Genomic DNA, 49,042 nt, shown 5'->3' on the forward strand with positions numbered 1-49,042 from the left:
CCAGATGATGACATGGATGGGGACGGATTTGGCAATGCTGACGATTGTGACGACGGCAACCCGGCAGTGAACCCTGGCGCAACAGAGATACCGTACAATGGCATCGATGATGACTGTGACCCAAGTACATTAGACAGTAATTCCCAAGAAGAAGAAGAAGAAGATTCTAAATCTGAGATTGACAACACCTTCATTATATATCCCAATCCGGCTAATCAAGTTGTTAATATCAACTTACCAAAAGGTATTGAAGAATTTGAAATCAACTTGTTTGATCAAAAAGGAAGATTAGTTTTATATATTAAAAATCAAGATGTATTTGATGTATCTAATTTTTCTCAAGGAGCTTATACACTATTTTTTCAGAATCTTGAAACTAGGGAGGTCATACGAAAAAAAGTATTGATAATAAGATAATTATATCTTCAAAATTAAGACCTCCATACAATTATTCAAAGTCTATTTTCTTCTTTTATTTCAAAACCTCTCCAATCGGCCTGCCAGTAGTTCCATTTGGAAAAGCTATCCCCAATAAGCTGGCAATTGTAGGTGCAATATCAGGAATCTCAGTTCTATTGACTGTATTCCCATGCTTAATTCCATTCCCAAATAATAACAAAGGCACATGGGTATCATAAATCATGGGGGAACCATGTGTGGAACCTGTGTGTTTGTAAGTAATGAATCCTGGTCTAGGGACCATCAAAATATCTCCAGAACGCTTTTGATTATACCCATTTTGCAGAATATAGGGGATTCCTTCAACATATTCGTTTTGCCACATTTGAACTCCAGTATATACTTTGTTTATTTGATCATATTTTAAAATTTCCATGGCAATTTCTTCTTGGGCATCATCCAAATCTATATCCAAGTTGTTCAAAATCTTATGATCTAAAAATATCTGGTAGTTAGACATATTCTTTACCACGTCAGTAGTACCATATTTATACTTTAAAAATTCGGTGAATTTTTCCTGCATTGCACCCATATCCAAATATCCCGCTGGAATTTTTTGATCTTTTAGATACGCAGGCACATTAATGGCCCCATGGTCAGCGGTAAGGAAAACGGTATATTGTCCTTTCCCTACTTTCTCATCCAAAGTTGAAAAAATTCGAGCTAAATCTTGGTCTAATCGTAAATAGGTATCCTCAACTTCTTTAGAATTGACTCCAAAAAAATGCCCTACATAATCCGTACTGGAAAAGCTAATCGCCAAAAAATCGGTGATAGCATCTGTCCCCAAATTTTCTCCTTCCAAAGCGGCCAATGCAAAATCTGCAGTAATGCTATTGCCATAAGGTGTTTTTTTTATCAAATCATAATCGCCATTAGCTTCCCATAATGCAGGAAGGTCATGTGGGAATGTCGCAGTAGTTTCACCTGTTATCTTACCTTCATAATTGTTGGTATCGGGCCCACTTTCCACATAGGTGTCAATCGGTTTTAATGTGGTCCACGGCTTTTTGTATGCTTCAACGGCTTCCGAAGTGTTAAAATCAATGACCCATTGGGGCAAAGCATCCATATAATAAGAACTGGTAATCCAATTTCCATCTACTCCCCCTTCAAACCAATAAGCCGCATTTGCCATGTGTCCTCCGGGCAATACGGCTCCCCGATCCTTCAATGCTACTGCTATTACTTTTCCTCTTTTTTGAGTATGCAATCGCAATTGGTCGGTTATTGTAGTGGTCAACATTCTATGCGGCGACATTTTTCCGTCATCAGAGGAAGTCCCTACTGAGGAATAACTATTATCAGAAGCGCAGTATACTTCTTGATCCAATGCTTTATCATACCAATTATTTCCAATAATTCCATGAGTGGCCGGAGTGGTCCCAGTATACACAGATGCGTGTCCTGGACCTGTACTTGTTGGCGCATAATTAAAGTGATGGTTCCTGCAATTGAAACCTTCACCTATCATTCGTTTAAAACCACCATCCCCATATTGGTTCCAAAAGCGGGTTAGATAATCGTATCTCATCTGATCCACAACAATACCTACAACCAATTTCGGTGATACCGCAATCTGAAGAGTTTGCTGCACTTGCGCCGCGTTTTTCTTTTTCTTTTGAGCATTACTAATTCCCAAGATACAGAAGACCAATAATAGAAAGATCAGGCGGTTGTTTTTCATGAATATTATTTAAGAAATTGGACACAAAACTATTCATTTATCCCAATCATAAATTAAAATGAAGGTTAAATGCTCTACAATATTCTTATTTTTAGCACATGAAATACCTTGAAGCGATTGGAAAATACTTCATCATGGTGTGGGAAGTATTTAAAAAACCCACCAAGTGGCCAATCATGAAATCCCTTATCCTTAAGGAAATCGATGAACTTATTTTCGGTTCCATGGGCATCATCATATTTATCTCCTTTTTTATTGGAGGTGTTGTCACCATCCAAACCGCTCTTAACCTTAACAGCCCATTTTTACCGAAAAGCCTTATTGGTTTTGCAACGAGGCAATCAGTAATTTTGGAATTCGCCCCAACCTTTACATCCATTATCATGGCAGGAAAAGTGGGTTCTTATATTACATCAAGTATTGGAACCATGCGGGTTACCGAACAAATTGACGCCCTGGAAGTCATGGGTGTCAATTCATTGAACTATCTGGTTTTTCCAAAGATTATGGCAATGTTAATGTATCCCTTCGCCGTAGCCACCTCTATGTTCGTTGGTATATTGGGGGGTTGGATTGCAGCAGTTTTTGGCGGATATGCTCCAAGTGGGGAATTCATCAAAGGCTTACAAATGGATTTTGACAGCTTTCATGTGACCTATGCTTTCATAAAAACTTTTGTTTTCGCTTTTGTCATTGCCACCGTTCCATCCTATCACGGATTTTTTATGAGAGGTGGTGCCCTTGAAGTTGGCAAAGCCAGCACAACTTCTTTTGTATGGACCAGTGTGGTCATTATTATCTTGAACTATACATTAACCCAATTACTCCTAGGCTGATGATTGTTGTTGAAAATCTACATAAATCGTTTGGTGACGCCCACGTATTAAAGGGCATCAGCACCACTTTTGAGCAAGGAAAAACCAATTTGGTGATTGGACAGAGTGGTTCTGGTAAGACAGTATTTCTCAAGTGTCTTTTGGGGCTTTTTGAGCCCGAAGAGGGGCAAATCTGTTATAACGGGCGCTACTATTCAGAATTATCCAACAGGGAACGCAGAGATTTGCGACAAGAAATGGGCATGGTTTTTCAGGGAAGTGCCCTTTTTGATTCCATGACCGTTGAAGGCAATGTTATGTTTCCTCTGGACATGTTCACCAAGCAATCCAAATCTGAAATGCAGGATCGTGTAGATTTTGTTCTGAAACGCGTAAACCTAATCGATGCGCATCATAAATATCCCTCCGAAATTTCTGGGGGAATGAAAAAGCGTGTGGCCATTGCCCGTGCCATAGTGATGAACCCTAAATATCTGTTTTGTGACGAACCCAATTCGGGTCTTGACCCCAAAACAGCCATCTTAATAGATAATCTTATCCAAGAAATTACGCGGGAATACAATATCACTACAGTTATTAATACCCACGATATGAATTCTGTGATGGAAATCGGGGAAAAAATCATTTTTCTTAAAGACGGTTATAAAGAATGGGAGGGCAACAATAAAGAAATCTTCAAAACGGACAACGATGCAGTCACCAATTTTGTGTATTCCTCGGAGCTATTCAAAAAAGTTCGCCAGATGTATTTAGAGGAGCGGAACTAATTTAACTTTTAACCCAATCTTAATTTTGTGCCGCTCTTAATTTCATGGATTTTTAGGACTTTTATGAAAAATCCAACCGTGAAAAAACTTGTAGCATTCCTTTTCTTTATTCTGACCCTAAATTTTACAATTGCTCAGAAAAAGCCCACCATTTATATTGATATTCCTACTCAACAAAAACCTTGGAACCATATTGAATGGAATGAATCTCCAGAACAATTTCAATTTGCAATTGTTACCGATAGAACTGGCGGCCACCGCCCTGGTGTTTTCCCAGTGGGAATTAAAAAATTGAACCTTTTACAGCCCGAGTTCGTCATGAGTGTGGGTGACCTTATTGAAGGTTACACAAAAGATACGGTTCAATTAAATGCAGAATGGAAAGAATTTAAGGGCTTTATTGAACCTCTTGAAGCTCCTTTCTTTTACGTCCCCGGAAACCATGATATTACCAATGAGGTCATGGAGAAAAAATGGAAGGAACTTTTCGGAGTTTCCTACTACCATTTCGTATACAAGGACGTACTTTTTCTTTGTCTAAATACTGAAGATAACCTTCGCGGGGCCGGTCGCGGCACCATAGGTGACGAGCAATACGAATACATCAAAAAAACTTTGGAAGAGAATTCCGATGTTAAATGGACCTTGGTTTTTCTACACCAACCTCTTTGGGTTCAAGAAGACACCAAACGCTGGAAAGATGTTGAAAAACTGCTTGAGAACAGAAGTCACAACGTTTTTGCCGGACACTACCACCGTTATTGGAAAACTGAAAGAAACAATGGAAAATACATTGCATTGGCCACAACTGGTGGAGGTAGCGCATTGAGAGGTAAAGCTTATGGAGAATTTGACCATGTGGTATGGGCTACCATGACAGAAGAAGGACCTATTTTGGCCAACTTGTTCTTGGATGGCATTTGGGATGAAAATGTCGTGACCGAGGAATTGGTCAATTTGGTGAGAAACAAACCTTTTCCCGTCAAAATAGAACCCTTCTATTCAGATGAAATGACTCCGGAAAATATGGTTGCCACAGTAAAGGCCACAAACCATACAGACACAAAAATGCAGGTTTCATTAACTGGAAATGCCAATGATGACCTGTTCTACCAACTTGAAAAAACTTCGTTTACGGTAGAACCCAATGATGTGGTTACCTTTAAGTTGAATCTTAAAAATGTAGACAAAAAGAAACTAGAAGACCTTTCTACTCTAAAGGTCAATACTAATATTACCTATGAATTTGAGGAACGCCCCAATGTTAGTTTTTCGTCAGTCCTGAACTTCAAGCCCTTTTATAAGTATGCCTTAGCAAAGGCTCAAAAAATCAAATTGGACGGCAATTTGAAAGATTGGAAAGACGCCACATGGCATTCTGTCACACATGTTGATGGTGCTCCTTTTGACTACGATGGTGAAAATGACCTCTCACTAAAGTTCGCTACAGCTTATGATACTGACAACTTTTACGTGGCAGTAGATATTACCGACAATAACTTTATGAAATCGGAAAAAGGTTCTTATTGGAATCAAGATGGCTTGATCATAGGTTTGGATGCCAGGCCAAAGCATATTAGTGCCTTTAACAAAGGAGAAGGCCGCGGAAAAGATTGGATAGCATATTTGAGAACCTTCAAAAAGGACAATCCAGTTTATCATGAGAATAGCTTGCCGGTCAAAGTATCTGCAGAGGTTAAAATGACCGATACGGGAGCAATCATGGAATTGGCCTTTCCAATGGAATACATCAACAAAATGAGTAATGGAAACTGGTCAGATATGCGATTTGGTATTGGATATTATGATTATGATGCCCAAGATGAAGGTGCAACCACACATTTTTGGTTTCCCGCATGGAATGGCCAAGATGATATTCCTGGTTCAGGTACGCTTTTCAAAAAATAAAAACTTGAATCTGGTATTCTGAATTCTTATTTCAACTCTTTGACGATAAGAGTGGTGTCTTGAAGTCTAATTTTTAACCAATCCAACATTTTTTTGGCATCTGCCTCTTTTTGACTTATTCGGATTCCATCCTTCCATTTCACCTCAAAGACTGGAATGGTATCCACTTTGTTGAAATCAGTCAATAATTGGTAAGAGAACCCTAGCCTGTCAATATTTGCATAATTGGCTTTGGCTTCGGCACTAATACCCTTAAAAGGGATTTGTTTACCAGCATTTTTGGTCAAATTGGCCACTTCTTCCTCCAGAAGTCTAATTTGCTCATCTTTATTCAAAAGCTCTGCTTTATTTTTCTCATAAAGTTCGCTCACGTAGTTAAACTTTTCTTCTGAATCGTCCCTTCCACCTTGAATGATGTGTAGTTCGGTATCCTTTAGCCGAGAAAACTCATTTTTTTGAATCCGCCAAGTATTTATTACATTTTCCGGAATCAATTCATCACCCATACAAACCAGTTCAATCAAAGGTGTTTCACCTTCATTATATTCAATCTTGGTAAGATTATTTACATATCTACCAGAAGCATTAAATTGATATACTTCTATAGTTTTTCCTAGAAACTGCTGGGCCTGTTTTTTGAACAATGATTCTTGAAATACCTGATAAAAGGTAATTCCCGCAGGAATCATCACGGCGATTCCCAAAATGGAAGCCACTCTTGCAATAAGTCGCCTACGTTGCGAATTGGCATAGCGTACCATGGGAAACCGTAAAAACTTGATGACCAAAAAAGTTGCCAAACCAATAAACATCGTATTGATTATGAACAGATACATGGCTCCTCGGGCATACTCAAATTTTCCAATTGCTAATCCAAAACCAACCGTACAAAGTGGAGGCATAAGAGCCGTTGCAATGGCCACACCGAAAATAACACTGGCAATAGTTCCTTTTTTGGCTCGGGCAATCACCAAGGCAAGGCCACCAAAAAAAGCAATAAGTACATCTCTAATATCTGGTTTGGTCCGCGCCAATAATTCAGATGACTCATCGCGCAGTGGAAAGAGATAGAAAAACAAAAAGGCAGTTACCACACTCAGCACCACCATAACGGTAAAGTTTTTTATGGATCTTCTAAGTGTATCAATGTCATTTATGGCCAAAGACATGCCCATACCCAAAATTGGACCCATTAGTGGGGAAATCAACATCGCTCCGATAACCACAGCCGTGGAATTGGCGTTAAGACCAACAGAAGCGATAAATATAGAACAGATAAGAATCCAAGAAGTATGTCCTTTAAAAGGGATATCCGCAATTATGGACTCCTTTGTCGCCACAGCATCTGTATTGGTTCTAATCTCCAATAACTCAGAAAGAAACTTTCTAACACTGCCCAAAAGGCCCTTAAAATCCTTTTTTACCTCATCCCCACTGTCTTGAGGATTGGGTTCCCTGTCTGCAAATAAATGTTCACTCATAAGTTATGCATACTGATCGCCAAATTTCTCTTTAACTTGATTCAGTACTTTTTTAATATCCTGTTGTTTGGCTTTAGGATAAATCAACAAAACCTCCTCTTTATCCACGATGATATAATCTTCCAAACCGTCTACCACCACAATTTTTCCTTTAGGTGATCTAATCATATTTCCTTTAGCGTCCGCCATGAGCGTCTGTGCATTGACAACAGCATTGTCCGTATCATCCTTATCCAATTTGTCGTATAATGCCCCCCAAGTTCCCAAATCATTCCAATCAAAAGTAGCTGGTAAAGTAAAAATAGATTTGGACTGTTCCAAGATAGCATAATCTATGGAGATGTTTTCGGCCTTTGCGTAGTTTTCTTGTATAAAAGCCTGTTCATCAGAAGTGTTATAACAAGAAACACCATCTCCAAAAAGTTGGTACTGTTTAGGTTGATGGTTTTTAAATGCGTTTACAATGGTGTTCACACTCCACATAAAAATGCCCGCGTTCCAAAGAAAATTGCCTTGAGCCAAAAATTCCTTTGCGGTTTCGTAATCTGGTTTTTCTCGGAATTGTGATACTTTTTTAAGGTTTTCGTCACTTCCTTTTTCAAATTCGATGTAGCCAAAACCTGTATTGGGAAAGGTAGGTTGAATTCCAAGTGTGCAAAGCACCTCCTCTTTCCCGCATTTATCAAAACATGCTTTCACATCATTTTCAAAAGCTTGTTCATCTTCAATCCAATGGTCACTTGGCGCTACGATCATTACTGCATTTGGATTCATTTTCTGAATCTTGAGCGATGCATATAAAATACATGGAGCAGTGTTACGCATGGCAGGTTCTAAGACTACCTGCTCTTGTTTTACCATAGGTAACTGTTCCAGTACCAAATCGTTGTATCGCTCATTGGTGAGAATCAAAATGTTTTCTGTTGGAATAAAACGATTCAAACGATCAAAGGTCTTTTGAATCAATGTTTTTCCAGTTCCCAACATATCATGAAACTGTTTGGGGTTAGCGGTAGTACTTACCGGCCAAAAGCGAGAGCCAACTCCCCCGGCCATTAAAACTGCGTAATAATTTTTGTTCATTTTATTTTGATTCTTGATTAAAACGGTGGTTCAAAAGACGAATCATTAACCAACTCCACTTCAGCATTCGGTTGAAACAAATATAACCTCCCCGAGGACAATTCCACACATTCATATCGCTTTACTTTTTTCTTTCCCTTTTTGAACAATCGTCCATTGTACAATCTGAATACACTCCCCATCGGTAGCTCATATACATAGCTTTTATCCCGGTCTTGCGGGTCGAAACTTTTTAAGGCTATGGACAATTGAGCATCCGTACTACTGCTAGCTTTTGGGTTTTTAAAATGCTGTGCTATAATGGGCAGTAATCTGGACGGAAACACTTCTGGGCGAATAAATGGAATCATCAAATGTTGAAAAGTACGCTTCCATTCCAATCCATGCGGTTTTATGCGACGGCCATAGGTTTCAAAAGCCACCAAATGAGCAATCTCATGAACCAATGTAATCAAAAAACGATATTTGTTCAAGGATGCATTTACAGTTATCTGGTGCAAACCGCTAGGCAATCTCCTATAATCCCCATGTCTTGTAACTCTATGATTCACGACCTTTAGATGCACCCCATGCGTTTTGATCAGTTCAAAACATGGTTCAACTGCTCGCTCCGGTAAATATTTCTGCAAGGTGGTATTCACTTTAACAAAGTTACAGGTTTGTGCATTCCATAATTTGAAAAATTAGTTTTTCCAAACAAGGTCTATTTCCATTAAATTTACTGTACATCAATCAAAAAACTTCATACTTCAACACAATGCCTGAGCCTCTCAAAAATATCTACAGCAAATCTTTTATAGAAACATTCGCTGAAGCCTTAGAAAAAGTTGTTCCGGAAAAACCAACATCAACATTTGTTCAAAATGTACTGCTGCATGATGAGTGGGAGCACATGGAGCTAAAGCAACGCATGCGCCATATCACGCTATGTTTGGGCAATCATTTGGGAGATGATTATCACAAAAACATTCAGGCCATACTGGACCTAATTCCCGTTCTAAATAAAAAAGATTATGGCATAGACACTTTGGGTTTCATGTTTTTGCCAGACTTTATTGAGGTGTATGGCCAAGATTATTTTGAAATTTCCATGAGTGCCATGGAAACCGTCACTCCTTTTGTTTCTTGTGAATTTGCCGTCCGTCCCTTTATTCTTCAACATCAAAAAGAGGCTTTGGAAATCATGCTAAAGTGGTCTAAAGACAAAAATTTACATATCCGAAGATTAGCTTCAGAAGGATGTCGTCCTAGATTGCCATGGGCGATGGCTTTACCTGCACTCAAAAAAAATCCTGCTCCTATTCTCTCCATTCTGGAAAACTTAAAAAATGACGAATCAGAATACGTACGAAGAAGTGTGGCCAATAATGTAAATGACATTTCTAAAGACAATCCTGATATTGCACTAGGGCTCATTAAAAAATGGCATGGTAAAAACCCTAATATGGACTGGGTGGCCAAACATGCTGGTCGAACTTTATTGAAACAAGGCAACCGGATACTTATGGAATTGTTCGGTTTTGGCAATGTGGACCATATAGTGTGCTCCAATTTTAAAGTGCTAACTCCCAAAATAAGCGTGGGAGATTATTTGGAGTTCAGTTTTCGAATCAAAAACACACAAAATACAGCTTCCAAAATTAGAATCGAGTATGGTATTTATTATCAGAAGGCAAACGGCAGCTTATCCAAAAAAGTCTTTAAAATCAGTGAAAAGGAATATGAAGCCAAAAGTAGCACCGAGATTATTAGAAAACAATCCTTCAAGCCCATTACCACACGAGTTTACCATTTAGGCAAACATCAAGTTTCCATCATTCTAAATGGCGAGGAAATAGTCAAGAAAGACTTTGAATTAATCTAATTTCAACCTAAAAAACAAAATAGAAGTATTAGGGCGTACTATTACTCACTTGCAATAGCTTTCCGTTATATAATTTATGTCCTGAAAGAGCAAAATCCATGATGTAAGTTGCCATTTCCGAGGCGGTGACGGGCGCTTTATATCCTGGAAAGGCTTCCTCTAACATTTCAGTTTGGACGGCGCCAAGCGCAAGCACATTGAAACTGGGACCTGTTTCCTTGAATTCTTCTGCCCAAAGTTCAGTTAGGGTTATTACCGCTCCTTTACTGGAACTGTAAGCAGAAAGCCCGGGAAACTTCATACTTCCTTGAACACCACCCATGGAACTTATAGTGACCACATGACCATCTTTGCCCATTTTAGGCAAAACCGTTTGGGTCAACTGTGCCGCTCCAAATACATTTACTTTGTAAACAGCTTCAAATTCCAACGCAGAAGTCTCCATAAATGGCTTATTGAGCAAACTTCCCGCATTGTTGATCAAAACATCCACTTGGTCCCATTGCTTCAAGAAATCTGTCACTTTTTGAAACTCCTTGGAATCAGAAAGATCAAAAGAAAAGTTATGGACATTGGTTAATTGAAGATCATCTACCGGTTTCGTATTACGAGACAATGCCAATACATCATGATTGTTTTCGGCAAAAAGCTTGACCAACTCCATACCGATACCCCTGCTTGTTCCTGTGATAATAATGTTTGCCATGAAAAAAACCTAAACTAAAAAAGCAAATAATATTTATTTTATAATGATTTCTTGGGATGGAGCATTTGCAATGCCATTAATTACCGGGAGCATATTATTAACCAGTGACGCCATATGATCAAAATCCATAAGTTCCCATTCATCACTCACTTTGTGGTAATGCATAAAATTGGTAAAATCAAAAGCACAAAAAGTATGTGATGGCACCCCAAACTCTTTATAAAAAGGATAATTATCCGATCGCTGAAATAAACTATATTCTTTTGCTGTAGGCAGGAATCCTACCAAATTACTCTTGGCATATGCATTACTCACTTCGGCAAGATTGGATTTGTCATAACCCGTGATATAAACATCATAGTCCTTCCCTTGCAGTGGCACTCCAGTCATTTCAAAATTAAGCATGGCATAGAGGTTTAAATCCTCAGATTTCATTTTCTGGGCCAAATGCTCTGAACCCAACAATCCTTTTTCCTCTGCGCTGAATAGTGCAAAAATAAGACTGCGCTTGTTGGTTCTGTTCTTTCCAAAGTATCGAGCCAATTCCATTACGGTTGTAGTACCAGAAGCATTATCATTGGCTCCATTGGCGATGTAATCTCCATTTTCAGGCGCAATAGTTCCAATGTGATCATAATGGGCGCCAATCAAGATATATTCGCCTTTCAGATTTGGGTCACTCCCTTCAACCAACCCAACTATATTATAAGAGGGTTTCTTATAGTTAGCTAATGTATCTCTGTACGATTCATAATATGGCTGAACCCCATAAGATTTGAGGTAGTTTTCAATATAAACCGCAGCCATTTCTATACCTTCACTTCCAGAATCACGACCCTTTAAATCATCTGAAGCCAAATATTTCATAATATCCTCTATCCTCTCTGCAGAGGTAAACACAGGATTTGAAGTATTGTCTGTACTTGGGTTAGCCTCTTCCATACTACCCTTTACTCCTTCAGGTCCAGAAACTGAGGCCGTATTGGTTTCAACAAGCTGAGCAGAACCACAGCTTAATAAAAGTACTATTCCGAAGAAGCCAAAAAATTTCCCCATCATGTATGATTTATAGCTTTAAAGATAAAAAAAGCATCCTTTTTAAGGATGCTTCTATAAGTTATTGCTTTTTGCTTACAATTTCACTAAGCCAACATGGTGACTGGATTTTCCAAATAAGCTCTAAGGGTTTGTAGGAATTGTGCCCCCACAGCACCATCAACTGTTCTATGATCGCATGCCAAAGTTACTTTCATGGTACTGCCCACAACAATCTCCCCATTTTTTACCACAGGCTTTTCTACAATGGCCCCAACAGATAAAATTGCTGAGTTGGGTTTATTGATGATGGAAGTGAACTCTAAAATGCCAAACATACCCAAATTGGATACCGTGAAGGTGCTACCTTCCATTTCGTCTGGCTTAATTTTTTTGGTTCTCGCCCTTCCTGCCAAATCTTTAACTGCCGCTCCTATTTGCGTTAAACCCAATTGGTCCGCAAATTTGATTACAGGAACCACAAGACCTTCATCCACTGCAACAGCAACCCCCATATGAATATGGTGCTTGTATATGGTTGCATCATCTGTCCAGGAGGTATTTACCTGTGGATGTTTTTTAAGTGCCATGGCACAAGCCTTCAAGACCATATCATTAAAAGATACCTTGGTATCAGGTAAATTATTGATTTGTGAACGTGAAGCCTTTGCATTGTCCATATCTACCTCAATGGTTAGGTAAAAATGGGGTGCCGTAAATTTGGAAGCACTCAAATGCTTGGTGATGGCCTTACGCATGGAAGAGTTTTTCACTTCTTCCATACTTTCTTCCCCAACTGGCAAAGCAATTGGTGCGATTGGTGCAGAAGTTGTCACATCAGATTTTTTAGTAGCTGGTGCAGCGACTTGTGAAGGTTGATAGTTTTCTACATCTCGCTTTACAATACGTCCATGATCACCAGAGCCTTTTACATCTGCTAAGTTGATTCCTTTTTCACTGGCTATTTTCTTGGCCAATGGCGAGGCAAAAACACGTTGCCCATTTTGAGAGGCAACAGGTACTTCAACAGCTGTGTCTTGGGCTTGTTCCGCTTTTTCAGGTGCAGCCTCAACTTTAGGCGCACTTGCAGTCGTTGCTGCACTTCCTGCTTGGGCACTCAATACAGCGTCAACATCTGTTCCTTCTGGCCCAATAATAGCCAAAAGTGAATCTACTGGAGCTCCTTCTCCTTCTTGAATACCTATGTGAAGTAAGGTTCCGGAATAAAAGGACTCAAACTCCATAGTGGCCTTATCCGTTTCAATTTCAGCCAAAATATCGCCTTCCTCAACAACATCGCCAACACTTTTTAACCAGCTGGCAACGGTACCTTCTTCCATAGTATCACTCAAGCGAGGCATGGTAATGATTTCAACTCCTTCTGGTATGGCAGCGACCGCTACGGGTGCAGGAACAGCTTCAGCAACAGGTGCTGCCGGTGACTCTTCTGCTGTAGCAGGAGCACTTCCTCCCGCCAACAATCCAGAAATATCCTCACCTTCTTCACCAATAATAGCGAGAAGTGAATCTACTGGGGCACCATCTCCTTCGTCAATCCCAATATGCAACAAAGTTCCTTCATGAAAAGATTCGAACTCCATTGTGGCCTTATCGGTTTCAATTTCAGCCAAAATATCGCCTTCCTCAACTTTGTCGCCTACTTTTTTGAGCCATTTTGCCACGGTCCCTTCTTCCATGGTATCACTCAATCTAGGCATGTTGATCACTTCTGCCATCTACTTATAATTTATGTTGTAAAAATGGATAATCTTCCTGTTCGTAAACGGTATCGTACAATTGTTCCAATGGTGGAAAATCTGACTCTTCGGCAAATTTCTCGCACTCCAATACCAAATCCTTTACCTTTTTATCTGTCTCTTTTAAGTCTTCTTCCGATGCATAACCTTTCTCAAGAATCACATCTTTTACCTGGGTAATTGGATCTATTTTCTTGTATTCCTCTACTTCTTCCTTAGTTCGATAATGTTGTGCATCTGACATAGAGTGACCTCTGTAACGATACGTCTTCATTTCCAAGAAAGTTGGCCCTCCTCCAGTCCTGGCTCTTTCAATGGCTTTATCAACCTCTTTGGCCACAATTGCAGGATCCATTCCATCTACAGGACCACAAGGCATTTCATAACCCAATCCCAGTTTCCAGATATCTGTGGAATATGAAGTTCTAGCTACAGATGTTCCCATGGCATAACCGTTGTTTTCACAAATAAAAACCACCGGTAATTGCCACAGCATCGCCAAATTAAACGCCTCATGCAATGAACCTTGACGAACTGCACCATCACCCATATAACAAAGTGTCACTGCATCTCTCTTGAAGTACTTATCACCAAAAGCCAATCCAGCACCCAAAGGTATCTGACCACCTACAATTCCGTGACCGCCATAGAATCTGTGCTCTTTGGAGAAAATATGCATAGAACCACCCATTCCTTTGGAAGTACCTGTCACTTTTCCATAAAGTTCTGCCATCACCTTTCTAGGATCAACTCCCATTCCTATGGGCTGAACGTGATTTCTATAAGCAGTGATCATTCGATCCTTGGTAAGATCCATAGCATGTAGCGAACCTGCCAAAACAGCTTCCTGTCCATTATATAAATGGAGAAACCCTCGAACTTTTTGTTGGATATATACAGCAGCTAATTTGTCCTCGAATTTTCTCCAGAACAACATGTCCTCATACCATTTTAGGTAAACTTCTTTGGTGATTTTTTTCATCAACAATATAATTATGTGAAATTCCCCTGTGGTGGGGAAGAGCAAAAATACATATATATCTGTTTTGGGAAAAGAATTGGTCTAAGAATCACCCAAAAATGAACTGCTGAATGCCAAGGGTAAAATATCCGCCATTGAGTCACATTTATAAATAGGTCCAACTTCACCACGAAGCATAATTGAAATTGGAGATTTTTGCTTTTGTTCGTATTCTATTATAGATTGCCTACAATTGCCACACGGCGCTGCCGGCATATCTACCACATAGTTATTTGAAGTTGCACTTATAGCTATTGCTTTTATGGGCACTCCTGGAAATTTTGCCCCAGCATGAAAAACGGCAACGCGCTCCGCACACAGTCCAGAAGGATACGATGCATTTTCTTGATTGTTACCTATTACAATTTCACCATTCTCCAACTCCACAGCAGCCCCCACTTTAAAATTTGAATATGGCGAATAGGCTTTTTCTCGAGCTTCTGCCGCTTGTTGTAACAATTTTTGTTCGTTTTGTGACAGTTCCTCCAGTGATTCATAAATGGAGAGGTCAAAACTTATCTGCTTTTTCTTCATGCCGCAATAGGGTAATAACCAAAAATAAGAAAACCTGTCCATGGACAGGTTCTTTTATAAGAAGTTATAAATCTTAATCGTTCAAATATTCTTCCCCAAAGTTGAAGGTCAATGAAAAACGCAAGGTATTTTCCAATGGATTTCTAACCTGTGAGGTAGAGAACAAATAGGAAAGGTCTATTTGTGCCGATTTAAACTTGAATCCAGCGCCAAGTGTAAAAAACTGTCGAGCACCTTTATCCTCACTTTCGTTAAAATACCCTCCTCGCAACATGAAGGCTTCACGGAATCGATACTCTGCACCAAGGGCCCAAGTTATTTCTTTCAATTCCTCGCTAAAACCATCTGGGGCATCTCCAAAAGACTCAAAGACTCCATCAAAAAAGCCTATGTTTTGATATTCATCATTGTCCTCAGCGGTTATGAGTCCATCCCCCGTAAAATCTCTTGGGGTGGGTACCAATAGTTTATTAAATTCAGTATGAAGTCCCAAAACATTGTCCTGATCGAAAATAAAATCAAAACCAGCTCCGAACTTTAAGTTGGTTGGCAAAAAATTCTCCTGCCCACCTTCATCATATTGTAAAGAACCTCCAAGATTGGAAATATTGAAACCTGCTCTCCAACGACCATCAAAACTATTGTAAGCAATCTCCCTAGAACGGAAAAAACCGGCAATATCCACTGCAAAGGCATTGGCAGCTTGGGAATCTTGGATACCATCTTGAAATCTAAGATTGGAACTGATAAACCGTCCACCAACAGCCATGGAAAATGTTTGACTCAATTTTAGAGAGTAAGAACCATCTATGGCAAATTCGTTAGGCTTAACCAGAGTAGCATCTTCATCTATGGTCTGACGCAATTCGATCTCACCCAATCCAAAATATCTCAAGCCAAAGGCAAATGCACTTCGATCATTAAGTTTATTATAGAAGCTGGCATTTAAGAGGGAAACGTCATTCACTATACTTTCCAGATAAGGTGTATAACTCACTGCAACACCTGTTTTTTGTGTTGCGAAGGCATATTTTGCCGGATTCCATTGTTGCGAAAATGCATCAAATGATGTTGCCACGCCCATATCCCCCATACCGGAAGCCCTAGCATCTGCTGCTATGGTTAAAAATGGGACTGCTGTAGTGATTACTCTTTCTTGTTGTGCACTTAAACGTAGGGCAGCGCTAAGCAATACAACGAACATTAGTAACTTTTTCATTCTAAGTTTTTAGCGTTTAGTTCCGTGTTGAGCCTAAAAAATAGGTTTAGACGTATTACATGTAAACGAGCTTTTCATCAAATTCTTATAACTAAGGAACGTTTTTTTAACCAAACCTTAAGCGAAGAAGCACAACTTTATTAAAATATAAATGCGGAACAACACTGTTCATAGTTAAAACCTCACTTTTCAATACTATTTTATGAGCTTGTGCGTTACAAAAATGTAGCAAGTGCGCTTGATATGCTTGCCACAAATATTTAAAGAGCACAAAATATTATGGCAAAAACATCGTTTTAATGCCATCAAAGGATTTTTAAAATCAAAACAAGTTGAAGTTACACAGGGTATAAATCCCTGATTTTTAAAGTACTCAAGCCCAAATTATGAAAAAACACTTTATCAAAGTTGTACTTTCTTGCGCCATTGTGATAGGAAGTTTTACCAGTTGTAAAAACTCATCCTCTTCTTCTTCCAAGAATGTCTCAAGAGCCACGGGATGGAAAATAAATGCCAAAGAAGGTGGATTTCAATACAATTCAGATTTCAAGGAGCAGGAGACTCCTCCCGGAACTGTATTTATTGAAGGTGGAACATTTACCAAAGGTAAAGTCCAGGATGACATCATGCATGATTGGAACAATACACCAACTCAGCAGCACGTTCAGTCATTCTACATGGATGAAACCGAAGTAACCAATGTAATGTATTTGGAGTACTTGGATTACCTTAAAGCTGTCTATCCTCCAGAAAATCCTAGCTATACCAATATTTATAAAGGTGCTCTTCCAGACACTTTAGTATGGAGAAACAGGTTAGGCTTCAATGAAACCATGACCAACAACTACCTAAGACACCCTGCATATGCCGAATATCCGGTGGTAGGTGTTAACTGGGTGCAGGCTTCTCAATATGCTGAATGGAGAACTGACAGGGTTAATGAGGCAATGTTGGAAAGAGAAGGTTATTTGGCTCAAGATGCAAAGTATCAAGTTTTAAATGGCGAAATAGGTGGTACTTTTAGCACTGAAGCTTATTTGAACAATCCCGAATCCGTTTATGGCGGCCAGATTGATTCACTACAAGGAAAACAAAAACGTGATTCCATCAATACTTTTGCCAAAAGAAGTAGTGGTGTAATCATGCCCGAGTACCGACTTCCTACAGAAACTGAGTGGGAGTATGCTGCACAAGCGCTTATCGGTTCTAGAGAATATAACAACTACAGAGGTAGAAAGAAATATCCATGGGAAGGTGATTATACCAGAAATGGACAACGTGTTGGACGTGGCGATCAGTTGGCCAACTTCAAACAAGGCAAAGGTGATTACGGTGGTATTGCAGGGTGGTCTGATGACGGTGCTGACATTACTGCTCAAGTAAAATCCTATAAACCCAACGATTTTGGCCTGTATGATATGGCAGGAAACGTAAGTGAGTGGGTAGCCGATGTATACCGTCCTATTGTTGATGATGAAATTAGTGACTTTAACTATTATCGAGGTAATATCTTCTTGAAAAAAGCTATTGGCGAAGATGGTAAGGTTGAAATTCTTAAGGATAAAATTGTATATGACACTTTGCCCAACGGAAAAATCGTAGCCATCAATCTACCTGGTGAAATCAAAGAGGTTCCTGTTACCGATGAAGAAACTTATTTAAGAACTAATTTTGACAAGAGTGATAACAGAGGTTATCGTGATGGAGACGCCGGTTCCTCAAGATTCTTCCAGAGGTTCAGCGATGAATCTGATAACAGAAAAATGTATGATTCTCCAAAACACAAAGTGGAGCGTGATTCTACTGGAAAGATTCTTCGTCAATATGACACTTCTAACTACCGTACCTCTTTAATCAACGATGAAGTACGCGTATACAAAGGAGGTTCTTGGAGAGACAGAGCATTTTGGTTAGACCCTGCACAACGTCGATACATGCCACAATATATGGCAACAGATGATATCGGATTTAGATGTGCCATGTCAAGAGTTGGATCTAAGTCAAAATCCAAAAACAAAACTGTCCGACATAAAAAAGCAAAATAATTATTAGGTAGAGTATTTGTAAAAGCCCTGACATAGAACGTCAGGGCTTTTTTTTATCTTCGAACCATGACATTGGAAGAACTTCACGCGCTTTTTTTAAAGTATCCCTCCGTTTGTACGGATACCCGAAAAATTACCAAAGACTGCCTTTTTTTTGCTCTTAAAGGACCCAACTTCAATGGCAATGAATTTGCTTCAGAAGCTCTAAAAAAAGGAGCCGCCTATGCTATTATTGATGAAAGTGACCACAAGTCTTCTGAGAAACAAGTTTTGTGCGAAAATGTATTGGAAACTCTTCAAAAGTTAGCCATATTCCATAGAAACTATTGCAAAGCCAAAGTCATAGCACTGACAGGAAGCAATGGAAAAACCACCACGAAGGAACTCATTAATGCAGTACTATCAAAAAAATATGTCACTATTGCCACGCAAGGGAACCTGAACAACCATATTGGTGTTCCTTTGACTCTTTTGTCCATTAAGCCCGATACTGAAATTGCAATTGTGGAAATGGGAGCCAATCATCAGGGAGAGATTGCCTTTTTAAGTAACATTGCCCAACCAGATTTTGGATACATCACCAATTTTGGAAAGGCACATCTGGAAGGATTTGGTGGCGTAAAAGGAGTTATAAAAGGTAAAAGTGAGCTCTACCAATACCTTATCTCAAATAACAAACATATCTTTTTGAATGCAGACGACCCTATTCAGTTAGACAAACTGAGTACTTACATTAAAAAAATAGGGTTCAGTAGAAGCAATCACGAATACTTTACCATAAACTTCATAGATGCAAATCCTTTTGTGAAGCTCAAAGTAGAGAGCTTATCAATCAACACACAATTGATAGGAGCCTATAATTTCACCAACTGTTGCGCCGCTATACTGATGGGCAAATATTTTAATGTTCCTTTGGAAGATATCAAAACTGCCATTGAAACCTATCAACCACAAAACAATCGATCCCAAGTAATTGAGCATCATGGTTTCAAAATAATCCTAGATGCCTATAATGCCAATCCAAGTAGCATGAAAGTGGCGCTGGAAAATTTCGACAACATGGATGGCAACGAAAAAACACCCATCCTTGGTGATATGTTCGAGTTGGGAGATGTTGCACATCAAGAACATCAAGGGATAGCGGATTTGGTGAAAAATTTAGGGTTTAACAAAGCATTTTTTGTAGGTGAGAATTTTTATAAGGTAGATACTTTCCATCAAAAATTCCCATCATTTGATGCCCTTCAGACCTATCTTTCCAAAAATCCGTTGAGAAAAAGCACCCTTTTAATTAAGGGGTCTCGTGGAATGGCCTTGGAAAGAGTTTTGGATTTTATTTAGATTGAAATTAACACAATCCATTCAAAAACAATATCATAACCTCCAATAAGTAAAGCTTCCCGATGATTTTTTACGTAAACGATTATCGGTAAAAACCAAATTCCTCGCATTTTGCACTAATTATGAAGTAAGATTCGCACAATTAGATGTAATGAAAAGGATTTTTAAACATTGGTTCCATAAGTCCAAAACACAAGCTGAACATCAGAGTCAGGTTTTGGCGACCAAGTATGCCAAATCTGGATTAACGCATCGAGAGGCGATTGAAATTGTGACAAAAATCACAGCTGCCTTAGAAGTTGACAAACTTTTCAAGGATAATTCCATGGGACTGAACGACCTCTCAAAACATATCGCCATGGATAGATATAAGGTCTCACAAGTAATGAATGAGTATTTGGAAAAGAACTTTTATTCTTTATTGAACCACTACAGAATAAAAGAAGCTCAGGATTTATTACTATCACAACCCTTTCTTAGTGTCAAGGCTATTATGTATGAAGTTGGTTTTAACAGTAAAACCAGTTTTTATGGCGCTTTCAAAAAAGAAACAGGTTTAAGTCCAAATGATTACCGCAGTTTGGCATTACAAGCTTCATAACCACACCCTCACTTACAGACCCATTCCCAATAAGCCTTATCACTACTAAAAAGGGGCAATATTTTGAGAATCAGCCCTTTTATGTTTTCTTTCACAAACTATTTGATTTCAATTCAGCGTTAATTTTTTGAAAAAACAACCTTTAAAGAATTGTTAAAAACAGTACTTCCCGTTGGGGCTGGTTCATAACATTGTCCTTCCCGTTTTAAAAGTACTCTTGGCCACCTCCTATGCAATTGTTTTGTTATTGCAATTGTAAAGGTAAGGCGGTGAGAGGCCTTACTACCTTAATTTCTTAATAGAGACTTTTCATTAAGTTTTGTTTTCATTCAGGGAGTATTATTTGAATTAGCTATCAATCATCTTCTCCCGCCTACCTTTCTCAGTTGCGCTAACTCATTTAATTACTAACAAAACTTTTAACTCTATGAAAGTAAAAAAGTCAATTTGGGTTTTTGCGTTCATGCTTTTATGCATAGTATCTGCAAAATCTCAAGAAAAAACAATTACAGGTACGGTAATTGACGATACCGGCATTCCTTTGCCAGGGGTCAATATTGTGGTTGAGGGAACCAGTACGGGATCCCAAACCGATTTTGATGGGAATTATTCCATCACAGCAAGTACCGGACAGGTATTGCTTTTTACGTACTTGGGACAAAGAACGGTCAGAATTACCGTAGGGGATCAAACTGTTATCGATGTACAAATGGAAGAAGATGCAGAAGCCCTGGAAGAAGTAGTAGTAACTGCACAAGGTATTCGAAGGGAGAAGAAAGCCTTGGGTTATGCTATCACCACGTTAGACGAGGATGCTGTGGAAAACAGACCAGAAGCAGATATTGCAAGGGTCCTTAGTGGTAAAGTAGCCGGTGTGAACGTTGTAGGCACCGGTGGACTTGCAGGTAGTGGTACAAACATCACCATTAGAGGAAATGTATCCATTACAGGAAACAACCAGCCTTTATTTGTTGTAAATGGCATCCCTTTTAATACCAGTACCAATGCAGAAAGTAATGTTACTACTGGGAATGGCTCTGTATCAGCATCCAGTAGATTCTTGGATTTAGACCCAAACAACATTGCCAATATCAGTATTTTGAAAGGTCTGAGTGCTACTGTCCTATATGGTGATGCTGGAAGGAACGGTGTGGTTTTGATCACTACCAAAACTGGTCAATCCAGCGAAATGGAAAAAGGACTTGAAATCAATTTCAATCAATCTGTTTTTGTTAACCAAATCGCAAACCTACCTGAGTATCAAAACACCTACGGACAAGGAGGGGACAACTCTGTGAATGTAGGATTTGTTGGGAATTGGGGAGGACGATTCGATGATAATTACACGGTAAGGCATCCTTATAATCTAGGTCGATTGGCTGAATCTTTCCCAGAATACCAAGGGGTTAATATAGCTTATGAACCTGCCAAAGACAATGTAAAGGATTTCTTTAGAACAGGACTTGGTGTCACAACTTCCATCAATGCCGCAAAAACAACAGAGAATGCAACTTTTAACATCAATTTTGGGCATACCAATGAAGATGGTTTTGTTCCGGGAAACAATGTTAGACGGGTAAACTTTGGTCTTGGTGGATCTATGAAATTGGCAAACAACGTCACAATTTCAGGTTCGTTCAACTTTACATCAAGTGACTTTACTACTCCTCCAGTATCTGCAGATAACGGGACCGGTAATTTCTCTATTTTCACTAGGACTTTGTTCATTCCCAGAAACTTTGATCTCAACAATCTTCCATATCAAGATCCTGTTACTGGAGCAAGTGTTTACTACAGAACGGATCAAGAAAATCCACTATGGTTAGTAGACAATGCACAAGAATCTGTTGTGTCGGACCGTTTTTTCAATTCCATAAGCACCACGTATGATATCAATGACAATTTCGCATTGACTTATCGTGTAGGGCTTGACACATACACGGAAAGACAACAATTCTATATCAATAAAGGAGGTGTAAGTAGTCTATTGGCCCAGCAAGGTTTCCTTAAAACAACATCTGGCAAGAATACCATTTGGGACCACAGTTTGATTTTAGCTATAAAAAATCTACAACTGTCTGAAAAATTGGGAATGAACGGAACTGTTGGTTTTAATGCAAATTCTGAAAAATACGACAAGTTTGGTGTGGTCAGTACAGGACAAGTTGTATTTGATTTTATTGACCATAATAATTTTGCCACACAAAGTAACACTGATCCATTGGGGAGCTCTTTGGACTTTTTACAGACTGAAAATACCTTAGGACTATATGGTCAATTACAATTTGATTATGGGAACTCCCTATACTTAACCATGGCAGGAAGGAACGATTGGACATCTACAATAGAACAGGCCAACAGATCCCTTTTCTATCCAAGTGCGTCAATAGCAGTTGTACCTACATCTGCTTTCCCAGAAATTCAATCAGATTTTTTAAATTTCTTGAAGTTCCGTTTTGGATATGGCACCTCAGCTGGTTTTCCAACGCCATATAACACAAGAAATATCTTGGCATTGGGCACCGCTCTATTCACCGATTCAGGTGGTCGTGTAATCAATGTAAATTCGAGTAGTGCCTTGCAAACTGGATTGGACATATTTCCAAATCCAGACTTAAAACCTGAATTACACCGCGAATTTGAAGCTGGTATAGAAGCTAACCTGTGGAGCAATAGAATTAGTCTGGAAGCCAGTGTATTCAAAAGAGACTCGAAAGACCAAATATTGAGCAAGGTTCTTGATCCTTCAACAGGTTTTGACAGAACTACTATTAATGCTGGTCAGATTAACACCAAAGGACTTGAAATTGATTTGAGCATAACGCCTTTTAGAAATCCTGATGGATTTAGTTGGAATTCCAACTGGGTATTCTTTGCATCTGAAAATGAGGTGGTGGACTTGCCCGGAGGCGACGATGTATTCATAGCTGGTTTCTCAAACTTGGGTAATTACGCTGTTGAAGGCGAACCTTTGGGAGTAATAAAGGGAAATTATGCCTTACGTGACGATGAAGGCAATCTACTGATCAATCCAACTACAGGAAATATTTTTGACAGTCAAGCTGTAGGTCTTGATGATGAAATAATCGGAGATCCCAATCCAGACTGGAAAGTTACTTCAATCAACAGTTTTTCATATAAAAGTTTGAGTCTTTCAGCACAATTGGAATACACGCATGGAGGAGATTTTTCATCAAACACCATTGCAAATCTTTTGCGCAGGGGTGTTACAAGAGATACCGAGGATAGAGAAGGAACATTCGTAATCCCTGGTTTTTATGCCGACCCATCAACTGGAGAAATATTATTGGATAGTAATGGCAATAAAATTCCAAACGCAATACAACAAGGTGCAAACGAGGTTTACTTCCTTAACTATCTAGACCCAAGTGGACAACAGGTATTTGACGGTTCTGTATGGAGATTGAGAGAAGTATCATTAACATACGCCCTCCCTCGTAAATTTCTTGAAAAGTCGTTCATCGGATCCCTATCGTTCAGTGTGTTGGGCCAAAACCTTTGGTATTGGGCCCCCAATGTTCCTAAGTACACAAATTTTGACCCAGAAGTCATAAGTACTGGTGTTGGCAATGGGCTTGGTCTTGACTTTCAGACCACTCCTACATCCAAAAAATATGGGTTCAGTATTAAAGCTACATTCTAATAGTTAAAGAAAAAAAGATGAAAAAAAATAATAATACATCCATTTATACATCATTCCTGGTGATGCTGTTGATATTATTCAATAGCTGTGAAATCGGTGATTTGGACCAGCTTGAAGACCCCAGCAACCTTAAACCTAGTAGTGCTGATCCAGAACTATTGCTCAATAATGTGCAGTTACAGTTTATGAGAGGCATTGCCTATAATGAAGACAATGAGGATGCCATCAATGTAAGGGCAGCCGAATTTGTAAGAATGCAACATTTGTTTGGTGCATACTCCGGACCATTCTCACTGGCTTCATCTTCCGTTGATGATTTATGGACCGACTTGTATCGCGAAACTCTACAAGATATCAATGTCCTTATTCCATTGGCTGAAGAAAGAGAACTTGATGGATATGTTGGGGTTGCCAAAATATTACAAGCGTATACCTATGTAATCCTAGTTGATACTTTTGGAGATGTTCCATTTACCGAAGCACTTCAAGGTAATAATGTGCCCAATCCAAAGTTGGACGATGGTCAGGACATTTATAATGCAATGCTTACCGTAATTGATGAAGGAATAGCATCCATTAATGTTCCAAACTCCATTATGCCCAATGACCTTTTTTATGGTGGAGATAAATCTAAATGGATTAGGGCAGCAAATACCTTAAAATTCAAAATGTATGCACAAATGCGATTGATCGGGGATTTTTCTTCGCAAATAAATAGCTTGATCAATTCTGGGTTGATAGAATCTGCCGATCAAGATTTTCAATTCCAATATTCCACAGTAGCCAGTGCAACGGGAGAAAGTAGACATCCCTACTACGCATTGTGCTATGATGCAGATGGCTCGGATGATTACATGGTGAGCTACTACGTTAATTTACTTAAGGCAGACAAAGGCTTTGAAGACCCAAGGTTGAGATACTATTTTTACAGACAAGTAGCAGAGACTCCAACTGGAGATGATTTACCATGTGAAGGTGAGCCTGGTTTCAACTTCTGCTATTTGGGAGATTTCTACTGGACCCGTGACCATGGTGATGATGATGGGGTACCACCAGACCAATTAAAGAGAACCACCTATGGTTTATATCCAATAGGAGGGGCTTTTGATGCGGATAACTTCACATCTGTGGTCAACAATCAAGGAGCTTCAGGCGCTGGTATCTTTCCATTAATGCTTTCATCTTATGTAAAATTCTTAATGGCAGAATCCGCTTTGATGAGCAATACAACTGGAGACCCAAGAACCTTATTGGAACAGGGAGTTCGCGAATCTATGGACAAAGTACTGAACTTTATTCCAGGACAGGTAGATGCCGCATTTGCAGCTACTGACCAACAAGTTGAGGACTATATAACCTATGTTCTTGGACAGTACGATGCCGCCAGCTCGGATGATGAAAGGTTAGATGTTATAATGAAAGAGTATTATATAGCATTATGGGGCAATGGTTTTGAAGCCTGGAACAACTATAGAAGAACAAGTATGCCAAGTGATATGTCACCCCATGTTACTACCCCCGGAGAATTCCCTAGAACTTTCCTTTACCCAGCAACTGTGGTGAACACAAATTCGAACATAAATCAAAAAGCCGTTACCACAAAGGTCTTTTGGGATACTAATACAGATAACTTACAATAAAAACAGAAATCATGTTAAAGGCAAAAAAAATATTCAATAAAACTAAAGGCCGTCAAACAAGGTTTTTTGTATGCTTTGTATTGGCAATCACAATCTTTTCGTGTGAGGACGGCGATAAAAATAATTTTGATGACTTTGAAAATGGAGGCTTTGTTAGATTGGCTACCGCATTTCCAACCGTATTGAGTATAAATACTTTGGAAGAGATAGCTAATTTCAGCATACCTGCAACATTTGAAGCCCCCGATGAAAATGTGGCAAGCTATAGCCTTCAGGTTTTTGCTACAATTTCTGGGACAGCGACTGATACCGTTTCCTTTGGAAATGAAATCAATAGCTTTCCTACAACAATAAACATCACCGCAACCGATGTTGCGAGTGCATTGGGAATAGAGATCTCTGATATAGGCTTTGGGGACACTTTTACTTTTTTAGGTACCGCAGTGAATGACAAAGGAACTGTGTATGGTCCTGAAAGGCTTTCGTTCAATACCGAAACCAAAGAAATCTCAGGTGGAAACAATACCAATGACCTTTTTGACGAACAAGGCTATAGACAAGCATTCAATTTTGGCTTTGCCATTCCTTGTCCTCCCGAGGCTGGCGAAATTGATGGTGATTGGATCATTGACATGCAAGATCTTTATGGTGATGGTTGGGACGGTGCTTTTGTTACAGTTACTATTGATGGAGTAGGCACCAACTATACTGTAAATGAAGGTTCAGCGGCCAATCATGTGGTAACAGTGCCCGCAGGCACCCAAACTCTAGTTTTTTCCTACACGCCCGGAAGTTATGAGGAAGAACACGTTTATACAGTTGAAAAACCAGATGGAACAGTTTTAGGTCCTTTTGGCCCAAATCCTCCCCTCTGCATCAACTAAACATTTCACCAATATTATATGTAAAAAGGCCCTTACTAGTAAGGGCCTTTATTATTAAATCCAAAAGGCTCACAGAAATTGTGGAGATTCTTCACAAATTTCCGATATTGCAGCCCCTTTTACGGGATATTAGCTCAGTTGGTTTAGAGCGCTGCCTTGACAGGGCAGAGGTCACTGGTTCGAATCCAGTATATCCCACATCTTTTCTTTACAGTTTTAGTTAATGCTTAAGGTTGAATCACGTTCTATTAAGCTGGTTTTGACCAATTTGGTGGTAAAAGGCAATAAACTTTGGGTTTCAATACGATCGATTAAAATATTTGCTGCAAGCTCGCCAATATATTTTCCATGTTGACTTACCATGGTCAATGCCGGAGTAACATATTTGGATAAGCGCCCATTGGTGAACCCTATAATGGATAGCTCCTCAGGAACCTTTATTCCTTTTTCCTTTACAATATTCAAGACATCAACTGCTGTAATTTCGTCCAAGGCAATGATGGCGTCTATTTTTGCATAACTCAGTAAAAAGGACATCAGAAGCTCCAGATCATCGTCTTTTTTTACTTTGACGATCAACTTGTCATCAAAACCAATATTCTCCTCTTTGAGAGCCTCTTTGTAACCCTCAAGCCTGAGTTTCCCAACACTTGAACCATGAATGGGCGATACCATGGCTATACTTTTACATCCAGTTTGCAGTAAATATTTTGTGGTTTTATAACCCGCCTGATGATCATCGACCACCACCTTATCACATTCAATTTTTTCAGTAACCCTGTCAAAAAGAACCAACGGAATCTGATTTTCCAAAAAATTGTGCAGGTGATCTATTTTTCCTCTATCCTGAGTCTCTTTGGACAAGGACATGATAAGTCCATCGATAGTACCAGAACCCAATAGTTCTACCGTTTTTATCTCTTTGAGATAAGACTCATCCGAAAAACAACTGACAATGTGGTATCCTCTGGCGTTTGCCGTTTTTTCAATACCGTAAAAGACCTGCGTAAAAAAGTAATTCAAAATATTTGGCACTACAACACCAATGGTTTTTGTGCTCCTCTTTAACAGGCTTACAGCTATTCTATTGGGCTTATAATGTTGTTCCTTGGCAAACTTTTGAATCCGCTGCTTAAGGTCATCACTTATTTCATGGCTATTGTTGATAGCCTTGGAAACCGTAGAGACAGAAACCCCAAACTTAAGCGCTATTTCTTTTAAAGTAATCTTTTTCATGCTGCCTTTTCCAAACATATCACCACTTTCACACATCAAAATTTATTTAATGCACGTGGCTCCAAACCAATCAGCAATATAACAAGAAAGAACCAACAAAAGACAAAGGACACCTTGTCAATTTTCTATATTTAAATCTAGATATGCTGGTTTAAGATATTTTCATAAAGTTCTTGCTTGCCACTTATCTGATCTGGCTCTCCTCCCACTTTGGCATAATCATACAAATCAGTTATGGTAAGTGATTCCCGAACAAAATCCAATCCTTTACCAGAATCAAATGAAGCGTATCGATTTCCAAGCAATTGTTCGTATGATGAATTATTGATTACTGAATCTGCAACCAACAAACCTCTTGCGAAAGTATCAGCGCCGCCAATATGAGCCAAGAAAATATCTTCCAAATCCGTTGAGTTTCTCCTTGTTTTGGCATCAAAATTAATTCCACCACCTTGAAGACCTCCAGATTTCAGGAATACAAGCATAGCTTCCGCAGTTTCAAGGATATTATTAGGGAACTGATCTGTATCCCAACCATTTTGGTAGTCCCCACGGTTTGCATCAACACTTCCTAACATACCTGCATTGGCAGCTACCTGCAACTCGTGCTGGAAAGTATGCTGTGCCAAGGTGGCGTGATTGACCTCAATATTTAATTTAAAGTCTTTTTCCAAACCTTGTTCACGGATAAAGTTTATGGAAGTGGCCGCATCAAAATCATATTGATGTTTAGATGGTTCCATAGGTTTGGGTTCAATGAAGAAAGTACCTTTAAATCCTTGCTTTCTTGCATAATCCCTAGCCATGCGCATGAAACGCCCTATGTTGTCCTGTTCCAATTTCATATTGGTGTTCAATAGGGACATATAGCCTTCTCTACCTCCCCAGAAAACATAGTTTTCTCCATTCAGCTCCATGGTAGCGTCCAAAGCAATTTTCAACTGTGCTCCTGCTCTGGCCACAACCTCAAAATTAGGGTTGGAAGCTGCTCCGTTCATATATCTTGGATGAGAAAATAAGTTGGCGGTCCCCCAAAGTAATTTTACACCTGAATCCTTCATTTTTTCCTTCAAGTAATCCACGGTTTGATGTACTCTTTTTTCAGATTCCACCAAAGTACCAGCTTCATCCACTAGATCATAATCATGAAAACAATAGTAATCAAAGCCCATTTTAGTGATAAATTCAAAAGCAGCATCCGCCTTTTCCTTTGCTGCTTGAACAGGGTCTGAAGAAGTGCCCCATGGAAAATTCTTGGTGCCCGGCCCAAAAGGATCTCCACCAGTTCCACACAATGTATGCCAGTATGCCATGGCAAACCTAAAATGCTCACGCATGGTTTTTCCAGCAACTACTTGTTCTGGATTATAATATTTAAACGCTAAGGGATTATCAGATTCCTTGCCTTCGTACTTTATTTCATTTATTCCTTTGAAATATTCTTTTTCTCCTATAAGTGCCATTTGAGTTTTGTTATTTGTTTATTATCAATTCCAGTTCTGTTTTCCAATTATTGTATGCCTCTTGGTAGGGCAATTTGTCCTTCAAGGGCATGAATGTCATCACATGGTCATTTTTTGTAAAGGATGAAAATTTATCATAATCCCCATCTTTCAGCGCACAGGCCCTAGCCGCTCCAATGGCTCCAGTGGTGTTATAAATTTCAATCTCTTGACCTATCAAGGTTGCTATGGTATTGGCAAAAATCTCAGACCTAAAAAGGTTGTCATTTCCTGCCCTAATTACTTTTGGTGAGATGCCATCAGATTGGATGATTTCAAAACCATATACAAACGAAAAAGCAATGCCTTCCAAAGCAGCCCTGCAAAGATGACCTTTGTGATGTCTATTTAAATTCATATTAACAATGCGGGTTCCAATATCTTGGTTGAGCAGAATTCTTTCCGCACCATTCCCGAAAGGAATCAAACAAATACCATCAGAGCCTATTTCTATCTCGGATGCCAACTGATTCATTTCCTCATAGGAAGAAACAGCCAAATTGTTCAACAACCATCTGTATTGTATGCCAGCACCATTAATACAGAGCAACTTACCCACATTCTGCACTTTTTGTTTTTGGTAGTTGACATGGGCAAAGTTGTTTACCCTTGCACACTCTTTTACAGAAAGATTATCCGTTACTGCATACATTACTCCAGAAGTACCTCCTGTAGCCGCCACCTCTCCAGGATGAAACACATTTAATGAAAGTGCATTGTTAGGTTGGTCCCCTGCGCGATATAAAATTGGCGTACCCTCCTTAAGACCACTCTCCTCTGCCCCTTGTTTAGAAACTATAGCTTGTTCAGAAAATGTTTCTACGATATTAGGAACCAATTCTGAATCGATTCCATAATGTTCCAAAATCTCTTGGGAAATTTCATCTTGTTTAAAATCCCAAAAAATCCCTTCAGAAAGCCCTGAAACAGTGGTGTTTATAGTATCTGAAAATTTAAACGCAATAAAGTCCCCGGGTAGCATGAACTTATCTATTTTCTCATAAAGCCCTGGCTCGTTTTCCTTGACCCACTTTAACTTGGAAGCTGTAAAATTAGCTGGGGAATTCAATAAATGGGTTTCACAAAACTCTTCTCCTATTTTCCCAAAAGCCGTTTCACCAATTTTCACGGCACGACTATCACACCAAATAATAGATTTTCTCAAAGGCTTTCCTTCAGCATCTACAACCACCAATCCATGCATTTGGTATGAAATACCTATACCTTCAATATCTTCTTTGGATACGTTGTACGCTCTTTTGATTTTTTGAATCCCTCGACAAACGCATTGCCACCAATCTTCAGGTTTCTGTTCTGCCCAACCTTTTTTTATGGCGTACATTGACATTTCTTCTTCAGGTTCCTGAACTACCCCAATAGCTTTTCCGGTTTTGCTATCCGTTAAGCCTATCTTGACCGAAGAACTCCCAATATCCAATCCTAAAAAGTACATATTCAGTAGTGATTATATCCAAATATAATTACGAATGGCATTGAAATCGAAAAAAAGGATCTCACCACGACCTCTTGCAGTCAAAACAACGAGTCCAAAATTTTGAAAATAAATTTTAAGTGATTGAAAAACAAATGATTAATTGCATTCTGATTTTGCGAAAATTTTCGAAAAGGGTTTCGTGTTTTTTCTGATTCAGAGATTTTTAAGTAAGAAATTCGTCGTTTTAAGGCTTAAATTTTACGCATCCATCAATTAGAGTATTCTAAAAATATCAATTCTCCAAATATAGCGTAGCTGAACCCCATAAAACCATCGCTGTTTTCGTAACTCACAAATTCCCTTTTCAAATGAACGGATTAACAATTTCCGCAGATTCCCTTAATAATGGTTTGAACACTTTTGGGTTTAAATCCATCGGGAACTTCTATCTGGAGTTCTGGCATACCTTTAACACAATATACGGTTTCGCAAGATTCGCAAACAAAATGGGCGTGCTCATGACCTGATGATGGCGAAGCACCCAAAGCATACTTGGCCACCCCTGTATGGTCATTAATGCTATGGATGAGTCCTACCTCCTCAAAAATGGCCAGATTTCTATATAAAGTGGACTTATCTGCATTCTCCACCAATATTTGTTTTAAATCGCTATAGGATTGCGCATGTTTGGCATTTTTAAAGTGATGAATCAGCTCTAAACGCAACTTGGTTTTCTTCAACCCCTTATCTGCCAAAAGTTTTTGGTCGCTCTGATCGATTATTATAACCTTTTTCTTTAGTGACATTCTTAAAGACTTAGAGCTTCAGCTTTTTCAATACGATAATAGCAATGATTCGGGTTATCCCGATTTAGCCGTAGAATTCCATTCACAGAAAGTAAATCGTCCATTACAAAGGAAGGTTTTTTAGCAAATTGAAGCTCAATGATAGTTTCTGGGCCTCCATTCCCACAAAAAAAACAGGAAGCCATTGGGTTCTTTGATAGCAAGTAAACAGATTGTGTCCCCTCCAACGCCAAAAAATAACCCGAGATGATAACTTCTTGGCCTTCCAAGGCTATTAAAGTCGGTGCAAATGTTGCCTTCTTAAATATAGTAAGGTCTGTTTTTGACTCCCAGGAAATACCCTCTGATAAATCTGACCAATCCAAATAGGTTTGGGAGTGGATTTTGGATTCACCAATTCCGATTAATACTATAAAAAAAAACAAAACTTGAGTCTTCAATTTATCAATTGACCAGTGGCCTCTTTTAAAATATAATTGCAATGATCTACGTCGTTGGCATTAAGCTCCAAAACACCTTGAACTACCACAATTTGATCTGTCCTGAACGAAGGTTTTTCTTTAAAATTAACTTCTATAATTGTTTCAGGTCCTGCTGCTCCGCAGAAAAAACAAGAAGCCATTGGGTTTGCCGAAACCAAAAATATATCTCCGCTTCCGGAAATATCCAAGAAATAGCCTTTTATTTTGACATGCTGTCCACGGAAAGATCTAATTCTTTTTCCAAAAGTAGGCATCAAAAAATTAACATCATATTTTTCATTATATACAGAGGCAAAATCCACATCCTCAAAATCTTCCCAGCTTAATTCAATCTGAGCAGAAACCGTATGCCCTATAAAAATCGACATTATTATTAAACCTAAATAGTTACGCATCTGCAAGTGTTTTGGATATATTCAATTTAAAAATGGTTGTTGAAGCCAATAATACGGCCAACATTGTTATAAGCAAACTTACACCCAATAAGATGAGTTCAGATAGATTTGGGCTGGAAAATTGTAGGCCATACCCATAAGAATCTTCAATAAAATATGAGGTTGCCCAAATCCCTAATCTTCCCAAAATCCATCCCAACAAGAAGCCTATTAGTGTTAAAAATAAACCTTCAAGAAATACCAACCATAACAACTGACCGGTTCTTAAACCATAAGTGCGCAATAAAGCCAGTTCTTGCCTGCGTTCCCGAATTGTCTTTAATAGACTTATAAAAATACTCAATCCAGAGACCAATAAAATTGCTAGGGCAATTGCATTTATTGTTTTAACTCCCGAACCCAACAACCCCATCAAACGCTGTATTTCAAAACCTGGCAAAGCTGCTTGCATGCTAGTATTTTCATTAATAAATCTAGGCATCTGCACTACACCTAGTGGGTTTTTAAATTTAACCAATGAAGAAGTGATTTCCTTTTCTTCATGATGATCATCCCCATCATGGTGTTCTTCCTTATGATGATCTTCCTCATGGTGTTCTTCATCGTGACCTTCTTCCTCATGGTCATGAACATCCCAAATACTTTCTAAATTGGTGATGAGCAACATATCAACAACTGTTCCCGTAGGTTTCAATAATCCAGTAATGGTAAAAGGATGGTTTTCATGTGTTTCCATGCTCGTTGAAGCCAATCCATGTGAACTGGTAAATGTATCCCCTACCTTCAACCCTAATTTTTGGGCAACAGCACTTCCAGCTACCACCTCAAAAGAGTTGGCAAACAAATCCCCCTCTTCAAGCTTGGCTTGATATCTATCCAAGTATTCATGCTCTGTCCCCAAAATACGATAACCTTTATAGTTATCCCCATAAGAAACAGGAACAGTAGTTTCAACTAATGGATTTTTCGCTAAGGATTCAGCTTCTTTTAGTGGAATGTTACCTGTTGGGACATCTATGTGAAGGACCGAGGACAATACCAATTGCAAAGGACTTCCCTTCGCCCCAACCACCATATCAAAAGGTGCTATGTTCTTTTTCAACTGACCCCCAACTTGTTCACTGAGCTGAAGCACGTAGGTAACCAGAGAAACACTCAAAACCAACAGCAAAAGACTCAAAAACAAATTGAGTGGTTTGGATATCATATTACGGAATGCAAGAAAGCCTAAACTCATAGTGTCAGTTGATTTTTGAAGTGGGACTTAACCCTCTGGTCGTGGGTTATAATAACTAAGCTACTGTTACAAATTTCAGCCTCGTCCTTTAGTAACTGAATCACTTTGGCGCAATTGGCATCATCAAGGTTAGAGGTTGGCTCATCTGCAAAAATGACCCAAGGTTTGTGAATTATCCCAAGTGCAATTGAAAGTCGTTGCTGCTGTCCCTGACTAAGTTGTGTGACCTTTTTCTTTAAGTGGTCCACAAGCCCCAACCGCAGGGCAAGTTCTTCAACACGCCCACTATCCAGAGACTTCTTGGGAAAACTCTGTCTCAATCGAAGATTTTCCAAAACAGTAAGAGATCTAACAAAATGATATTGTTGGAATATTAAACCTATATGACTCCCCCTAAATTGATCCATGGATTTACGTTTTAGGGAATTTAATTCTGTCCCTGCTATTGAAACTGCTCCTTTTGAAGCAGGCAGCAACCCTGCCAATACATGTAACAAAGTAGTTTTACCAACACCTGAGGGGCCTAAAATCAAAAGGTGTTCTCCAGGTTTTACATGAATGTTGGGAAAAGTGAATTCAGAACCATTCCCATAGGAAAATTGTAGTGCAGATGTCTTTATCAACTCAGTGGTTTTTGACAAAAATAGAAATAATCACAAATGCAACATAGTTGCATTTAAAAAATTAAGTTATTTTTGCATTTAATTAGTTCAAAACTATAACATAGAGAATGAAACTCATCCAACTAGCATCAAAATCTGATATCATAGGAGCTACCGCCAGCGGACTTTGCCTTGTACATTGTTTGGCCACACCTTTTCTTTTTATTGCTCAAGCCGGCCTGATTGCTGGAGGAGAAGCAAGTCCACCTTGGTGGGGTGCAATAGACTTGTTTTTTTTGATAATCTCCTTTTTTGCAATAATCTGGTCCAACAAGACCACCAGTAAAAAGTGGGTAGGCTATGCCCTTTGGGCATGTTGGTTATTGCTGGCATTTGTAGTTTTGAACGAGAAACTTTCCTTGGTTTCACTCGCTGAAGAAGCAGTCTATATTCCTGCACTGGGCTTGGTGTTTTTTCACCTCTACAACCGCAAGTACTGCCAGTGTGAAAGATGAGAATTCTCATCAAAGGCAATTCTTAGCAACTTAAACCTTAGATTTATTGAATTTCTCCCATGGGCCAGTTATGGCAACAGTATCACCATTCTCTTGAACATTTACAAATAGTGTTTTTCCAGAAGGTGAAAAGACAAGGCCTGTAAGTTCAGATTGTGAACTTCTGTTGCATGCCAAGGTATAAATATTACCATCTTTATCAATTCCTCTTATATGGTTTAATTCACCATTATCCTCACACAAAAGAACATCTCCCCAAGGGGCTATGGTAAGATTGTCGCACATATGCAACACGGTTTTGTCGTTGGATTCGGCATAAAGCTCAAGTATGGCAGGTTGTTCATTTTCAGTTTCAGCACCTTCTTTTGATGACAAACTATACTTAAATACCTGTCCGAAATTGTCTGGACCTCCATTAGTACATGCAAAAAAGAGTTCTCCCTCTCCCATCCAAATGCCTTCGCCACGGGCAAAACGAGCGGCTCCTTTGTCAAATCCTTGATATCTTAAGTTATCTTCCGCAGATTCCACATCCTCTAAATCTATCCAATAAACCTCTAACTGCTCATCTTTTGCAACAGTAGGTGTTTCCCAATTTCTTGTGTCTAAACTTTTTTTGTTGCGAATAGCCATTGCCTGCAGCAATCCACCGGCCAATAGATTTTCCTTCTCATTAGGCACAAATCTATAGAGCAATCCATCATGCCTATCCTCTGTAAGATAAACACAGCCAGAATTTGGATCAATGGCCACCGCCTCGTGGTTAAAACGCCCCATTGCCTTAATGGGAATTGGTTCCACCATGTCCTTTGCTTTCATGGGAACTTCAAAAACATAACCATGATCTTTAAGAATGTTGGAGCCATTGGCTTTGGTAACATCTTCCTCACAGGTAATCCAACTGCCCCAAGGAGAAACTCCGCCTGCACAATTTCTATAAGTACCAGCCAAACTCATATATTCAGATACAACTTCCCCGGTATCTTCATTATAGATTAAAGTGGAAGTACCTCCCAATCCTGGATTGGTTCCGCTTCCAGAATCGTAGAGTTTATCTAAATCTACATTGGGCAGCAATTCGTTCTCCAGACCAAACGGACTATTTTCTAAAGGAGTTGGGCTATTCTCATGGTTTCTTATGATAACCGTATTGCCCATTTCATCAAGAAAAGCTCCCATTCCATCAGGTCTGCCGGGCACTAGCAAGCCATCAGCCATTTTTCCACCTGACTTTGATATAATTTTATATGAAAATCCTTCAGGAAGATCAAGGTATTGCTTCGGATCTAATTTTATATCCAAACTTTCTGATTCATCAACTTCAACACCGGCGGTCTTCCTCTTCTTATTTGTACAGTTCACCAATGACACCAGAGCCAAAGATGTTAGTGCTGATTGTCTTATAAAATGTCTTCGTGTATAATCTTTTGTGTTATCGTTCATGGTGTATCTGCAACTGTAATTTTGTAATAAATTTAAATGAATCGAGTGATTGTCCCCAAGAAAAATCTTGTTACAATTTTGTTCATAAAGATATTCAAAGGACCGAAAACAGCAGTTCTGTTTTCCATTTGGAAACGTTTTGCTAACATACACTCAACATTGAAGGAATTTTAGCGCAACAAAAAAGCCTTCGAATCATCGAAGGCTTTTTTATGTATTGTGGGCGCGAAGGGATTCGAACCCCTGACCCCCTGGGTGTAAACCAGGTGCTCTGAACCAACTGAGCTACGCGCCCCAAAATCGGAGTGCAAATATAACATCATTTTTTACATACAAAAAGGAATATTGGTAAAAAATCAAATGATTTCTGCCACTACAAATGTACTTCCACCAACAAATATCAAATCATCACTTCCAGCTTTACGTAAAGCAGCCCTAAATCCTTTGCCAACTGATTTGTAAGTACTACCATCTAAATGAAGCTTGGAGGCTGTTTCTCTTAATTTTTTTACTTCCATTCCCCTCGGAACATCTGGCTTCACAAAATAGTAGTGGGCTTCTTTAGGAAAGAGTTTCAATAAATGTGCAACTTCTTTGTCATTGACAAACCCAAGAACTATGTGCAGTTTTTTATAGTTCTGCACTTTTAATTGCTTTAATACCGCACACAATCCTTCTTTGTTATGTGCAGTATCGCATATTACTTTTGGACTATCCTGCATGATTTGCCATCTCCCCAAAATCCCGGTATTTGATACTACATTTTTCAGCCCCTTTTTAATATGGTTTTCTGTAATCTCAAAATTTTGAAGTTGCCTTAAGCACGCAACCATACCTCTGCTATTTTGTTTTTGATAGTTCCCCAACAAATCTGATGGATAATCATCAATTTCCAACTCATCAGAAAAAACAATCTTGGCCCTTCTTTGACGAGCTATTAGTGTAAAAATCACTTCAGTTTCAGGTTGTCTTTCACTAATGACCACAGGAACATTGCGTTTGATGACCCCTGCCTTTTCCATGGCAATTTTTTCTAGGGAATCTCCAAGAATATGGGTATGGTCCCAACCTATATTGGTAATAAGACTTACTTCCGGAGTGATAATATTGGTTGAATCCAATCTACCTCCCAGTCCTACTTCTATAATTGCAATATCTACATTTTCCTCGTTAAAATAGTCAAAGACCATACCTACCGTCATTTCAAAAAAGGATAGTTGATGGTATTCCAAAAACGGTTTATGGTTTGCTATGAACTCTTTTACAAACTTTTTAGGTACGGGCTGTCCATTAATTTTGATTCGCTCTCGAAAATCCTTTAAATGGGGTGAAGTGTAAAGACCTACCTTATAACCTGCTTCTTGCAGAACCGAAGCCAACATATGACTACTGGAACCTTTTCCATTGGTCCCTGCCACATGAATGCTCTTAAATTTCTTTTCTGGGTTACCAAGAATCTCAGCAAAGTTGACAATGTTATCCAGCTTATCCTTATAAGCTGAAACTCCCCTTTGTTGATACATGGGAAGCTGGGTAAACATCCAATCCAAAGTCTCTTTATAGGTCACTATTGCCCTAATTTAAAGTTGACCACCACAAAACCTATTTGTTGGGATGGCGCATTGGAATCTAAATTCCATTTATGAAGAAGTGCAGTTTTCCTTGCCGGTTCCAACAGACAAGGTGCTGTATTGGTAGTTCCTTTAACTCCTGGGGTAGCTTTTATAACACGACCGTTCCTGTCCACTACAATTCGGACAACCACCCGGCCATCTTCATTACATTCTTGCTGTACTTTGCCCTTACTGACCAAGGAACGCCCATTGAGACCATAGCCCCCTGTTCCGCTTCCACTTCCGGGAGCTCCATAATATGTGGTAGCATAAGGGTCTCCGTCTGGTTGGCTTTTATCCCCTGTCTTGTTATCATCTCCTTCGCTCCCCGTTGTGGTTCCATCGGACTTCCCAATACCACCTATAAGCGCATCCAGACTTTTTTTCTTGGCTTCCTGTTCTTGTTTCCTTCTTTCTTCGGCCTCTCTTTTTTCTTTCGCAATTCGGTCTGCTTCTGCTTTGGCTTTTTTAGCCGCATCATCTGCTTTGCGTTTTGCTTCTTGCCGCTGCTTTATTTTTATGGTTTCTTCTGTTTCAGCCGTTAAAACTTCTTCCACAGGCTCTTCCTCAACGGTTTCTTCAGGGATTTCTTCCTGCACTTGCTCTACAGGCTGACTTTCCACCTTTTGGGGTTCAGAGCGAACCTTTTCCCTAGGTTGCACTTCACCACTACCAAAATCCATAGTGCCAAAATTCACCGCAATCCCATTTTCAATAGGTGGGTCCAAATAGGTTAGTCCTATATAAAAAAGCAATAGAAGGAGTACGCTTAAAATAATGGTTGTAAGCGTAAAGGATTTTTTCTTGTGTCTCGTATCTAAAAACGACATTATTTGGGTCGCACAGCCAAGATAACCTTGTAACTGTTCCTATTGGCAATGTCCATAACGTTTACGGCCTCTTTAATAGCCACGTTTTCTTCTGCCCTAAGAATGATGGTAGGTTTATCCTGACCTTCAAGCACTTTTTTTAATTCAATTTCAACGTATTCTTTGCTAATCTGTTCATTGTTCACATAATATTCCAAATCCTTACTGATGGTAACTGAAACATTCTGTGTATTGGTGGATTTACCTTTCGCTTTGGGCAAAAGCAAATCCAATGCGTTGGGTGCATTTGATGTCAGCATAAAAAATACCAACAACAAAAACACAATGTCCGTCATAGACGACATGCTAAACTCTGGACTTATTTTATTTCTCCCTTTTAATTTCATGTTTGAAATTTAAATGGGTTCATTTAACAGATCCAAGAACTCAACGGCATTAGCTTCCATCTTGTGCACTACTTTATCCGTTCTGTTCACCAAGTGATTGTATCCTATATAAGCGATAATACCCACAACCAATCCAGCTACGGTAGTGGTCATTGCGGTATAAATCCCAGAGGCCAATGACCCCATTTCAGCTTGCCCTCCACTACTTGCCATTTCATGAAAAGCTAAAATCATACCAATTACGGTTCCCAAGAAACCTATCATGGGAGCAGCACCCGCTACAGTTGCTAAAACACTAACATTTTTTTCAAGCTTATATACTTCCAGCGTTCCAGCGTTTTCAATTGCCGTATTGATATCATCCAAAGGCTTACCAATTCTGGAAACTCCCTTTTCCGTCAATCTAGCAACGGGTGAATCCGTCTGGGCGCACAAAATTTTAGCCGCTTCCAATTTACCGTTCATGATATGATCACGAATCTGGTTCATGAAGTTTTTGTCAATTTTAGAAGCCGCTTTTATTGCAAAAATGCGTTCAAAATAAATGTAGAGTGCTACAAAAAGAAGTACAAACAACACTAAGATAATGATGATACTTCCGGTACCTCCATTAACAATCAAATCAATTACGGAAAGGGTTTTTTCTTCAGAAATAGATGCACCTATTTCTGTACCTTCCTCTAATTCTTGAAACAAAATCATATAAAATCCCCAATTTAAGTTGCAATAATAACGGAGATTTTCGACCTAAAGTATTTTTTAGAATAAATATCTCATGACCATAAAACACAAGGCTCCTGCAATAAAGCCCATAAATGCCAACCATGCTATTTTCTTAAAATACCAAAAGAAGTCTATTTTTTCCATTCCCATGGCTACAACACCTGCTGCAGAACCAATAATCAGCATACTTCCCCCCGTTCCAGCTGAATAGGCAATAAAGTGCCATAATTGATCATCCAAAGGCTCGGAAAACATTCCTAAACTTGCTGCAACCAACGGCACATTGTCAATAACTGCAGACCCTACGCCTAACAGCAAAATAACCAAGTCAGAAATTTGGGTTCCCGCCATTTCAGTTCCCAATAAAGGCATTCCTTGTTTTAGCCCTTCAGCAAAATTGAAAAGAAGCCCTAAAGATTCCAGTCCAGCCACAGCCATTAATATCCCTAAGAAAAAGAGAATACTTGGAAGCTCGATCTTCGTCAATGCACTATGTAGTGGACTATGGTGACCGGTAGTATCATGCCCTTCTCCTCCAACACTGGAAATACTGAATTTAGCACTACTATATATCTCTGCAAAAGTTGCCACCACTGCAAGGGACAACATCATTCCAACATAAGGGGGCAAATGGGTAATTGTTTTAAAAATTGGCACAAAGACAATCGCCGCCAAACCTAAATACAACATGGTTGCACCGAACTTTGACTTGGAAGGAGCTGATTCTTCTTGCTCAATAGTTCCTTTGAAAGCTGGAAGAAATGACGCAATCAAAGTTGGCACCAACATACAAATTAGAGATGGCACCAAAAGGTGTTCGATTAACATGGCAGTAGAAACTTTTTTACCAATCCAAAGCATTGTTGTGGTAACATCTCCAATAGGTGACCAAGCACCCCCTGCATTTGCTGCTATAATAATAAGACCTGCATACCAGATTCTTACATTGCGATCTTTAACTATCTTCTGAAGAATGGAAATTAATACGATAGTAGCTGTAAGATTGTCAATAATTGCGGAAAGTATAAAAGCTAAAAAAGCAAAAATCCACAATATTCTTTTTTTGCTCTTGGTCTTCACAAAGGTTTTTATAGTGGCAAAACCATCAAAATAATCAATGATTTCAACAATTGTCATAGCGCCCAAAAGGAATACCAATATTTCAGAAGTCTTTCCAAGATGGTGAAGTAAAGTCTCTTCTAGAATATGCATTTTCTCCTCATGGCCAAACTCTCCAAAATTTTCCATCAAGGCATGCTTTCCCGAATCAAACCAAGTGGTAAACCCATCGATTCCAAAAACCATTAGGGCCCATAAAATGGCCATCATGGCCAAAGCGGGGATTAATTTATCAATCTTAAGATTGTGTTCCAGGGTTATAGCCAAATATCCTACGACAAAAACGACGATGAGAAGGGTTTCCATGCTTTAGTTTGGTTTATTAGGTAAATATTTTGATGAAGTTTTCTCTAGCGCTTAAAGATATTCAAAATGAATTTGGTCTCATAATCAAATCTGAATAATATCCATTTCAATTTAGGAATAAAATATTCGTTTTTTACCCAAAAGATTAAATCATTCTCATTTACAATCCATTTTTTATGAAAAATTACCAGCATACCTCTATATTTGTATTCCATTTTTAACTTTTTCACAATTTTATGGAGTTTACACTTTCTGAAGAGCAGTTGATGATTCAACAAGCTGCACGAGATTTTGCAGAAGCCGAATTATTGCCAGAGGTCATTGAGAGAGATGAAGAACAACGTTTTCCCCACGAGCAAGTCAAAAAAATGGGAGAACTGGGTTTCATGGGAATGATGGTAGACGAAAAATATGGTGGTAGCGGCATGGACACCTTATCCTATGTGCTCGTAATGGAAGAACTTTCCAAAATTGACGCCTCAGCTTCAGTGGTAGTCTCAGTAAATAATTCCCTAGTCTGCTGGGGACTTGAAACTTACGGAACCGAAGAGCAAAAACAGAAATACCTGACAAGATTGGCCTCCGGCGAAGTAATAGGCGCTTTCTGTTTATCAGAACCTGAAGCCGGAAGCGATGCAACTTCCCAAAAAACAACAGCCTTTGAAAAGGATGATTATTATGTATTGAATGGAACCAAAAATTGGATTACCAATGGAGGTACTGCCGAAGTATATTTAGTAATAGCACAAACACATATTGAAAAAGGCCATAAGGGCATCAATGCCTTTATTGTTGAAAAAGGAATGGAAGGCTTTGAAATCGGTCCCAAAGAAAATAAGCTAGGGATTCGAGGAAGCGATACCCATTCGCTCATCTTTAATGATGTTAAGGTTCCAAAAGAAAATCGTATTGGTGAAGATGGATTTGGATTTAAGTTTGCCATGAAAACCTTAGCAGGAGGTAGAATAGGAATTGCGGCACAAGCTTTGGGTATAGCGGCAGGTGCTTACGAATTGGCCAAAAAGTATTCCAAAGAACGAAAAGCCTTTGGCACCGAAATTATGAATCACCAAGCTATTGCTTTTAAATTGGCAGATATGCACACCAAAATACAAGCCGCTCGACATTTGGTCTACAAAGCAGCTTGGGACAAGGACAACGCCAATAATTATGATTTATCTGGAGCAATGGCCAAATTATTCGCCTCAGAAGTAGCAATGGAAACAGCAGTGGAAGCCGTTCAAATACATGGCGGCAATGGTTTTGTTAAAGATTACCATGTAGAACGTTTAATGCGTGATGCCAAAATCACCCAAATTTATGAGGGCACTTCTGAAATTCAAAAAATTGTGATTTCAAGAAGTATTTTAAGGGACTAAGCTTAAAATCAATTTCAATTAACAACCCACCCCTATATTTTTATAGGGGCTTTGCTACTTTTAACAAAAATTTAATGCAAAACCCCTCTACAATTAAAAGGGGTGTTATTCCCAACAACACCAATCTTTTAAAATACCCCAATAATATATAAGGTTAAACCAGTGTATATTTTTGATTTTGAGATAATGATAATTTTACAACACTCATTTTCAACATATACATAATTTTTAAGTTTTTTCTACATACGTTGATGAATTATGTGATATTTATTAAAATCATTGTCATTTTTCCATCTCTAATGATATATTTGAATAAATATCGTAATGATGAGATTGGAAAAACAAGGGCTGTATCTACCAGAATTTGAGCACGATAACTGCGGAGCAGGATTTATTTGTAGTTTAAAAGGAAGAAAATCCAACGACATAATTCACAAGGCGTTGGAAATTCTAGAAAAACTGGAACATCGAGGCGCTGTTAGTGCCGATGGCAAGACAGGTGATGGTGCAGGAATCCTAATTGACATTCCTCATGACTTCTTTACCGAAGTATGTCCATTTGAGCTTCCAAAAGCAGGAGAATATGCCGTTGCCAACGTTTTTCTTCCTCAAAAAGAAAATCAACGAGATTTTTGCATAACCACTTTCGAAGAAAACCTTAAAAAACAAGGGCTACAACTTTTGGGCTGGAGGAATGTCCCCGTAAACAGATCTGTTCCGGGAAGGATAGCCAAAGAAACAGAACCTTTTGTAAAACAAGTTTTTATAGGTAAAGGGGAGGCTTTGGACGATTTCCAATTCAACTTAAAACTCTTCATTGCAAGAAAAATAACAGAGCATACAATTATTGAAAGTAAGCTCTCCCAGCTTCAATTTTTCTATTTGCCAAGCCTTTCAACCAAGATTATCATTTTTAAAGGACTTTTGGTGCCCAACGATATCAGCAGATATTATGAAGATCTTTTAGATCCAAGAGTAGTAACCCGATTGTCTCTGGTCCACCAACGTTTTTCCACCAATACTTTTCCAACTTGGGATTTAGCACAGCCCTTTCGTTATATGTGCCACAATGGTGAAATCAACACCCTTCGTGGAAATGTTTCCAGAATGCGTTCCAGAGAAGAACTTATGGAAAGTGAATGGTTTGGAGAGGACATTAAAAAAATATTGCCCATTGTACTTCCCGGAAAATCGGATTCTGCCAGCATGGATATGGTGGTGGAATTATTACTGATGACCGGAAGATCACTCCCAGAAGTAATGATGATGTTAGTACCTGAAGCATGGGAAAAAAACAACGAAATGTCTGAAACCAAAAAGGCATTTTACGAATACAATTCCTGCTTAATGGAACCTTGGGACGGTCCTGCTTCCATCCCTTTTACGGATGGAAATTATATTGGTGCCGTTTTGGACCGTAATGGATTAAGGCCTTCAAGATATTCCGTAACCAAAAAAGGATATGTCATCATGTCCTCAGAAACCGGTGTGGTCGACTTAGAACCAGAAGACATTGAATTCCACGGTAGACTGGAGCCTGGTAAAATGTTCTTGGTAAACATGGAAGAGGGGCGCATAGTCAATGATGAGGAAATCAAGGAGTCCATTGCCAAAAAACACCCTTACAAAAAGTGGCTGAAGAACAATTTGGTACACCTAAAGGATATTCCTTATAATGATTGCCCTGTATTTTATGGAGAGTTTCCTTTGGAAACCCGCACATCGGCCTTTGGATATACTTTAGAGGACATCAACACCATAATCCTTCCCATGGCAAAGAATGGAAAGGAACCTATTGGTTCTATGGGGTCAGACACTCCCATAGCGGTACTATCGGAAAGACCTCAATTAGTCTACAATTATTTCAAACAACTTTTCGCACAGGTTACCAACCCACCTTTGGATGGAATTCGCGAAGAAATGATTACCGACATCAGCCTAACCTTGGGTAGCGATCATAACATATTTGATTTTTCTGAATTGCACTGTCGCAAACTGAAGATTCAAAATCCAGTGATTTCAAAAGAGGATTTGGATAAAATCAAAAATTACGATGCCAGTCCAGATTATAAAGTAGTCTCTATATCCATCTTATATGAAATTTCAAAAGGCCATAATGGTATAGAGGAAGCTCTAGAGGCTGTATTGACCAAAGCCTCCAACGCCATTGATGAAGGTGCCAACATTATAATTCTTTCAGATCGAATGGTAAGTGCCGAAATGGCTCCTATTCCTGCTTTATTGGCCTGCTCTTATGTAAATAGTGGTTTAAGGAAACTGGGGAAACGTTCTAAGTTGAGCATCATCGTAGAATCTGCCGAGCCTAGAGAGGTGCATCATTTCGCATTGCTCTTCGGATTTGGGGCCAGTGCCATAAACCCATATTTGGTCAATGAGATCATCGGCCAACAAATTGAAGAAAACGATATTACTGAATACACTTTTGAAGAAGCCATAAAGAACTATAACAAGGCCATTGGCAAAGGGATTTTAAAAGTGATGAACAAAATTGGGATTTCCACTTTAAACTCTTACCGTGGCTCCCAACTATTCGAATGCATTGGCATCAACACTAAAGTGGTGGATAAGTATTTTCCAAATACCCCAACAAGAATACAAGGTATTGGATTGTATGAAATTGAGAAGGAAGTTGCCAAACGCCATAGAAAAGCATTCAAAAAACAGGAGTTAGCAGCCAATCTTGACTTGGAGATTGGCGGAGAGTACCGTTGGAGAAGGGATGGTGAAAAACACATGTTCAATCCATTAAGCATCGCCAAGCTTCAAAAAGCGGTACGCAATAACGAGCCGAAGACCTATAAGGAATACTCCGATTTGGTCAATGAGCAATCAAAACATCTGATGACCATCCGTGGGTTGTTCGAGTTTTCAAACTTCGATCCAATCCCAATTGAAGAGGTGGAGCCTTGGACAGAAATTGTAAAACGCTTCAAAACAGGAGCTATGTCCTACGGAAGTATCAGTAAAGAGGCGCATGAGAACTTAGCGATTGCCATGAACCGAATCGGAGGAAAGAGCAATTCTGGTGAAGGAGGAGAGGATTCGGCTCGTTTCTATAAAAACCAATCGGGGGATTGGAGAAACAGTGCCATAAAACAGGTAGCATCAGGCAGGTTTGGGGTTACGTCCAACTATTTGACCAATGCCAAAGAGATTCAAATAAAAATGGCACAAGGAGCTAAACCAGGTGAAGGAGGGCAACTTCCAGGCCCAAAGGTAAATCCTGCCATTGCCAAAACTCGTAACTCAACTCCGTATGTGGGATTGATTTCTCCACCACCCCACCACGATATTTATTCCATTGAAGATCTTTCTCAATTGATCTATGACTTAAAATCAGCCAACCGAGAAGCAAGAATCAATGTAAAGCTAGTCTCTGAAGTAGGTGTTGGTACAGTAGCCGCCGGTGTAGCCAAAGCCAAAGCTGATGTTGTTCTGATTTCTGGTTTTGATGGAGGTACAGGAGCCTCTCCATTGACTTCCTTGAAACATGCAGGACTTCCTTGGGAATTGGGAATAGCCGAAGCGCAGCAAACCTTGGTTTTAAACGATTTGCGAAACAGAATTGTCCTGGAATGTGACGGTCAACTGAAAACAGGAAGAGATGTTGCTATAGCTTGCCTTTTGGGAGCTGAAGAATTTGGGTTTGCAACAGCTCCGTTGGTAGCTTCAGGTTGTGTAATGATGCGCGTTTGCCATTTGAATACCTGCCCCGTGGGAATAGCCACTCAAAACCCTGAACTCCGCAAAAAATTCAAGGGAAAACCTGAGCATGTAGTAAACTATATGTATTTCGTTGCACAAGAACTTCGGGAAATTATGGCCAAACTTGGTTTCCGAACGGTCAATGAAATGGTGGGACAAGTCCAAAAACTAGATAGAAAAAAAGCTATTGAACATTATAAAGCATCAGGAATCGATTTAAGTCCAATCTTATATCAAGTTGATGTTCCGGAGGGCACAGAATTTTTCAATACTGAAAGTCAGGAACATGCTGTCAACAATTCCATTGAATTCGATATTATTGAAAAAGCTCACCCTGCATTGTTCAGAAAGGAAAAAACCTCTTTGGATTTTCCAATCCACAACACTGATCGCGCAGTTGGAGCCATTATCAGTAATGAAATCTCTAAAATCTATGGTGAAGATGGACTACCTGAAAACACCTTGAAATTGAATTTCACCGGTTCTGCAGGGCAAAGTTTTGGTGCATTCTCCACGAAGGGGTTGACTATGGTGGTCAATGGAAACACAAACGATTACTTAGGAAAGGGACTTTCAGGCGCTAAACTGATAATAAAAGTACCCTACAAATCCACATTACAACCCGAAAAGAACATCATCACAGGAAATGTGACACTATATGGGGCAACTTCTGGTGAAGCTTACATCAATGGAAAAGCAGGGGAACGTTTCTGTGTGCGTAACTCTGGGGCAACTGCTGTTGTAGAAGGCATTGGAGACCATGGCTGCGAGTATATGACTGGAGGAGTAGCAGTTATTTTAGGTGCTGTCGGAAGAAATTTTGGTGCAGGCATGAGTGGCGGTATCGCTTATGTTTATGATGTTGACAATACTTTTGAGAGCAGATGTAACGGCGAAGCTCTTAATTTGCTTCCTGTGGAAGAAGAACAGGATATAAACCAACTGCACACACTTATAGAAAATCACTACAACGCTACATTAAGTCCAATCGCTCAACATATTTTAGAAAATTGGGAAGAAAGTCTTCCAAAATTCATAAAAGTATTCCCAGAGGAATATCGCCAAGCTTTAATCAGATTGGAAAAAGAAAAATTGCAAACCTTATAATTTGAAAGATGGGAAAGACGACTGGATTTATGGAATATGACAGAAAGGTTGAGAGTTATGCCCCTGTCAAGGAACGTATCAAAAACTATAAGGAGTTTACCATCCCTCTTGAGGGTAGTGAACTGAAAAAACAAGGTGCAAGATGCATGGACTGTGGAATTCCCTTTTGCCACAGTGGTTGTCCATTAGGCAACCTAATTCCTGACTTTAACGATGCTGTTTATCAAGGAAAGTGGGAAAAAGCCGCTAAAATTTTACATTCAACAAACAATTTTCCAGAGTTTACAGGAAGATTATGTCCGGCTCCTTGCGAAGAAGCCTGTGTTCTTGGAATCAACGAAGACCCAGTATCCATAGAAAACATTGAAAAGAATATCGTTGAAACTGCTTTTGAGAAGGGTTGGATTCAACCTAAACTACCTATCAAACGTACTGGAAAAAAAGTGGCTGTTGTGGGTTCTGGACCAGCGGGTCTGGCAGCTGCTCAACAACTAAATAGAGCAGGTCATTCAGTTACAGTTTTTGAACGGGATGAAAAACCAGGGGGGCTACTTCGATACGGTATTCCAGATTTCAAAATGGAAAAAAATATTATTGATCGTAGACTCGAAATCTTGGAAGCTGAGGAAATTACTTTTAAAACCGGGGTTCATATCGGAAAAGATATTGATGCAAACAATCTTAAAAAAGAGTTCGATGCTTTGGTACTTTGTGGTGGAGCCACAGTACGCCGACAACTTCCCATTCCAGGAGCAGATTTAAAAGGAGTTGTTCAAGCAATGGATTTCCTTCCACAGAACAACAGAAAAGTTGATGGTATCCCTTTTAAAGGAGATGAAATTTCAGCCAAAGGCAAAAAAGTGATTGTTATTGGTGGAGGAGATACTGGTTCAGATTGTATCGGCACTTCTATCAGACATGGGGCGGTTTCAGTAACTAATTTTGAAATTATGCCTAAATCCACTTCAGATAGACCAGAGGGTCAACCATGGCCATTTTGGCCCATGCGATTACGCACAAGTTCGTCTCATCAAGAAGGCGCAGATAGAGTTTTTAGCATTTCTACAAAAAAGTTCGTGGGAGACGAGCATGGCAATTTAAAAAGTCTGGTAACTGCGGAAGTAGAATGGATCAGGGAACCTGGAAAACGTCCCATTCTTAAAGAAGTTGAAGGATCCGAAAAAGAATGGGATTGTGATTTAGCTTTACTGGCATTAGGTTTTACAGGCTCTGAAACTTCTATTGCTGACCAACTGGGACTAACAATGGATGCAAGAACCAATATTAATGCTTCTGCCGCAAATTATAAGACCAATGTTCCTGGTGTCTTTGCCGCAGGTGACCAAAGAAGAGGACAATCTCTTATCGTCTGGGCGATTTCAGAAGGCAGGCAAGCTGCTCACCATGTAGATGCCTATTTAATGGGAAGTTCAGAACTTCCCTTAAAAGGGAATGGAGATCTCCCAAGAGTATAAAAGCAAATATCCAACCAAACCATTTTTTATGAGCTCCTTAAGATTATTCTTAGGGAGTTTTTTTATTTGAGTAAACCTTCTTCATTTGGAAAGAAAAAGATAACGTATAAGTATACAAACAAAAAAGCCCCTTCACTGTTTGTGAGGGGGCTTCGAGGAAGGCGGCGACCTACTCTCCCACCTGGTGTGGCAG

At 39.3% G+C, this 49,042-nt stretch carries 39 protein-coding genes and 2 tRNA genes; 16 read left to right on the forward strand and 25 right to left on the reverse strand.

The annotated features are described in order from the left end of the window. Positions 1-417, forward strand: a 417-nt coding sequence (locus HJC33_RS10555; RefSeq protein ID WP_171658792.1) for a T9SS type A sorting domain-containing protein, incomplete at its 5' end; no start/stop codon positions are given. A 55-nt stretch (positions 418-472) separates the two neighbouring features. Here the strand turns inward: HJC33_RS10555 and pafA are convergent. Continuing rightward, positions 473-2,146, reverse strand: coding sequence for an alkaline phosphatase PafA (gene pafA / locus HJC33_RS10560; protein ID WP_171658793.1), 1,674 nt, complete (start codon positions 2,144-2,146; stop codon positions 473-475). Between the two features lie 98 nt (positions 2,147-2,244). Between pafA and HJC33_RS10565 the strand changes: the two genes are divergently transcribed. The 3 genes from HJC33_RS10565 to HJC33_RS10575 all read left to right on the forward strand — a co-directional run bounded on the left by HJC33_RS10565 (position 2,245) and on the right by HJC33_RS10575 (position 5,657). Continuing rightward, on the forward strand, positions 2,245-2,982 hold the full coding sequence (locus HJC33_RS10565) for an MlaE family ABC transporter permease (RefSeq protein ID WP_171658794.1): 738 nt from the start codon (positions 2,245-2,247) through the stop codon (positions 2,980-2,982). Beyond that, on the forward strand, positions 2,982-3,749 hold the full coding sequence (locus tag HJC33_RS10570; protein WP_171658795.1) for an ABC transporter ATP-binding protein: 768 nt from the start codon (positions 2,982-2,984) through the stop codon (positions 3,747-3,749). Before HJC33_RS10565 ends, HJC33_RS10570 begins: the two co-directional genes overlap by 1 nt. Positions 3,750-3,827: 78 nt before the next feature. Beyond that, positions 3,828-5,657, forward strand: coding sequence for a metallophosphoesterase (locus HJC33_RS10575; protein ID WP_171658796.1), 1,830 nt, complete (start codon positions 3,828-3,830; stop codon positions 5,655-5,657). Positions 5,658-5,683: 26 nt separating this feature from the next. Here the strand turns inward: HJC33_RS10575 and HJC33_RS10580 are convergent, their stop codons facing one another. From HJC33_RS10580 to HJC33_RS10590, 3 genes are read right to left on the reverse strand one after another with little or no spacing between them, the layout of a single operon-like run. Further along, positions 5,684-7,138, reverse strand: coding sequence for a DUF389 domain-containing protein (locus HJC33_RS10580; protein WP_171658797.1), 1,455 nt, complete (start codon positions 7,136-7,138; stop codon positions 5,684-5,686). 3 nt (positions 7,139-7,141) lie between these two features. Continuing rightward, the gene (locus HJC33_RS10585; RefSeq protein WP_171658798.1) at positions 7,142-8,221 is read right to left on the reverse strand and encodes a mannose-1-phosphate guanylyltransferase; all 1,080 of its coding nucleotides are present in this window, start codon (positions 8,219-8,221) and stop codon (positions 7,142-7,144) included. Between the two features lie 17 nt (positions 8,222-8,238). Next, positions 8,239-8,862: a SprT-like domain-containing protein gene (locus HJC33_RS10590; RefSeq protein ID WP_171658799.1), complete on the reverse strand. Its 624-nt coding sequence runs from the start codon at positions 8,860-8,862 to the stop codon at positions 8,239-8,241. A gap of 116 nt (positions 8,863-8,978) precedes the next feature. Here HJC33_RS10590 and HJC33_RS10595 point away from each other — a divergent pair, with 116 nt between their 5' ends. After that, positions 8,979-10,085 (forward strand): DNA alkylation repair protein, encoded by a 1,107-nt coding sequence (locus HJC33_RS10595; RefSeq protein ID WP_171658800.1) that lies wholly within the window; start codon positions 8,979-8,981, stop codon positions 10,083-10,085. Positions 10,086-10,113: 28 nt separating this feature from the next. Here the strand turns inward: HJC33_RS10595 and HJC33_RS10600 are convergent, their stop codons facing one another. The 6 genes from HJC33_RS10600 to porV all read right to left on the reverse strand — a co-directional run bounded on the left by HJC33_RS10600 (position 10,114) and on the right by porV (position 16,357). Continuing rightward, complete coding sequence (locus HJC33_RS10600; RefSeq protein WP_171658801.1) at positions 10,114-10,791, reverse strand: SDR family NAD(P)-dependent oxidoreductase; 678 nt, start codon at positions 10,789-10,791, stop codon at positions 10,114-10,116. Between the two features lie 33 nt (positions 10,792-10,824). Beyond that, positions 10,825-11,847, reverse strand: a complete 1,023-nt coding sequence (locus HJC33_RS10605) for a M28 family metallopeptidase (RefSeq protein WP_171658828.1) — start codon at positions 11,845-11,847, stop codon at positions 10,825-10,827. Positions 11,848-11,933: 86 nt separating this feature from the next. Beyond that, positions 11,934-13,562 (reverse strand): pyruvate dehydrogenase complex dihydrolipoamide acetyltransferase, encoded by a 1,629-nt coding sequence (locus HJC33_RS10610; protein WP_171658802.1) that lies wholly within the window; start codon positions 13,560-13,562, stop codon positions 11,934-11,936. A 4-nt stretch (positions 13,563-13,566) separates the two neighbouring features. Next, the gene (gene pdhA, locus HJC33_RS10615; RefSeq protein WP_171658803.1) at positions 13,567-14,565 is read right to left on the reverse strand and encodes a pyruvate dehydrogenase (acetyl-transferring) E1 component subunit alpha; all 999 of its coding nucleotides are present in this window, start codon (positions 14,563-14,565) and stop codon (positions 13,567-13,569) included. 81 nt (positions 14,566-14,646) lie between these two features. Then, positions 14,647-15,138 (reverse strand): cytidine deaminase, encoded by a 492-nt coding sequence (gene cdd, locus HJC33_RS10620; RefSeq protein ID WP_171658829.1) that lies wholly within the window; start codon positions 15,136-15,138, stop codon positions 14,647-14,649. 73 nt (positions 15,139-15,211) lie between these two features. Beyond that, positions 15,212-16,357 (reverse strand): type IX secretion system outer membrane channel protein PorV, encoded by a 1,146-nt coding sequence (gene porV, locus HJC33_RS10625; RefSeq protein WP_171658804.1) that lies wholly within the window; start codon positions 16,355-16,357, stop codon positions 15,212-15,214. A 386-nt stretch (positions 16,358-16,743) separates the two neighbouring features. Between porV and gldJ the strand changes: the two genes are divergently transcribed. The 7 genes from gldJ to HJC33_RS10660 all read left to right on the forward strand — a co-directional run bounded on the left by gldJ (position 16,744) and on the right by HJC33_RS10660 (position 26,730). Then, entirely contained in the window at positions 16,744-18,402 is a 1,659-nt protein-coding gene (gene gldJ, locus HJC33_RS10630; RefSeq protein ID WP_171658805.1) for a gliding motility lipoprotein GldJ, read from the forward strand. Between the two features lie 66 nt (positions 18,403-18,468). Beyond that, a complete protein-coding gene (locus tag HJC33_RS10635; RefSeq protein ID WP_171658806.1) occupies positions 18,469-19,743 on the forward strand; it encodes a UDP-N-acetylmuramoyl-tripeptide--D-alanyl-D-alanine ligase in 1,275 nt (424 codons plus the stop codon). Between the two features lie 151 nt (positions 19,744-19,894). Continuing rightward, complete coding sequence (locus HJC33_RS10640) at positions 19,895-20,344, forward strand: helix-turn-helix domain-containing protein (protein ID WP_171658807.1); 450 nt, start codon at positions 19,895-19,897, stop codon at positions 20,342-20,344. A gap of 427 nt (positions 20,345-20,771) precedes the next feature. Continuing rightward, positions 20,772-24,008 carry a SusC/RagA family TonB-linked outer membrane protein gene (locus HJC33_RS10645; protein ID WP_171658808.1) on the forward strand — a complete coding sequence of 1,079 codons (3,237 nt, stop codon included), beginning with the start codon at positions 20,772-20,774 and terminating at the stop codon, positions 24,006-24,008. Between the two features lie 17 nt (positions 24,009-24,025). Beyond that, positions 24,026-25,648: a SusD/RagB family nutrient-binding outer membrane lipoprotein gene (locus HJC33_RS10650; protein ID WP_171658809.1), complete on the forward strand. Its 1,623-nt coding sequence runs from the start codon at positions 24,026-24,028 to the stop codon at positions 25,646-25,648. Between the two features lie 11 nt (positions 25,649-25,659). After that, the gene (locus HJC33_RS10655; protein WP_171658810.1) at positions 25,660-26,532 is read left to right on the forward strand and encodes a hypothetical protein; all 873 of its coding nucleotides are present in this window, start codon (positions 25,660-25,662) and stop codon (positions 26,530-26,532) included. Positions 26,533-26,655: 123 nt separating this feature from the next. Continuing rightward, positions 26,656-26,730 (forward strand) — tRNA-Val (locus tag HJC33_RS10660). 18 nt (positions 26,731-26,748) lie between these two features. Here HJC33_RS10660 and HJC33_RS10665 read toward each other — a convergent pair. The 8 genes from HJC33_RS10665 to HJC33_RS10700 all read right to left on the reverse strand — a co-directional run bounded on the left by HJC33_RS10665 (position 26,749) and on the right by HJC33_RS10700 (position 34,248). Continuing rightward, the gene (locus HJC33_RS10665) at positions 26,749-27,804 is read right to left on the reverse strand and encodes a LacI family DNA-binding transcriptional regulator (protein ID WP_171658811.1); all 1,056 of its coding nucleotides are present in this window, start codon (positions 27,802-27,804) and stop codon (positions 26,749-26,751) included. Positions 27,805-27,905: 101 nt separating this feature from the next. Further along, positions 27,906-29,231 carry a xylose isomerase gene (gene xylA / locus HJC33_RS10670; RefSeq protein ID WP_171658812.1) on the reverse strand — a complete coding sequence of 442 codons (1,326 nt, stop codon included), beginning with the start codon at positions 29,229-29,231 and terminating at the stop codon, positions 27,906-27,908. 10 nt (positions 29,232-29,241) lie between these two features. Further along, the gene (locus tag HJC33_RS10675; protein WP_171658813.1) at positions 29,242-30,723 is read right to left on the reverse strand and encodes a xylulokinase; all 1,482 of its coding nucleotides are present in this window, start codon (positions 30,721-30,723) and stop codon (positions 29,242-29,244) included. 359 nt (positions 30,724-31,082) lie between these two features. Next, complete coding sequence (locus tag HJC33_RS10680) at positions 31,083-31,511, reverse strand: Fur family transcriptional regulator (protein WP_171658814.1); 429 nt, start codon at positions 31,509-31,511, stop codon at positions 31,083-31,085. A 2-nt stretch (positions 31,512-31,513) separates the two neighbouring features. Further along, positions 31,514-31,951: a hypothetical protein gene (locus HJC33_RS10685; protein WP_171658815.1), complete on the reverse strand. Its 438-nt coding sequence runs from the start codon at positions 31,949-31,951 to the stop codon at positions 31,514-31,516. Then, positions 31,948-32,388 (reverse strand): hypothetical protein, encoded by a 441-nt coding sequence (locus tag HJC33_RS10690; RefSeq protein WP_171658816.1) that lies wholly within the window; start codon positions 32,386-32,388, stop codon positions 31,948-31,950. The genes HJC33_RS10685 and HJC33_RS10690 overlap by 4 nt, the downstream gene beginning before the upstream one ends. Further along, complete coding sequence (locus HJC33_RS10695; protein WP_171658817.1) at positions 32,381-33,568, reverse strand: ABC transporter permease; 1,188 nt, start codon at positions 33,566-33,568, stop codon at positions 32,381-32,383. The genes HJC33_RS10690 and HJC33_RS10695 overlap by 8 nt, the downstream gene beginning before the upstream one ends. Before the next feature lie 53 nt (positions 33,569-33,621). Beyond that, positions 33,622-34,248, reverse strand: a complete 627-nt coding sequence (locus HJC33_RS10700; RefSeq protein ID WP_171658818.1) for an ABC transporter ATP-binding protein — start codon at positions 34,246-34,248, stop codon at positions 33,622-33,624. Between the two features lie 107 nt (positions 34,249-34,355). Between HJC33_RS10700 and HJC33_RS10705 the strand changes: the two genes are divergently transcribed. Beyond that, the gene (locus HJC33_RS10705; protein ID WP_171658819.1) at positions 34,356-34,742 is read left to right on the forward strand and encodes a MerC domain-containing protein; all 387 of its coding nucleotides are present in this window, start codon (positions 34,356-34,358) and stop codon (positions 34,740-34,742) included. Positions 34,743-34,772: 30 nt separating this feature from the next. Here the strand turns inward: HJC33_RS10705 and HJC33_RS10710 are convergent, their stop codons facing one another. From HJC33_RS10710 to nhaD, 7 genes are all read right to left on the reverse strand, one after another. Beyond that, on the reverse strand, positions 34,773-36,185 hold the full coding sequence (locus tag HJC33_RS10710) for an alkaline phosphatase PhoX (protein ID WP_171658820.1): 1,413 nt from the start codon (positions 36,183-36,185) through the stop codon (positions 34,773-34,775). Between the two features lie 220 nt (positions 36,186-36,405). Beyond that, positions 36,406-36,480: transfer RNA gene (locus HJC33_RS10715), tRNA-Val, on the reverse strand. Between the two features lie 61 nt (positions 36,481-36,541). Continuing rightward, entirely contained in the window at positions 36,542-37,753 is a 1,212-nt protein-coding gene (locus HJC33_RS10720) for a bifunctional folylpolyglutamate synthase/dihydrofolate synthase (protein ID WP_171658821.1), read from the reverse strand. Continuing rightward, positions 37,753-38,628 (reverse strand): energy transducer TonB, encoded by an 876-nt coding sequence (locus tag HJC33_RS10725; protein ID WP_171658822.1) that lies wholly within the window; start codon positions 38,626-38,628, stop codon positions 37,753-37,755. Before HJC33_RS10725 ends, HJC33_RS10720 begins: the two co-directional genes overlap by 1 nt. Continuing rightward, positions 38,628-39,014 carry an ExbD/TolR family protein gene (locus tag HJC33_RS10730; RefSeq protein WP_171658823.1) on the reverse strand — a complete coding sequence of 129 codons (387 nt, stop codon included), beginning with the start codon at positions 39,012-39,014 and terminating at the stop codon, positions 38,628-38,630. The genes HJC33_RS10725 and HJC33_RS10730 overlap by 1 nt, the downstream gene beginning before the upstream one ends. Positions 39,015-39,023: 9 nt before the next feature. Then, complete coding sequence (locus HJC33_RS10735) at positions 39,024-39,716, reverse strand: MotA/TolQ/ExbB proton channel family protein (protein WP_171658824.1); 693 nt, start codon at positions 39,714-39,716, stop codon at positions 39,024-39,026. 57 nt (positions 39,717-39,773) lie between these two features. Further along, positions 39,774-41,162, reverse strand: a complete 1,389-nt coding sequence (gene nhaD / locus HJC33_RS10740) for a sodium:proton antiporter NhaD (protein WP_171658825.1) — start codon at positions 41,160-41,162, stop codon at positions 39,774-39,776. Positions 41,163-41,398: 236 nt separating this feature from the next. On the opposite strand from nhaD, the gene HJC33_RS10745 reads away from it, so the two are divergent. From HJC33_RS10745 to HJC33_RS10755, 3 genes are all read left to right on the forward strand, one after another. Continuing rightward, a complete protein-coding gene (locus HJC33_RS10745; RefSeq protein ID WP_171658826.1) occupies positions 41,399-42,541 on the forward strand; it encodes an acyl-CoA dehydrogenase family protein in 1,143 nt (380 codons plus the stop codon). Between the two features lie 327 nt (positions 42,542-42,868). After that, positions 42,869-47,374: a glutamate synthase large subunit gene (gene gltB / locus HJC33_RS10750; RefSeq protein ID WP_171658830.1), complete on the forward strand. Its 4,506-nt coding sequence runs from the start codon at positions 42,869-42,871 to the stop codon at positions 47,372-47,374. An 8-nt stretch (positions 47,375-47,382) separates the two neighbouring features. Then, positions 47,383-48,849 (forward strand): glutamate synthase subunit beta, encoded by a 1,467-nt coding sequence (locus tag HJC33_RS10755; protein ID WP_171658827.1) that lies wholly within the window; start codon positions 47,383-47,385, stop codon positions 48,847-48,849. Positions 48,850-49,042 lie beyond the last annotated feature (193 nt).

It is taken from the genome of Flagellimonas amphidinii (assembly GCF_013090115.1).
GTDB lineage: Bacteria > Bacteroidota > Bacteroidia > Flavobacteriales > Flavobacteriaceae > Flagellimonas > Flagellimonas amphidinii.

Excerpts from the sequence above, each read along its gene's own strand:
- pafA (WP_171658793.1), bottom strand. The coding sequence starts at position 2,146 with ATGAAAAACAACCGCCTGATCTTTCTATTATTGGTCTTCTGTATCTTG.
- HJC33_RS10565 (WP_171658794.1), top strand. The coding sequence starts at position 2,245 with ATGAAATACCTTGAAGCGATTGGAAAATACTTCATCATGGTGTGGGAA.
- HJC33_RS10570 (WP_171658795.1), top strand. The coding sequence starts at position 2,982 with ATGATTGTTGTTGAAAATCTACATAAATCGTTTGGTGACGCCCACGTA.
- HJC33_RS10580 (WP_171658797.1), bottom strand. The coding sequence starts at position 7,138 with ATGAGTGAACATTTATTTGCAGACAGGGAACCCAATCCTCAAGACAGT.
- HJC33_RS10585 (WP_171658798.1), bottom strand. The coding sequence starts at position 8,221 with ATGAACAAAAATTATTACGCAGTTTTAATGGCCGGGGGAGTTGGCTCT.
- HJC33_RS10595 (WP_171658800.1), top strand. The coding sequence starts at position 8,979 with ATGCCTGAGCCTCTCAAAAATATCTACAGCAAATCTTTTATAGAAACA.
- HJC33_RS10600 (WP_171658801.1), bottom strand. The coding sequence starts at position 10,791 with ATGGCAAACATTATTATCACAGGAACAAGCAGGGGTATCGGTATGGAG.
- HJC33_RS10605 (WP_171658828.1), bottom strand. The coding sequence starts at position 11,847 with ATGGGGAAATTTTTTGGCTTCTTCGGAATAGTACTTTTATTAAGCTGT.
- HJC33_RS10610 (WP_171658802.1), bottom strand. The coding sequence starts at position 13,562 with ATGGCAGAAGTGATCAACATGCCTAGATTGAGTGATACCATGGAAGAA.
- pdhA (WP_171658803.1), bottom strand. The coding sequence starts at position 14,565 with ATGAAAAAAATCACCAAAGAAGTTTACCTAAAATGGTATGAGGACATG.
- cdd (WP_171658829.1), bottom strand. The coding sequence starts at position 15,138 with ATGAAGAAAAAGCAGATAAGTTTTGACCTCTCCATTTATGAATCACTG.
- porV (WP_171658804.1), bottom strand. The coding sequence starts at position 16,357 with ATGAAAAAGTTACTAATGTTCGTTGTATTGCTTAGCGCTGCCCTACGT.
- gldJ (WP_171658805.1), top strand. The coding sequence starts at position 16,744 with ATGAAAAAACACTTTATCAAAGTTGTACTTTCTTGCGCCATTGTGATA.
- HJC33_RS10635 (WP_171658806.1), top strand. The coding sequence starts at position 18,469 with ATGACATTGGAAGAACTTCACGCGCTTTTTTTAAAGTATCCCTCCGTT.
- HJC33_RS10640 (WP_171658807.1), top strand. The coding sequence starts at position 19,895 with ATGAAAAGGATTTTTAAACATTGGTTCCATAAGTCCAAAACACAAGCT.
- HJC33_RS10645 (WP_171658808.1), top strand. The coding sequence starts at position 20,772 with ATGAAAGTAAAAAAGTCAATTTGGGTTTTTGCGTTCATGCTTTTATGC.
- HJC33_RS10650 (WP_171658809.1), top strand. The coding sequence starts at position 24,026 with ATGAAAAAAAATAATAATACATCCATTTATACATCATTCCTGGTGATG.
- HJC33_RS10655 (WP_171658810.1), top strand. The coding sequence starts at position 25,660 with ATGTTAAAGGCAAAAAAAATATTCAATAAAACTAAAGGCCGTCAAACA.
- HJC33_RS10665 (WP_171658811.1), bottom strand. The coding sequence starts at position 27,804 with ATGTGTGAAAGTGGTGATATGTTTGGAAAAGGCAGCATGAAAAAGATT.
- xylA (WP_171658812.1), bottom strand. The coding sequence starts at position 29,231 with ATGGCACTTATAGGAGAAAAAGAATATTTCAAAGGAATAAATGAAATA.
- HJC33_RS10675 (WP_171658813.1), bottom strand. The coding sequence starts at position 30,723 with ATGTACTTTTTAGGATTGGATATTGGGAGTTCTTCGGTCAAGATAGGC.
- HJC33_RS10680 (WP_171658814.1), bottom strand. The coding sequence starts at position 31,511 with ATGTCACTAAAGAAAAAGGTTATAATAATCGATCAGAGCGACCAAAAA.
- HJC33_RS10690 (WP_171658816.1), bottom strand. The coding sequence starts at position 32,388 with ATGCGTAACTATTTAGGTTTAATAATAATGTCGATTTTTATAGGGCAT.
- HJC33_RS10705 (WP_171658819.1), top strand. The coding sequence starts at position 34,356 with ATGAAACTCATCCAACTAGCATCAAAATCTGATATCATAGGAGCTACC.
- HJC33_RS10710 (WP_171658820.1), bottom strand. The coding sequence starts at position 36,185 with ATGAACGATAACACAAAAGATTATACACGAAGACATTTTATAAGACAA.
- HJC33_RS10725 (WP_171658822.1), bottom strand. The coding sequence starts at position 38,628 with ATGTCGTTTTTAGATACGAGACACAAGAAAAAATCCTTTACGCTTACA.
- HJC33_RS10730 (WP_171658823.1), bottom strand. The coding sequence starts at position 39,014 with ATGAAATTAAAAGGGAGAAATAAAATAAGTCCAGAGTTTAGCATGTCG.
- HJC33_RS10735 (WP_171658824.1), bottom strand. The coding sequence starts at position 39,716 with ATGATTTTGTTTCAAGAATTAGAGGAAGGTACAGAAATAGGTGCATCT.
- nhaD (WP_171658825.1), bottom strand. The coding sequence starts at position 41,162 with ATGGAAACCCTTCTCATCGTCGTTTTTGTCGTAGGATATTTGGCTATA.
- HJC33_RS10745 (WP_171658826.1), top strand. The coding sequence starts at position 41,399 with ATGGAGTTTACACTTTCTGAAGAGCAGTTGATGATTCAACAAGCTGCA.
- gltB (WP_171658830.1), top strand. The coding sequence starts at position 42,869 with ATGAGATTGGAAAAACAAGGGCTGTATCTACCAGAATTTGAGCACGAT.
- HJC33_RS10755 (WP_171658827.1), top strand. The coding sequence starts at position 47,383 with ATGGGAAAGACGACTGGATTTATGGAATATGACAGAAAGGTTGAGAGT.